Genomic DNA, 54,979 nt, shown 5'->3' with positions numbered 1-54,979 from the left:
CATAGATCTTGGGGTGCACGGTCTTGCCGGTCTGACCAACCTGATGGTCAGCGGTCATCCAGCCTGCATCGGTAACGGCACGGGAAGCACCCACAACGCCGCCGCCCAGAGCAGCTGCCAGCTGCTCAGCCAGCTCAATGCCCTTCTGGACATCCTTGCTGATGCCGCGGCCGACAGAGACGATCACGTCTGCGCCGATCAGATCGACCAGCTTCTCAGCGGCCTTCTCAACGCTCAGGACCTCGGTCTTGATGTCCTCAGCAGCCAGAGCGAATGCGGGCTTCACGATCTGGCAGGCATCAGCCTTGGCCTGATCGAAGGGAGCCTTCTTCATAACGCCGGGACGCACGGTGGACATCTGCGGACGGAAGCGGGGGCAGATGATGGTAGCCATCAGATGGCCGCCGAATGCGGGACGGGTCATCTTCAGGTTGCGGTCTTCCATATCGAACTTCTGCTTGGACAGGTCGATGGTGGAGCTCTCCTTCAGGAAATCAATGTACTTTGCAGTGTCGATGTCCAGATGGGTAGCATCAGCGGTCAGGCCAGTGTGCAGACGAGCTGCGCAGCGGGGGCCCAGATCGCGGCCGATGTTGGTTGCACCGATCAGCAGGACTTCGGGCTTGTACTCGTTGACCATGTCGCACACGACCTTAGCGTATGCATCGGTGGTGTAATCCTTCAGCAGGGGGCTGTCGCAGACCATGACCTTATCGGCACCATAGCCGCCCAGCTCCTTGGCAATGCCTTCCACGTTGTCGCCCAGCAGCAGACCGGTGACCTCGCAGCCCAGCTCATCAGCCAGCTTGCGGGCCTCGCTCACCAGCTCGAAATCAGTGGGCATCAATGCGCCCTGGCGCTGCTCGCAGAAGACCCATACGCCTTTGTATTCGTTAAAATCAGCCATTGTAATCCTATGCTCCTTTCATCAGATCAGGTGCTTCTTGGCCAGGATACCAGCCAGCTGTGCGGCAGTATCGTCGCCCTTGAGCATGGTGCCTGCGCCCTTCTGCGGAGGAGTGAAGGACTTAAAGACGTTCGTCGGAGAACCCTTCAGACCAATGGTATCAACCTCGATCAGCGGATCGTCCTTCAGTGCGTTGTAATCGAACACTTCCATCGGCTTGTCGTAGCAGGTGAAGATGCCGTTCACGCTCATGTAACGGGGCTGGTTCAGCTCCTTGATGCAGGTCAGCAGGCAGGGAGTCTGCACCTTGACCATCATGTAGCCGTCCTCGAGCATACGCTTCACGGTCAGGGTGTTGCCATCCTTCTGGATGTCAGCCACATAGGTGACCTGAGGCAGGTGCAGCTTCTCAGCGATCTGAGGACCGACCTGAGCGGTATCACCATCGATTGCCTGACGGCCGCAGAACACAACGTCCTCGGGGCCGACACCGATCTTGTTGACGGCAGCAGCCAGGATCTGGCTGGTTGCGAAGGTATCGGAACCGCCGAACTCACGGCCGGAGACCAGAACAGCCTTATCTGCACCGCGGGCCAGCAGCTCACGCAGCATGCCTTCTGCCGGCGGGGGACCCATGGTAACAACAACGACTTCGCAGCCGGTAGCGTCCTTGAGCTTCAGAGCAGCCTCCAGAGCATTCAGGTCATCAGGGTTGGTGATGGTAGCCATCGAAGCACGGTCCAGAGTGCCATCGGGCTTGACGGACACCTTGCCGGAGGTATCAGGAACCTGCTTTACACAAACAATTGCTTTCATTGTAACTCTTGCCTCCCTTACTTCAGCAGCGCGCCGGAAATGACCATCATCTGCACTTCGCTGGTGCCCTCGTAGATCTCAGTGATCTTGGCATCACGCATCATGCGCTCGATGGGATAGTCACGGGTGTAGCCGTAACCGCCGAACAGCTGCAGGCAGCGGCGGGTCACATCGCTTGCGGTGCGGGCTGCGATCAGCTTTGCCTGAGCAGCCTCGACGCTGTAACGAACCTTCTTGCCATCCATTGCTTCCTGCTTCTTCAGAGCAGCAGCGTAGACCAGATACTTTGCAGCCTCAACGCGTGCCTTCATCTCAGCCAGCTCGAACTGGGTGTTCTGGAATGCGGAAATGCTGCGGCCGAACTGCTTGCGCTCCTTGACGTAAGCAACGGTCTCTTCCAAAGCGCCCTCGGCGATGCCCAGAGCCTGAGAAGCAATGCCGATACGGCCACCGTCCAGAGTAGCCATAGCCAGCTGGAAGCCGCGGCCACGCACACCCAGCATACGGTCAGCAGGGATGCGGCAGTCCTCGAAAATCAGCTCGCAGGTGGAAGAACCGCGGATGCCCATCTTGTCCTCAGCCTTACCGACGGAGAAGCCCGGGTCGGTACGCTCCACGATAAAGGCGGAGCACTGCTTGGTGGGACGGCCCTTCTTGTCGGGCACGATATCGGTGACAGCAATAACGATAAAGACGTTTGCGTAGCCGGCGTTGGTGATGAAGATCTTGGAACCGTTCAGGATCCAATCACCGGTCTCGGGGTCCTGCTTTGCAAAGGTCTGCTGACCCTGTGCATCGGTGCCGGCACCCGGCTCAGTCAGGCCGAAAGCACCCAGCCACTCGCCGCTGCACAGCTTGGGCAGATACTTTGCCTTCTGCTCGGGAGTACCATTTTCATAAATAGGAGCAGCACACAGGCTGGTGTGAGCAGAGACGATGACACCGGTGGTGCCGCAGACCTTGCTCAGCTCTTCCACTGCCATGACGTAGGACAGCACATCGCCGCCTGCACCGCCGACCTCAGTCGGGAAATAAATGCCCATCATGCCGAGCTTGCCCATCTTTTCGACGGTCTCTTTGGGGAAGTACTCTTCCGCATCAACCTTCTTTGCCAGGGGCTTGACTTCGTTCTCAGCAAACTCGCGGTACATTTTCTGTACCATCTGCTGCTGCTTGGACAGAGTAAAATCCATCGCTATATCCTCCTAACGGGTCTTTTTCATTTACCGGAATTGCCCGGTGCAAACAAATTCCTCCCGGCCGTGTTTCCATAGTCGGGAGAAACGTTTATCAGAATTTACAGCTGGTCAACAGGGGTCTTGGTGCGGTCTGCGTTGTAAACGTAGAAGCCCTTGCCGCTCTTGCAGCCCAGGTTGCCGCCGCGGACCATCTTACGGATCAGCGGGCATGCACGGTACTTGCTGTCGCCGGTCTCCTTGTACAGCACGTCCATGATAGCCAGGCAGATATCCAGGCCGATGAAGTCGCCCAGCTCCAGGGGACCCATGGGGTGGTTGGCACCCAGCTTCATGGCAGTGTCAATGCCAGCGATATCGGAAACGCCTTCCATCTTGATGAAGGCTGCTTCGTTGATCATGGGGATCAGGATGCGGTTGACGACGAAGCCTGCAGCCTCGTTGACCTGAACCGGCTGCTTGCCGATGGCAACAGAGATCTCCTTGATCTTCTCAACGGTCTCAGCAGGAGTGTTGCAGCCTGCGATGACCTCGATCAGCTTCATGCGGTCTGCGGGGTTGAAGAAGTGCATGCCAACCAGCGGACGGCTAACGCCCTTGCCGATCTCGGTGATGGACAGAGAAGAAGTGTTGGAAGCGAAGATGCACTCAGGCTTGCAGATCTTATCCAGCTCGCCGAAGGTGGTCTGCTTGACCTTCATATCCTCAAAAGCAGCCTCAACGACCAGATCGCAGTCAGCGCACAGGTCTTCCTTCAGGCCCGGGGTGATGGCAGCAACGATAGCGTCTGCCTTTTCCTGCGTCATCTTTCCCTTAGCAACCAGCTTCTCGTAGCCCTTCTTGATCTTTGCCAGACCATTCTCGGCCCACTCCTGCTTGATGTCGCACAGAGCAACAGTGTTGCCCTCAACCTGTGCAAATGCCTTTGCGATGCCCTGGCCCATGGTGCCAGCGCCGATAACACCGATCTTCATAGGAAACCTCTCCTTTAATATCAAAAATTATGTAGTAATGGATTAGTTGTTGGTGAACACTGCCTTGGGCTTCGGCTTCTCACGGGACAGGAAGCAGCTCATGCCCTCCACCTGATCGTGGGTCTCGAAGCAGTCGCCGAACAGCTTTTCCTCGACCTCAACAGCCTTCTCGATGGGCAGGCTGATGCCGCCGTTGATTGCCTTCTTGCAGTTGCGTACAGCGATGGGTGCGTTCTTTGCGATCTTGCCGGCCAGCTTCAGCACGTTCTCCATCAGCTCAGCCTGCGGATACACAGCGTTCACCAGACCAATGCGCAGAGCCTCGTCTGCCTTGATGTTCAGAGCAGAGTAGACCAGCTGCTTTGCCATGCCCATGCCGACCAGACGTGCCAGACGCTGGGTGCCGCCGAAGCCCGGGGTGATGCCCAGACCAACTTCAGGCTGACCAAACACAGCGTTGTCAGAGCAGATGCGGATGTCGCAGCTCATTGCCAGCTCGTTGCCGCCGCCCAGTGCAAAGCCGTTCACGGCTGCAATGACGGGGATGGGGAAGCTCTCGATCATCAGGAACACATCATTGCCCAGCTTGCCGAAGGCCTCGCCCTCTGCCTTGGTCATGGTGCTCATGGAACCGATATCAGCGCCTGCCACGAAGCTCTTGTCGCCTTCGCCGGTCAGAACGATGCAGCGGACAGTCTCCTGATCCACAGCCTCAAATGCAGCCTTCAGGTCTGCCAGAACTTCGGGGTTCAGGGCATTCAGTGCCTTGGGACGGTCGATGGTGATGATCTCAACTGCGCCCTGCACCTCGGTTTTTACAAATGCCATTGTGAAAACCTCCTATTCAAATCTTATCAGTTATCATAAACAGCCCCCGGGCCAGAGCAGGCTCTCCGGTTCCTCCCCTGCCCGGGTCTGTCATTCAGTCAGGCTCTCCAGTAATGGAGCTTAGTCCATCTCAACGATGGTAGCGCAGCCCATGCCGCCGCCGATGCACAGGGTAGCCAGGCCCTTGTGTGCGCCGCGATGCTTCATAGCATACAGCAGGGTGACCAGGATACGAGCGCCGGAAGCGCCGACCGGGTGGCCCAGAGCAATTGCGCCGCCGTTGACGTTCACCTTGCTCATATCAAAGTTCAGAGCCTGGCTGACAGCCACAGACTGAGCAGCAAATGCCTCGTTGGCCTCGATCAGATCCATGTCAGCAACAGTCAGGCCGGTCTTTGCCATGACCTTCTTGGTAGCAGCGATGGGGCCCAGACCCATGACTTCGGGCTCAACGCCTGCCAGAGCACCAGCCACCCAAGTAGCCAGAGGCTTCACGCCCAGCTCCTTTGCCTTCTCCTCGCTCATGATGACCAGAGCAGCAGCGCCGTCATTGATGGCGGAAGAGTTGCCGGCGGTCACAATGCCGTCCTTGGTGAAAGCGGGCTTCAGCTTTGCCAGCACTTCAGGAGCGCTCAGACGGGGGCCTTCATCGGTATCGAACACGGTGTCGCCCTTCTTGCCCTTGATCACAACGGGAACGATCTCGTCCTTGAAAGCGCCGTCCTTGATGGCCTTGTCAGCCTTCAGCTGGCTGTTGTATGAGAACTCGTCCAGCATCTCACGGGTGATGGGGCTGTAGCCGTACTTCTTCTGATAGGTCTCGTTGGTGCAGACATTCTCAGCGGTCATACCCATGTGCTTGTTGAAGCCGCAGGCATCCCACAGAGCATCGTTGACCATGGTATCCACGATCTCGCTCTTGCCCATAGGAGCGCCCATGCGGTAGCCGTAACGAGCCTTCTGCAGTGCGAAGGGAGCCATGTCCATGTTCTCCATGCCGCCTGCGACCACGATATCAGCATCGCCTGCCTCGATCATCTGAGCAGCCATATTGACGCAGTTCAGACCGGAGCCACACACCACGTTGACGGTGACAGCCGGGGTCTCGATGGGCAGACCAGCCTTCAGAGCAGCCTGACGTGCAACGTTCTGGCCCAGACCAGCCTGAATGACACAGCCCATGTAAACATGATCGACCTGCTCAGGTGCGACGTTTGCACGGTTCAGGGCTTCCTTGATGACAATGGAGCCCAGCTCAACTGCGGGAACGTTTGCCAGAGTGCCGCCGAACTTGCCAATAGCGGTACGGCATGCAGATGCGATAACGATCTTTTTCATGTGAATAGCCTCCTGAATTGTGTATGTGTTGCTTTTCGATTGCCTTTTTATCAAAACGCCCTTGGGCATTTCTGCAAATTATTTTTCAGGGTCTTTTCCCTGCCGGATCAGCGCATACTTTTCGTTGACCGCCTTTTCCACATTGGGGGTAACGAACTTGCCGATGTCGCTGCCGTAATACGCTGCCTCCTTCACGATCGTAGAAGAAAGGTAGCTCCACTTGATGCTGGTGGCAAGGAACATGGTCTCAATGCCGGGCATCAGTGCGTGATTGGTCTGCGCAAGCTGGATCTCGTTTTCAAAGTCTGTCACAGCCCGCAGTCCCCGTACCATCACCGAAGCGTGCCGCTTCTTGGCGAACTCTACGGTCAGGCCGTCGAAGCTCTCCACCGAAACGTTCTGGATGCCTTTGCAGCACTCCTTGAGCAACTCTACGCGCTCCTCCACGGTGAAGAGCGGATTCTTTGCGCTGTTATTGAGCACTGCCACGATCAGATGATCGTTGATCTTTGCTGCGCGCTTGATGATATCAAGGTGTCCTTTTGTGACCGGGTCGAACGAACCGGGGTAAACTGCTGTTGCCATCGTCTGGTGTCCTCCTTGAGCGCTGTGAAAAGCGCGTTTTGGTTCTGCCATGATAGCACTTTCCAGTCTTGGGTGCAAGATTTTGTGCAAGCTGTACGTTTTATCGTTAAAATTTAAACAATCAACGCTGTGCCACATCGCGGCAACTTGCTACGCTATAAGTAAATCACATCGTCAAAATTTTATCAAGTCCTTTTGCAAAGATTTTTGGTTTCACCACACCAAACAATCCTCCAAAATAGCTCTGAATTTTGTAAATATTGACAGTCAGCCAAAATTTTCACGATAAACTATTGATTCTGCACATTGTTAATGTTATAACTAAGTTGTGCAGGTCTGCCGAACTGTCCGGCAGCTTTCCCTGTTGTCTGTCAGGATACCACACGGCTATGTCAGAGTTGTGTGCAAACTACCAAAAAACGGTAAATAACCTGCAAAGATCTGTCCGTGCAGGAAGTGTAAATGATAAATTTACAATTCCTTTATGTTATTATAGGAGAGGATGGTTTATAATGGATTTTACGGAACTGTATGCTCAGAAAAAAATGACCGCCGCTCAGGCTGCCGCACTGGTCAAAAGCGGTGACTGGGTGGACTACGGCTGGGCAGTGAACACCCCCGTGGCGGTGGATGCCGAGCTTGCAAAGCGTCTGCCGGAGCTGGAGGGCGTCAACTTCCGCGGCGGCATCCTGATGTGGGTGCCCGCGATCTTCCAGATCGACGACCCCGCCGCACACATGACCTGGAACAGCTGGCACATGGGCGGCATTGAGCGCAAGGCCATTGCACAGGGGTTCTCCTTTTACTCCCCCATCCGTTATTCCGAGCTGCCCCGTTACTACCGTGAGAGCCCGGACCCGCTGGATGTGGCCGTGTTCCAGGTGACCCCTATGGACGAGCACGGCTATTTCAACTTCGGCCCCAGTGCATCTCATCTGGGCGCTGTATGCGAAAAAGCCAAGAAGATCGTTGTTGAGGTCAACAAGAACATGCCCCGCTGCCTTGGCGGCATGGAGAACTGCATCCACATTTCTCAGGTCACCGGCATCGTGGAAGGCGAGAATCCTCCCATTGGCCAGATGGCCGCTCCCGGTGCTGCTACCGAAGTGGATCTGAAGGTTGCCAACCTGATCGTTCCGCAGATCCCCAACGGTGCCTGCCTGCAGCTGGGCATCGGCGGTATGCCCAATGCCATCGGCAGCCTGATCGCACAGAGCGACCTGAAGGATCTGGGCGTGCACACCGAAATGTATGTGGACGCTTTTGTGGATATCGCCAAGGCCGGCAAGATCACCGGTGCACGCAAGCAGCTGGACAAGGGCCGTCAGGTCTACGCCTTTGGTGCCGGCACCCAGAAGATGTACGATTACCTGAACGATAATCCGGAGTGCATGTCCGCTCCCGTGGACTATACCAACGATATCCGCAGCATCTCCGCACTGGATAACTTTATCTCCATCAACAACGCTGTGGACATCGACCTGTTCGGTCAGGTGAACGCCGAGACTGCAGGCCTCAAGCACATCTCCGGTGCCGGCGGTCAGCTGGACTTCGTTCTGGGCGCATACCTTTCCAAGGGCGGCAAGAGCTTTATCTGCCTGTCCTCTACCTTCTTTAATAAGAAGACCGGCCAGCTGGAGAGCCGCATCCGTCCCACGCTGGAAAACGGCAGCATCGTCACCGATACCCGTGCCAACATCCACTACCTGTGCACGGAGTACGGCTGCGTGAACCTGAAGGGCCTGACTACCTGGGAAAAGGCTGAGGCCCTGATCAACGTTGCACATCCCGACTTCCGCGAAGACCTTATCAAGGAAGCCGAAAAGATGCATATCTGGCGCAGGAGCAACAAAATCTAACATGTGTCGTGGGTATTCCTGCTGCCTGCGGCAGGAATGGAGTTTATCACATGATGGACAAAAAGCCGCACATCAAGCCCTATCTTTACGGGATGCTGGCCGGGTTCGGAGCGATCTCCCTGAGCATCATCTTTTTCTTTCTGATCTACCGCTTTGACGGTTTTGGCAACGCGATCTCGACCCTGACCGGCATTCTGATGCCGTTCATCTACGGTGCCGTCATCGCCTACCTGCTCAAGCCCGTATGCAACACCATCGAGAGCTTTCTGCGCCGCTTCATTCCGGAAAAGATGCATGGTCTGGTCAATGTGCTGTCTATTACACTGACCATCCTGTTCGGTCTGCTCCTCATCTACGCTTTGTGCATGATGATCATTCCGCAGCTCATCACCAGCGTGACCACCCTGTACTACACTGCACAGCGCAACCTTGCAAAGTTCGTGCAGTGGGCAAATCATGTGGAGTTCATTGAGAACAACCAGCAGATCATGAACATGCTCAACTCTGCTTATGCCACCATCAGCACCAATTTCGATGATCTGATCAAGACCCGGCTCCTGCCCTCCATGCAGAACATCGTCAGCGGTGCCGCCATTGGTGTGCTGAACGTTGTAACGGTAGCCAAGAATCTGGTCATCGGCATCATCGTGGCCGTGTACATGCTGGCCAGCCGCAAGCGCTTTGTGCAGCAGGGCAAGCTGGTGCTCTACAGCATCTTCAAGCCCCGCTGGGCAGAGCTCATCAAGGAAGAAGTGAAGTATGCCGATAAGATGTTCGGCGGCTTCATCAACGGCAAGATCATGGATTCCGCCATCATCGGCGTGCTGTGCTATATCGGCTGCCTGATCTTCAAATTCCCCAGTGCACTGCTGGTGTCGGTCATCATCGGCGTGACCAATGTCATCCCCTTCTTTGGCCCGTTCATCGGTGCGGTTCCGGCTACCCTGCTCATTCTCATCCAGAGCCCCATCAAGGCACTGTGGTTCGTGCTGTTCGTGCTGGTCCTGCAGCAGCTGGACGGCAATGTGATCGGCCCCAAGATCCTGGGCAACACCACCGGTCTTTCCAGCTTCTGGGTCCTGTTCGCCATCCTGCTGTTCGGCGGTCTGTGGGGCTTTGTGGGCATGATCGTGGGTGTACCGCTGTTTGCTGTCATCTATGACATCATCAAAAAGCTGGTCATCCACGGCCTGAAGCGCAATGCAGAGCTCGACATGCTTCAGACCTACCACGACAATTTCGGCGACCCGGAGGACGATGCTTCGCCTGCCCCGGAACCGCCTGCCGAAAAGCAATAAGCATCTTCCCTGCCCTGTATCACAAAGGCCCTGCGTTCTTTCGAACGCAGGGCCTTTGCTTTTTATGATGATGTTTGCCGAAGATTACTTTTCAATGGGCTGCGAGGGCTTCCAATCCTTGTAGTTCTCGTAGCGGCTTTCGCGGATCCTGGTGTGGGACCAGATCTCGTCCGCAGTGGGCTGCCAGTTGGCGGCGTAGCTCTTGCACTTCTCGCACAGGTGTTCCACGCTCTCCGGGGACTGCAGGTCGGTGCTGTGGGCACCGGTCTCGTGCACCATCTTCTGCAGCAGCTCGGGGTTTTCCAGCATCGGGCAGGGACGCAGATGGTTCTTGTTGAAGGGCTGGCCGTTGTGATAAGCCATGAACAGCGGGCTGTGCAGGATCTCCAGAATGCTCTGGTCGTGGATATTGGCATTGGAGTAGTGGATGAACACACAGGGCTCTGCATCACCGGCCGAGTTGATGTGGAAGTAGTTGCGGCCACCGGCAATGCAGCCGCCCACAAACTCGCCATCATTCTGGAAGTCCATGGGGTAGAACGGGATATTGCAGGCCTCCGAGCGCAGATAGCGGATGCGGTCGATCATATATTTGCGCTGCTCCGGGGTAGGCATCAGCTCCGGTGCTGCCTCGTTGCCCACGGGCATGTAGTGGAAGTAGAAGCCGAAGTGTGCACCCTTCTCGCACAGGAAACGCATGAACTCATCGTTGGTGACAGCTTCGATGTTATCACGGGTATAGCAGATGGAGGTGCCAAAGATGATGCCGTACTTCTTCAGCAGATCCATCGCGTTCATGACAGCGGCATAGTGCCCCTCACCGCGGCGGGCATCGTTGGTCTCCGGGGTGCCCTCGATGGACAGCATGAAGGCAATGTTACCCAGACGCACCACCTCTTTGCAGAAGGGCTCATCGATGAGGGTGGAGTTGGTGTAGATGGCAAATTCAACATCGTTGTGCTTCTCCGCCAGCTTCAGGATATCGGCCTTGCGCACCAGCGGCTCGCCGCCGGTCAGCATGTACAGGTATACGCCCAGTTCCTTGCCCTCGGTAACGATCTTGTCCATATCCTCAAAGCTGAGGTTGTTCTTGTTGCCATACTCGCCAGCCCAGCAGCCCACGCAATGCATGTTGCAGGCAGAAGTGGGGTCGAACAGGATCAGCCACGGAATGTTGCACTGGTACTTCACGCGGTTCTCGCGGATGGTCTTGGTGCCGCGGAAGAAGGCTTCATAGCCCAGATTCAGTGCCGTGGTGCGGGCCACGTTGGGATTGGTCTGATCCAGCACGCAGTTGATGAGCTTGGACCACTTGCTGTCGGGGTCGGTCAGGGTCTGCCTGGCGTGCTCGTAGGCCTCGTCGCTGAACGAGTTGCCATAGAACTGCTTTGCAACATCCACCAGCTGTCCCACGGTTTTCTGACGGTCTTTATCGGCATGAGAAAGCACCACGTCTACCATTTTACCAACGGCAGCGCGCTGCATTTTATGAGTCAGGTTCTCAACAGAAGTATTCATAATCCTTTTCCTCCAAACAACATCTTCGGAAATTTCTTTTGTTGCCGCCATCATACCATTTTTAACAAACGTGCGCCATAAACAGAAAAAGCGCCGTGATAGAAAACCCATCACGGCGCAGATTATGATAAAATTTTGTCGTTCTTCCGGTTCAGCCGTCCTGTTCCAGATGGATCTTATTGCTGGCAAGGCGGCATAACGCGCGGCGCAGATCGCCCTGCAGCATCCGTCCCGTACGTTCTACCATCACAGCAGGATCCGTTTTCATGTCCCGGCGGATCCATTCCAGCCCCACGCCCACCAGCGCATATTTGTAAAAATCCACCACAAACTGCTTGTCATCGTCCTGCACGGTGATATCGTGGCATTCGCGATCCGCAAATTCCTTCAGCATGGGGTCCAGAAGCTTGTAGAGATACTGCTCCACCTGTTCACGGCCCACAGAACGGTATACGTTCAGCACCAGTGCTTTGTTATCCCGGATCTGGTGCAGGATGTCCAGAAACGCTTCGGTCCATGTATCAAAGCTCTGGCAGCCTTCCATTGCCTTGGTTGCATCTTCCGTCAGGATCCAGTCCACCAGATCGTAAATATCCTTGAAGTGGTAGTAGAAGGTCATGCGGTTCACGCCGCAGTCCTCTGTGATATCGTTGATCGTGATCTTATTGAGGGGCTTTTCCAGCAGCAGCTTTTTCAGCGATGCTTCCAGTGCCCGCTTCGTTGTTTGTGACACAAAAACCTTCCTTTCCCGACCGTAGAAATTTTTCCCGCTGCGTACGGCGATTGGCAGCTTTGTACATTATAATACCGCAAAAGCCGTCCCGATTGCAAGCATTGATTCTGTCCATTTTGTAAACAAAGAATGATTTCCTGTGTTTCACTCCGGCAGTTTCTCGCTTCAAAAGCCATTTCTCTGCCCCCAAAAGACCCTTCCGGCGGTGTGCAACGCCTGCAAAAGCGGCTTCTTCCGGCAAAAAAGCGGAAAAGGCCCTTGATTTTATATTCCTCTGCGCTTAGAATGGGAGCAGACGACTGTGAATTAAGTGCTGTTTTGAGGGAGGGTACAAACTATGATGGATACCATTGGTTTTCTGGGCTGCGGCAACATGGGCGGAGCCATCGCCCGTGCCGTTTGCAAAGCTGTTGACCCTAAGAAAGTTTTTCTGGCAAACCGCACTGCGGCCAAGGCGCAGGCACTGGCCAAGGAACTGGGCTGCAAAACAGCCACCAATGCTGAGGTGGCCGGTGACTGCGACCTGATCTTTCTGGCCGTGAAGCCCCAGATGATGGAAGCACTGCTGGAGCCGCTCAGATTCACGCTGGACGAGCGCCCCAAGCGCTTTGTGCTGTGCAGCATGGCAGCAGGCCTTTCGATCGCCCGCATTCAGGAGCTGGCCGGTGAGGACTTTCCTGTGATCCGCATCATGCCCAATACCCCGGCATCGGTGGGCGAAGGCATGATCCAGTATTGCTCTTCCAACGTTACCGCAGAGGAAGAGGAAGCGTTCCTCAGGATCATGGCTCCCGCGGGCCGTCTGGACGCCGTGCCAGAAAGTCTGATCGATGCTGCCAGCTGCGTTTCCGGCTGCGGCCCGGCATGGGTGTACCAGTTTATTGAGGCTCTGGCCGACGGCGGTGTGGCCTGCGGCCTGCCCCGCACCAAAGCGCAGGAATATGCCGCACAGATGGTTCTGGGCAGCGCAAAGCTGGTTCTGGAAAGCGGAAAGCATCCCGGCGAACTCAAGGATGCCGTATGCAGCCCCGGCGGCAGCACCATTCAGGGCGTGCGCGTGCTGGAAGAGCGCGGCCTGCGCGGTGCGGTGATGGATGCCGTCATCGCCTCGTACAATAAGACTAAGGAAATGGGAAAGGGTTAATGGAATCATGCGCATCGTTGTGAAAGTAGGCACTTCTACTCTGGCATACGCCACCGGACGGCTGAACATCCGCCACACCGAAAAGCTGGTCGAGGTTTTGAGCGACCTGAAAAACGAAGGCCACGAGGTCATTCTGGTGTCCTCCGGCGCCATCGGCATGGGCGTAGGCAAACTTTCTCTGCCGACCCGCCCAAAGGATACCTCCACCAAACAGGCCTGTGCCGCTGTGGGACAGTGTGAGCTGATGTACACCTACGATCGTCTGTTCAATGCCTATAATCACACTGTGGCGCAGATCCTGCTCACCGGCGTGGACGTGGAGCACACCGAGCGCCGGGTAAACTTCCAGAACACCCTGTCCCGCCTTTTGGAGCTGGGTGCACTGCCCATCATCAATGAGAACGACACCGTTGCCACCGATGAGATCACCTCCATCGGCGACAACGACACACTGGCGGCCATCGTGGCCTGCTGTGCACAGGCCGACCTGCTGGTGCTGCTGAGCGACATCGACGGCCTGTACACGGCCAATCCCCACACCCACCCGGATGCAAAGCTCATCCCGCTGGTGCGGGAGATCACCCCTGCGGTAATGGCACTGGCCGACGGCGCAGGCTCCGCCCTTGGCACCGGCGGCATGGCCACCAAGCTGCGCGCCGCCCGCATGGTGACCGGCAGCGGTGCCGACATGGTCATTGCGAACGGTGCACACCCGGAACTTTTGTATGACATTGCCGCGGGCAAGCCCGCAGGTACCCGCTTTACCGGCCACAAGGAGGACTGAACCTATGACGACACAGCAAATTCTGGAAGCGGCCCGCAGCGCCAAAAGCGCCCTTGCACTGGCCGATAACGCTGTCCGCAGCACTGCCCTGCTGGGCATGGCGGACGCTTTATGCGATGCGCAGAACCAGTCTGCCATCCTTGCCGCCAACGCCGAGGACATGGCTGCTGCCAAAGGGCACATCAGCGATGTGATGCTGGATCGTCTGGCTCTGACCGTTCCGCGCATCGAAGCCATGGCGCAGGGCATCCGCGAGGTTGCCGCCCTGCCCGACCCGGTGGGCCGGGTGCTGAACCGGGTAGAGCGCCCCAACGGCCTTGTGATCGAAAAGACCGCCGTACCGATGGGTGTGATCGCCATCATCTACGAGAGCCGTCCCAACGTGACCAGCGATGCCGCCGCCCTTGCCATCAAAAGCGGCAACGCCTGCATCCTGCGCTGCGGCAAGGAGGCCTGGCGCAGTGCCAACGCCATCGTCACCGTTCTGCGGCAGGGCCTGAAAAAGGCCGGTCTGCCCGAGACTTCGGTCTGCCTGATCGAGGACACCACCCATGCCTCTGCCAACGCTCTGATGACCGCCGTAGGCTATGTGGATCTGCTGATCCCTCGCGGCGGTGCAGGGCTCATCCGTGCCTGCGTGGAGAACGCCAAGGTGCCCTGTATCCAGACCGGCACCGGCATCTGCCATATCTATGTAGACGACACTGCCGACCTTTCCAAAGCACTGGACATCATCGAGAACGCAAAAGCCAGCCGTCCCAGCGTCTGCAACGCCGAGGAGGTGTGCCTTGTGCACTCTGCCATTGCCGGGGAGTTTCTTCCCCGTCTGGCCCAGCGGCTTGGCCCGGACCGCATTGCAAAGGGTCTGCATCCGGTAGAGCTTCGTCTTGACAAGCGCGCCGCCGCTATAATCGCTGGCACGCCTGCCGGCGAAAAAGACTTTGACACCGAGTTTCTGGATTATATCCTTGCCGTCAAAGTGGTGGACAGCGTGGAGGAAGCCATCGATCATATCGCCCGGCATTCCACCGGCCACAGCGAGGCCATCCTGACCCGGACACAGGCCCACGCGGATCTGTTTACCGCTGCTGTGGACAGCGCCGCTGTGTATGTGAACTGCTCCACCCGCTTTACGGATGGCGGCGAGTTTGGCCTTGGGTGTGAAATGGGCATTTCCACCCAGAAGCTCCACGCCCGCGGCCCCATGGGACTGGCCGAGCTGTGCAGCTACAAATATATCATCCACGGTGATGGACAGACCCGCTGAACCCACCTTCCGCGTGTGAAGATCGGGAGTGAGCGATTTCTCCATTCAATTCATCATTTGGCAAAAGGATCTGAAAAGCTTTTTCAAATACAGGCTGGTGCAAATTGCGTCAGCCTGTATTTTTGTTTCACACAGACAGACTGTTTTTGCAAAAAATACAATTTTTGAATTTTGTTTTCAGCAGGCCCGTTTAAATCGTCCCCTGATATGGATGAATGTATCCCAGTTTCCTGCACTTCTCACAAAGATATAGTCTTACTTTCTCCATTTTGTTTTGTAAAAAGTACAAAAACCCCCTTGACAACCCCTATTTCGATGCGGTAAAACTATATTGGATAATTTGATAACGATTTCACTTCATTTCACTTTCCAATGAGAAAGTTGTTCGTCACACACAACACTATACTTGGAACAAAGGAGAGAGCAATATGACGATCGCCATTCTTGCACATGATTCCCGTAAAGAGCTTGCACTGCAGTTCTGTACTGCTTACAGTGCCATTTTGTCCAAAAATACAGTCATTGCCACCGGTACCACCGGACGGATGCTGGCACAGACCACCGGTCTGCCGGTACATTGCTACCTCTCCGGAAAACTGGGCGGTGTGCAGCAGATCACTTCCCGCGTTGCCTGTGATGAGGTGGATCTGGTGCTGTTCTTCCGCGACCCGCTGAAGGCAGACGCTTCCAGCATCACGGAGCAGAATCTGCTCCGCCTGTGCGACATGCACGGCGTACCCATTGCCACCAACATTGCCACCGCAGAGGTTTTGCTGCGCGGTCTGGATCAGGGCGATCTGGATTATCGAGAGGGAATGCATCCGGCCCTTGTGGAGCCAGTGCCCGCAGCTATGCCCCGCCGTGTGACTGCCTGATTTTGTGTATAGAGTATTGGGAAAGAGCGAGGCTGCTGCAACAGCCTCCTACGAAAGATGAGATAGACTTCCCCGGAAGGGGTCGCCTATCTCATTTTTTTGTAAGCTGAAATTGTGGGAAACCACAAATGAATATTCGGATTAAAGTCAACAAATGGAGAATCAAGTGATAACCGTCCACATTGACTTCGTTGTATAATATGGGTATAATATAATCAGAATTTTACTATTACGGGTCACACAGGAGCAGGAGGTGCTTTTATGAATATCCGTCCATCCGCAGCGATTCGCCAGAATTATAATGAGATTGCTGATCTGTGCAGAGAAACCGCTGAGCCGATTTTTCTCACCAAGAACGGCGAGGGTGACTTGGTCGTCATGGACATCGAAACCTACAACCGCCGGGAAAAAATGCTGAAGCTCCGTGAAGAGCTGCTTTCCGTGGAAGAGAACCGGATGCGTGGAAGCGAGGGCTATTCGGTTGATGAGGTCACTTCCATGATGCGCAGCGCGATCAAGGAGGCCGCCGGACATGGAGCAGCAAAATAAATACCGCGTGATCGTGTCAGCACGGGCCGCTCAGATGCTGGTGTCCCACGCCGCATTTCTGGCACAGGTCAGCCCTGCAGCAGCAGAGCGGCTTACAGTCGAATTTGAAAAGGCTGCAAAGTCTTTGGAGCAGATGCCGCAGCGCTGCCCGTGGCTCAGAGGCGAATACATTCCTAAAAATGCTTACCGATTCATCTTGTTTGAAAAACGCTATATGCTCATTTTCCAGATCGTAGATAATACGGTTTATGCAGATTATGTGGTAGATTGCAGACAGGATTACGGCTGGCTTATCCGATAATCAACAAAGGCGGCGGCTTCCCTTATTGTGGGAGACCACCGCCTTTTGCTGCGTCTATTGAGGGGGATAATGCGACAGCCTGCTGAAAAAACGGGCGGCAAACAGTCCTTTTTGAAAACGGTGTAAAGTCAAAAGCTGGGGGTTGTATAGGAACCGCCTGCAAATGCCTGAAAACAGTGCAGGCGAAGCAATGCAGCCCCCAAAAACCGGCTTCAGCAAAAAGAAAAGCACCATACTTCCTACGAAGTACAGTGCTTTTTTGGTGGAGAATACCGGGATCGAACCGGTGACCTCTTGCATGCCATGCAAGCGCTCTCCTGAACCACGCACTCACGCACCCCCACACAAAGGTGCGAGGATGAATAATATTTGGCGTTGGTTCGCTTCATTTTTTCAAAAGTGTAATTTAACCTTGGAATCCAACCAGCAATAAAGACAATTTCAAAGAGCAAAGACTTATTGAGTTGTATTCTACAGTCAGATATACTTGCTGTCAAGATGTTTCGTGCAATTTATGGCACTAGAGCAAAGCAATATTTTTCCATATCTAATTACATAGCGCAATTTCGACCCCAAAAATCGAAGTTGCGCTTTTTTCATTCCTCGATAAATTTTTTCACCGGAGGTTTATGCAATGTTTTTATCTCATTGTTGCTTTCAGCTCTTGACACAACCGTATGACCCTTGACTACTTTTACGGACAGGCCGGAGAACTATTTTCGTTCTTCCGCATTCCAAAGGCTCTTTTTCAGGAGCAGCGGTTTCAAGATCTGTCAACCGATGCCAAAACTCTATACGGCATCCTGCTTGACCGCATGAGCCTTTCTGTTAAAAATGAATGGTTTGACAAAAAAGGCCGAGTGTTCATCATCTTCACGATTGAGGATGTCAAGAGGACTTTACGTTGCGCAGACAACAAAGCGACCAAACTGCTCCGGGAACTTGAAGAATTTGGTTTGATTGAACGAAAACGTCGAGGGCAAGGAAAGCCATGTTTGGTGTATGTGAAAAACTTTTCGGCAGAATCTTCAAAGGAGAGTGTCAAGAATCGTGATAATGACGATTCTTGTGGCTCTAAAATCGCTTGTCAAGACCCGGTAAAATCACGAGGTATTAAGAAGAAAGAGAATAAAAAGAGATGAATAATACGAATCTTATCCTTTCCGACGAATCGGAGAAGATGAAGAATCGCGAACTGTTCGAAGAATATTTTTCGTGCTCTTTAGAGATAGACCTTCTTCTCCGGCTTTACCCGGATGATGAAGATACCCTCTACCAAATCGTGAATTTGCTGGTGGATACCTGTGCCACCAACCGTAAGCTGCTGCACATTGCCGGGGACGATAAGCCCGCCGAGGTGGTACGCAGCCGGCTTATTAAGCTGAACGCCGACCATATCCGCTTTGTGCTGAAGTGCCTTGCAGAGAACAGCAGCCCAATCCGTAATATGAAACAATATCTGCTCGCTCCTCTGTACAACGCACCCACCACGATGTAGCTCCTTTTGCGGGAAAACCCGGTTCTTGGTTTATTTGTTTACAGTTTGGTCAGTTTCAGCTTTTCCAGCAGATCTGTCAGGTCAGCTTCCTTGCTCTCCATGTTCTTTACGAATTTTTTTCGGTTCAGATTTACGATGCGCAAAAAACGTCGAGCGAACATTTTCCGTTTTTCCTCGTCGTTCAGCCCTTCATAAGGCGAAAGACCCTGCGTATACCGAACCATAGCATCTTGCAACCTTCCCAGTGCATCTGTATGACGCGCCCATGTCTCCTGCTTTTTGTCTACGGCGATCTTTTTGCCTGCTGCACAGAACAGAATTGCCTGAAACGCACTGAAATAGACGACATACATTATAAGGCCACTGCTGCTCCACTCCATCTTCTCCCAGTAAATCGTCAGCAGCAACAGCAGAATGCTTTCCACGAACACCGTGATCCCGATGCCATAGAGCAGCCAATTCTTCTGTGCAAAATTATCGTCCCGGTTCCGAGCCGCCTTGCGGGCAAAGATCTTGTAGTTTTCCCGCACCAGATCATAGAGCATCTTATTCGCATCTGTCTGTGTGTTCTCGTCGTCATCTTCTCCCTGCGCACCCTTCCAGGCGGTTTCCCATTCCTCCAGAATGCGCTTTTCCATTTTAGTCAGCGGGTAGTCCTTCTGTTTTCTAAACATGCTCTATCCTCTCTTCTTCTATACCTCCCGGAAAGCCCTGCTCATTACTCATTTTGCGGATATCATCCAGCCATTCGTAGATATCTGCCTTTTTGTAGCGTGGGCGTTCCGTTTCCTCATCCAGAATCAGCTCAGTCGCGCGGGCCATAAGGGCGTACTCGTTTTCTATACTGGTAAAAAACACGCCGTTGTCATCCGTGTTGATGGATACATGCAACTGCGCACAGGCATCCTGTTCTGTGCCATGGACGAGATGCTTATTGTAAAAATGATAAATCGGATGCTTGTGGTACTCGCGGAACGTGCTGATGAGCACATTGGAGGAAGGATTCGTCTCTATTGCAATACCGCGGTCTGCCACCTCCCGCTGCATACACGCCTGTATCTGCGCACAGGCATTGCTGTAAATCTTTGGTACTCGTACAGATATCTGTGTCTTTCCAGCCGATTTTACAAAGGGATCATAGTGATACCGGTAATAGAGCGCTGCACTCTCCTGGATATACCGCTCCGAAAAAGGCTGTGGGAACGAAAAATTGGTGCGGCAGCGGTCAAGATCATCCACCGGGATAGGTGGCGCTTCATAAACGCCGTTGCGGTACAGGGAAGGATGGTCACCGCGCAGGCACCATGCCTTGTAATAGGTCTCCAGATCCTGCGATGCTTCTCCATGCAGCTGGTATACCTCATGAAAATAGCGGTCAAATTCGCTCCTTAAAAATTCGCGCAGCGTGTCAGCGCATTCCAGATGATACTGTGTCAGCGCATGGTTCATCCATGCCAGATTATCTAGATAATCCTGCTTAGACAGCACGATCTGCTGCTTTTTATTCTCGTACCATTCTGCCACATCGATACCCAGCGCGATCGCATGACCGATGCGGTCACCGTATCCCAGTTCCAGAAAGTGGATGGATTCGTCGATGGCACGCAGACCGTCCACAACATCCAGAAAATCTTCACCGGCATGGTAGGTCTTTCTGAGCTGTGGCAGCTGCGGAGCCATCGGATAGGTTTTGGCGGGCTGGTGCGCATGGAGCATCCGAAAAATAGGCGCAAACACTTCCGGGCGGCACTCGATTTCCTGCGAGGCAGCATCGATGCCATGCACCCGGCAGGCCGTCTGCGGATATGTTTCCCGGAACGCCAGCAGCGCTTTAGCCTGCCGTTCCAGCTTGCTACGCAGATCTTCATGCCGGTACTGCTGCACTTGCAATTGCAGTTCGTTCTTCTGACAGGCAGCCGACAGCCGCGCTGTGGTGCGATCTGGTCGCTTGATAAAATGATAAACGTAATAATACCGGCTGCGCAGATCCGGCGGTTCCGGTTCTCCCGGCAATGCATCCGGCCCGTAAATGGCCCGATCCAGCTGAGCAATCCATTGGTAATTTCCCAATGCTGTATCAGAGGGAGACACTCGCACTTCCAACTCCCGCAGATAGGGTGCCTTCAGCAGCGGTTCCCGAACGGCCAGCCGCGCACTGAGCCACAGCGATTCCGCATCCGGCGGGAAAAAGTAGCCACGCCGACGCTCATACACCTGAAAGTTATCAAAGCCCACATAGCCGTTGATTTGCACCATCTGGGCACGCAGCTCGTTTTGCAAGCAGAGATAGGCATAAAACAGGTTATGCTCTTCCCGGCTCAGCTTGCGGCTGTGCAGTTCTGCATAGATGTCCCGCAGCATGGCATACAAAAACCAGCGTTCGCCACGGAACTGTCGAGCGTCTTCAACTCTGTTGTTTGCCGTTTGGTTCAATGCATAATCCTCGCCTGGCGTATCCTGCCAAAAGGCGATTTCATCCTGAATCTCTGCTGCCGTTAACTGCAACAGTTCCGGGTTCCGCAGCAAGCGATAGACCCGATCCATCCCGCCGAAAGGCGGCTTTTGGATATACGGCACCGGCTCACACAACCGCTGAAACAAATATATCCGAATCAATGCCGCCTGCATCTGGTGCAGAATGAGTGTTGACGTTCCGGCCCGATCCGCTTTGTGGTTCAAAAGTGCTGTGATGTAATCATCCTTCTGCCAGACCTTGCTTTGCTGCTCAATACGTCGCAGGTTATCCAGATAATAGTTCCAGCTCACTGCATTCATCAGGTTGACCCACGATACCTGAAAATAAGGCAGGGAGGAAAACAGGTGGAAGTGGTGCTCCGAAATGCCCCGCTCCATCACGGCATTCAGCGGGCTGTTGTCGTGGCCGATGACAGCAGCCCAGTCAAAGTTCTTTCGTCCAGCTATGCCGCTGTCCAAGTCCTTCTGTGCATACATAGCCGCTGTCGGCAGTTCCTCGCCCAACATTTTTGTAATCTGCCGCCACGGAATCAGCTGCTCATACCGGCAGACCACCGGTTCATCCGGCCGAAGCAGCAGTTCTGCCAGCACGACCAGAATTGAAAAGGCTGACAGACATCCCGTGATCTCCTGCGGCCCGGAGAAGTGACGCTTTCGCCGCTCACAGACAAAATCTGCTGCAAATTCGGCAGTCTTACGGCATTCCATCCGGCTGTAGCGCAACGAAGTATCCGGATCCAGCATCATATAATCCGCTGCCGTCTGAAACGAGATATCGTCAAAAAAGAGTGCTCCATCCAGAATATCCTGCGAATCGACCTGACAGAACAGTGCTCTGCTCAGCCGGGCAAGGCTTTGCAGAAAGAATGAATCTTTTTCCTCCATTATTGCTTCTCCTGCTGCCCACCGTTCGGACTAAGGTTCAGGTCTTTTATGATGGCTTCCGTCTGCTGCGCTTTTTTAGTCTTTTCAGCGTCCATATCGCTTTGTTCCAGCATAGACGCATTTTCATTTTTCGCTGACTCATTGTTGTTTTGCGCCTGAATTGATGCACTTTGCGCAAGCTTGCTGAAGAAGCCATTCAAAACGTCCGTATCGTACTTTTGCTCCTCTTCTGGCATCTCAATGGTCTGGAACAGCGGTGGATAATCCTTGTCAGCATTCAGCGCCAACATCCGAGCTACGAACGGGCAGCCTTCAAAGATCTTTTCAAAGCTAGCATCTCCCAAGATTCCACCGTAAACATCGGATTCTTCCCGCAACCGATGCGAGATTTTGCCGTATAGCCAGCCGCAACATTTGAGCATATCGGCATCCGGGATACTCGTCGGCATATCACTCGTATCATTTGCCAGCCGCTTGAACAGATTGTAGGTCAGGTCAAACTGCTGCAGCGGAAGTGCCAGCGAACCGTACCGGGCATCCCAGGCTTTGTACTGATTCCGTAGCGAGAATGTATCTAGTTCTTCTTCCAGCTGCGCCACAGACGTGAAACCTGCGGCTTTTAGATTGCTGTTAACTTTAAAGTATTCCTTGATTGCCTCCTTGAACAAATCATCCACCCAGTTAAAATACTGTTCCCATCGGAACGAATTTACACAAAAATTCAACACATTAAAGCAAAGTGTCTTAGAGCTTTTTGCTTTAATCAAAATCTCCTTTCCGGAAGCCGTGATCTGCAATGTGGGTTTTTCAATTTTCTTATACGGATGCGGAAGATTCGTAAAGAGCATCAGCATCATTTCTACCACACGAAGCAGATACGCTGTATCTTCCTTTTTCGACAATAACGGACGTCTGAACACGACCATTTCATCCAGACTGGCCTTATTGTAAGCCCAACAATCTCGCGTTTTAAAATGCTCCATTTTTCCGGTCATTTCATCCTCATAACGGAACATGATTTTGGGCAGCATCTTATTGATCCAGCGGCCTGTCACCGATGGTCCGATAAACTTTTGCAGCTGCCTTGCAGCCTGTTTCCGGTCTGCTTCATTCTCCTGTGTAGCACGAACCGAACCATATATCTGATTTAGTTCCACGGAGTAAAGTGCCAGGATGCAGTGGATCATCTCCTTGGAATAATCACCCTCCCGGGTCGCATGATACAAATTATAGATCAGTTCTCCGTAGCTATAGCGAAATCCTTCTGAAATATCTTCCTCATTCGTTTCAAATTTCAGAATTGAGCCTTCTGCAGAAATCTCAAAATTTGGCTTTTTCTCCTGCTTTTTTCGATTTATCCGAATATCATACAGCAATTCCTCGCTACGGCGGTCTATGGAAAAACACAGCCGTTTTTTGTAGTCGTCCTGTTCCGCACCGCTCAGTTTTTCTACATAGAACGTATCGTTCAGATATTCCAGCAGCCGCCGACGGTTTTCTTCTCGAATCGTTTCATTTTCTGCGGCATCCGGCTGGTTCGGCTGTTCCATTTCATCTAGTTTGCGCAGGAAGTCATGCAGTTCCCGAATGTTCCGTTGCTCAAAGAAATGCTGCTTTTCCCCCAGTGCATCAAAATAGACACCTGCGCGCTCTGCTAATAGACAGAGATTCAGCTTCTTGGCCGGGATCGGTTCTTCTGTCAGCACCAGCTCCTGCTGCATTGCTTCGGGCAGACGAACATAGATCTGCTGTTTTTTATTTCCTACACCCGTCCAGATATTGTACGTATAATTGGGTGTATAAACGCGGTGATAAGTCGGCAGAATTTTGGCAAGCAGCTGACTGGCCTGTACTTTTTTCTGTGTCTCCTCTATTCCAAACGCAGAGGCTATATACCGTTCCACGCTGGTGCGTAGCATCTCTTCATCCAGCGTCATCAGCACAAGCACACGCGGCAGCGTCAGATGTTCGTAAATTTCCTCCAGCAATGTATAAGCATTTTTGCCGTTTATTTTATCTGTTTTATTGGTGTAACGATCCACATCATCCAGCGCGATGACAAGAAAGCTCTTCCGGCCGGGCATGTGATATTCGTTCTGTGCCTTGTGGTCAAAATAGTCCAAATAGCTTTCGACCAGATCTTCAAACTCCCAGATCACACTTTGACTGCTAGAAAGGTTTTGTAGAGCACGCAGTGCCGACTCTCCTTCCGGGATCGAATCACGTTTTGGGCTGTTCAGATACCGCAGATTCCGGTACAAAGTCTCAAATTTCTGCAATAACCGCCGCAGCTCTTCCAAACTGCCCTGCGAGGTACCGCGAGCACCATACTCTACTTCCTGTTTCAGGATGTTCTGCATTCGGGCAAGGGTGATTTCCAGAATATCATCCTGCCCTTTCAGCTCACCGGCATTGATGACATCCAGCACCAGAAAATGTGCATTTGCAATGTTCTGGCGCGCCTGCTCATCCAATTTTAGATCGTAGCAAGGAAACACCGGGTCTGGTGCTAAGGTAATGCCATTATAGCGCTCCAATGCACAGCAGAATGACCGCATAACAGAAGTTTTGCCGGTGCCGCGCTCACCAATAATCGGAATGAGATTGTTTACATGACGCTGGTGCGATTCTCTCCGATTCGACTGTTCTTTCACATCCTTGATTGCTCTGCATACAGCATCACACACGATGGTTGCTGCCCTTCGATACTGCTTTGCAAAGGCCGGTTTCTGACTTTCTTCCAAAACATAGGTATCATTCATCAGCGCATCATACAAAAACACGCCTTCTGTCCTTTTCGTGGTCTGTCTCTGATTCTGCTCGCCCATCTTAACGTCTCCCACCTGATTCTGTTTTCAAATCATACTTCTTACTGTGCGGATAAGGGCTCTTCTTTTTTGTACATATCCTGATAATGCAGGACATTCTCTTCAATCTGCGCTTTCAAGGAATCTGTGGCTCCGGTGATGACTGTAGCTCGTTTGAGTGTAACAAACAGCGCACGGACAGGCAGCCCTTGTACGTGGAACAGCCGCACTGTATTCCAGATTTTAGGATCACAGCATCTTTGCAGCATCGGTGCACACCAATAGGCAATCGCTGCAGAAAGTGCTCTCCGTGTATACCAATCCCCTTCCTGCTTTTGTCTCCGATACATTGCAAGCCGTGCAAGCCAGATATAGGATTTATACAGATACTGGATTTCTTTTAGTGAGAGATATTCCCAGCCGCCAAAGCCTTTCCTATAAAATGCGTCAACTTCAGCTTTTTTCCTACTGGGAAGATCTGCTGGCAATTCTTCCAGTTCCAAGCCATTGGATAAGATTGCAATGACATTTGTAAACTCATTTGCAGCCTGTTCAAATCTGCCCTGTTCCGCATAGCAGCGGGCGATTTGAAAAGCAGCCTGATAGCAGCGCCGATTCTTGACTTCTGCCTCCTGATAAAGCGCCAGCGCAAGCTTTGGTTCATCCAACTCGTTACTGAGATAGTGTCCCAACTGATAAATGCCAAATGCATAAAAACCATCGGTCTCCTCCAAACTCAGTTCTCGAGCTCGTTTATAATAATTATACGCATCCAATATCCGATTTTCATCGCTCTGGCAGAGATAGGCCGCCAAATAGTACATGCCTGCATAATTCGGGTCACGCTGGTATATGCCATTTAGTTCACGGAGCAGCATGGCTACATTAACGGTCGGCACTGCCTCCCTGCGCCGATACTCCGAGTTTTCTGATAACGCACTGTATATCTCCCGTATTTTTCGAGCTGCATTGATGGCAGCATAAATTGAATATACGGTTTTCGGCTGCAAGTCCAGCAGAGCTCTCCGAAACGCAAAAAACGCCCGCAGCATTCGGTTAATATAAGGCTTATAGGGGATATCATAGTGATTTGCGCCAAGTTTGAGTACCTCATTCATATTGGCAATGCGGAAGGTGCGTTTCATTTGTAAATAGTGGAACAATTCATACTGGTGATACAGTACATTGATTTGACGCAGACTTCCCGCGGTCACTTTATCTGCCGAATCATTCCAGATACTGTCGATCAATCTGTCAATCACGCTTTGTATCCGTTCTTGCTTCAGATTTCCCGTCAGGACAAGACTTTTTCCGTCAATCTGCACGGCACCGCCGTCCAGCGCAAAGGACATCCCGATAATTTTGCGTTCCGGAAAACGTTTTTGAGTATTTGCCGCCAGCGTAGCCAGCCAAGGTTCATAATCTGTCGTCAGAATTAGATCCACATCATGCTTTGTCGGCTCGTTCAGTATCTGAGCAACATCCTGTATCCTCGCCTGAACTGGAATGTCGTGAACCAGACAACCGATAAAGCGGAAGAATTCTTTGACCATTTCCTTAACGTCCGCAGCCTGTGTCGTGCGCAGGATACGGATCGTTTTTATATTTTGTTCTTCTGCCGACTGTGCAAGATCATCCCGCATTGCCATTTGCGAGCCCTCCATTTCTGATGGTATTCTGAAGTTAATATAATTTATTCTAGTTTAACATATCCCGCCGCTTCATGCAACAAAAACACCAAAATATGATTACTTTTTTCACTCGCTGTTCTATCAAGTGCCATTTTTACTAATTTGTTGTCCTGAAAGCCCAATTTTCTGGTCATACAGCAGGCAGCAAAACGCCCACTGTGCATTTTCCTTATTATAGCAATCGACAGAAATCTCGTTGTCTTCAATTCTCCAACAAACCGAACCCGAAAGCATTTGAATGTATCCGGGAGATTCTGCTTATCGCAAACTACACAAAGAAAGTGGGTTGACATCGTGGACGAGAACCCAAGTGCTCGTTATAAGCAGACCGGCTGCACCGGGCAGACGGGTTACACGGTACATATTTTGGATGAGATCATTGATAAATCAGTCCGTCAGATCTTTTCCAAAATGAGAGGCATCCCGAAAGAGCAGATCATTACAAGGCGTTACGAGCGGGAAGTTGTCGAACGTAAGAATTATCTGCAAACTATTCAGGTAGAGCGGGATAAAGCCCAAAAAGACTTGATTTCCCTGAAAGCCGAGATTCTTGCCTGTATCAAAGGTGAGAGCGTCCTTCCCAAAGAAACCCTTGCCGAGATGATTACAGCGCAGGAGGAAAAACTTCGGGAATTGGATGTTCTTTATGAATCTTCCTACGCAGAAACGGAAAAAACTGCCGAACTGATGGACAGCGTATCAAAACTGTACGAAGAACTGATTTCTTTTTCTGATCTCTACGACAGTGCCAGTTTTGAAGCAAAGAAAATGATCGTCAATCAGCTTATCCGCAGGGTAGAGGTTTATCGTGGGTATCAACTCAACATTACTTTCAATTTCGACCTTACGCCGTACATTGAAGGGGATGATGCAGCAGCCTGCCGAAAAGCCGGGCGGCAAACATTCTTTTTTGAAAACGGTGTAAAGTCATAGGTTGATTTAAAATGCGACAAATCACTTGCAGGCCAACAATTTTCCTTCAGTAGCCTTCACAAAGTTCAACAGTATTATGTATTATGTATTTTGTATCTTATTTTCCGGAGGCTTTTTTTTACGACACTTTGAACTGTTATCAATCAGCATCATTTCAATGATATACCGATACATACTATCTTTTTCTTGTTCTGACATTTTATCAACCAACTGCACCGCTGTGAGATACTTTTCTGTTGAACCCAATCTCTCGTGATAAAGATTGAGCTGATCAATCGTTCTTTTATAAAGCCAGAAAAACAAGCCAGAAATGAGTTCTACAACACATCCGGAAATTGTTGTATAGAACGATACTTTCTGGCCACCCCAAAATGCTACGATACTTCCAATGATAAAGATAATTCCACCCATAACACAAGCCGTCAATGTTGCATTAAACACCCGATTAGCCTGCCGCTTATTAATGACATAATATTCTCTTAATTCGGACATATTATTCAACATCAAAGAAATAATGTCTTTATTTCCTTCCTGAACTTTTTGAGCAGCCTCTTTTGCTTCTTTTGCGTCACCATCAGACGTTTTCTCTATACTGGAAGCAGTATGCTTTACCGAAAACATCGCACCAATCATTCCTAAAATAACAGCCAAAGCAGACATAACTGCAGAAATTGTTTCTGATCCCATTAATTTTCCTCCTCGATCGATAAAATTTTGTTTGTTGCCAGCAGAGAGACCGTGCAAAGGGCAAATTATATAAAATCAGTGGCAACGCAAACAGCAGCGGCAGAATGAACGCTAACTTATACCGTAACGAAGGACCCGATGGGGTCTTTTTCTTTTGCAATCAAAAGGAGAAAATGCCTATGAAAAACAACGTTACCCGCACCATCCGCTCCGAGGAGATCACCATTGACGTGCGTATCTGCGCTGCACTGGCAGCAAACCGGGGCGGCGAGGTCTACCTCGCAGCCATTGCCCCGGATATGGAGCTGACCGTCATCACGCTGGATGAGGCTCCCGGCATTCTGCCCTGCTTTGAGGAGGACGATGCTTGCCTGAACCTCCCTGACACCTCGCTGCTGCTCTGCTACAATCCGGCGCAGGTGCTGAAGATGGGCGGCAAGCACTACCTGACCGGCTCGGTGATTCTGGTTCGCACCAACATGGACGGCGAGGTCATCTCGCTGACCATTGATGAGGTCTACTTGTTCCAGAAGTATCTGGAAAGCCACAGCATCACCCTGATGGCAGATGACCAGAAGCTGCCCTGCATCTGCATTGACTGAGAGGTGCTGCATGAATACCGAAATGACCTGCTATGAGAGTTTCGCAGAAGTCACGGAGGACTTTTACTGTTCTGCCGTTGATGTTTTGAAGATTCTGGTTCTCCATCTGCACGACTACCATGCTCGTTGCTTCCATTCTCTGCGGGATGCTCTGTACGACTGTTTTTCTACCGATACCGCACCGCATACTCATGCCAATGTTTCCACTAAGCATACCGTTACCGCGTCTTGCGCTCCTCGTCCTCCCTGAGAGGATTCTTCTCACTGTTCAATCAATAGGAGGTTCGTTATGAATTTTATTTATTCGTTTATCATTTTTGAAGCTGGTGCCTTTTTCGGCTTCTTTGTGGCAGCTCTGTTGAATGCCGCCCGTGCCGGGCAGGAAATCACCATCAAATTCAAGGAGGACGATAATGGAACAGAACGAGAACACTCTGTCGGTGCTGAAAATTGCACCGGGACAGTATCCGCAGCAGGTCGAGATCGATAACGACCTGAAGGCTTTGCAGCAGGCGGTGGGCGGCTCCATGCAGCAAAAATGGAACCAGAATTTTGACGGTGAACCCATGACGGACATCCCGCAGAAGTTTCTGAATGCGGGGTGCGATGTTTATATGGTGATGCAGCTGCGGCATGACGAAAAAATCCTCGATGAAAGATTTGCTTCCATGCGGGAACTGCATCGTCGGGGCAAAACGCCCGACCCGGAGCATTACGAGGTCACCTACTATGCTGATCTGCCCGCCATGTGGCAGGATGTGCCGAACAACGAGATTTTGGAAGAACTATTTCAGATGTTCAACCTCTCCCGTCCGCAGGATTTTGAGGGGCACAGCCTGTCGGTCAGCGATGTGATCGCACTCAAACGCAATGGCAAAGTGTCTGTGCATTATGTGGACAGCATCGGCTTCAAGGAGCTGCCGGGGTTTCTGGATAAAAAGCCGGAGCACTCTTCTGTTCTGCAAATGCTCAAGGAGAAGTGCGATGCCCCGGAGTGCAACCCAACTGGATGCCGGAAAGCGAGGGCTGAACATGAACTTTGACCACGAGGAATTGACCCTGATGATGCTCTACAACACCGGCACCCGGCTGGGGCTGGTACACGAGTTGCGGCTGATGCAGTGCTATCTGATGCCCGATGAAACCGCCCTGCGGGAACTGTCGGAGGGTGTTATCGAAAAGTTGAAACTGCTGACCGATGCTGAGTTTGCCGAACTGGAATTTCCACTGGACTGATTTTTGCCGCCTGCGGGCGGCGTACATAAAGTATTTTGTTCTTCCAAAAGATATGCTATAATCAAATTAGACAAAATTCCTCTCTTCAAGCGATTTCTCCGCAATTTTCCTGTGGCTCTGCTCGTATCAAAAATAAGGGACTGAATTTTAATTGTCAGAACGGAGGAACCATTATGGCAATCTTTGAAAAGACCATCTGAAACAAAAACTTTGACAAGTTGCTTCGGAAGCTGGAACAAGAAATCCCGGACAGCAGTTGGTCGGCAGATTTAGAGGCAGGCAGTGATTTCAAAGAGGGCGATGCCCGGTGCAGTGTCCGTGTATTTGAACGGTACAGCATGATGGGCGGCAACCGCCTGAGTCTGACACTGACCCTGTTCCAGAATGGAGACAGTCCGATCCGGCTGTCTGCCATCACCGCAGGAGGCAGTCAAGCGGTGTTCTTCAAGGTGAACACCCTCGGTGAAGAATCTTTTCTGGACGATGTAAAGGACCTGATGGAAGAAATTTTGGAGGAGTAAAATGTTTTTTGGATGGTTTGACGCTATATTCAGCTTCATTTTCCCAATCCTGTTCCTGCTTTTTATTGGAATGTTTTTCTTTGCTCTAATTTCAAATCTCCGCACATGGAACAAAAACAACCACTCGCCGCGGCTTACCGTTCCGGCAACAGTGGTAGCAAAGCGCACCGATGTTTCGCATTCCAGCAGTGCCAATGCCGGCGATATGTCCGGTGCGCACGGATACGACACTAGCACATTTACATCGTACTATGTGACTTTTCAGGTGGAGAGCGGCGACCGCATGGAATTTGAAGTGGACGGAAGCGATTATGGTCTGCTCATGCAGGGCGACATCGGAAAGCTGAGTTTTCAGGGCACCCGCTATCTTGGGTTTGAGCGGAGCTAAGTGTTTCTTACATTATATAGTATGGAGTGCTGTATGAACGATTTGTTTATCCAAGGGCTGACCATCGACTGGAACAGAGTTCGCCCATACAATTATGTTCGTCAGATTCCTGCCATCAGTGGAATCGACACTTTTACATTCCATAAGCCCATTACGTTCTTTGTTGGCGAAAATGGAAGTGGAAAATCTACGCTTCTGGAAGCAATCGCTGTTGCTTACGGCTTCAACGCAGAGGGTGGAACGAAGAACTATTCATTTTCCACATACAACTCCCATTCGGAACTATGTGAGGCTATGACGATTTCCAAGGGGTATCGCAGACCAAAGTTCGGGTATTTTCTCCGAGCAGAGAGTTTCTATAATGTAGCCACCAAGGAAATCGACTATTCCGATGACGATCATCCCTCCAAAGGCTATCACCAAAAATCACACGGTGAAAGTTTCCTCGCCATTGCGCAGGACTACATGGGTGCAGATGGAGTCTATATTTTTGACGAGCCGGAAGCCGCTTTATCCCCGCAGCGGCAGCTCACGTTACTGATCAACATTTATCGGTGTGCCCAAGAAGGGGCGCAATTCATTATCGTATCACATTCACCCATTCTCCTCGGAATGCCTGATGCTGAGATTTTTAGCTTCGACAATGGCACGATTCATCCTTGTCAGTATGAAGATACGGACAGCTACGTTATCACCAAAACATTTGTAAATAATCGGCAGCATTTTTTGAACCAGCTTCTGAACGAAGAAACGTAATGCCGGGAAAGGACATTCCATATGAGTGATTCTACGTTGAAAGAGCTTTGGCAGCAGGTCGCTGAAAAGAAAAGCTGCGAAGCAAAACAGAAAGAACTGACCGCCCAGAGAGATACGCTTGCTGATCGCCTGAAAAAGCTGGAAAAATCCAAGCTGGCAGAGCAGGCTGATGTGGACCGTCTGGAGGGACACAGCCTTGCCGCATTTTTCTATCAAGTGATTGGAAAAATGGATGAAAAGCTGGACAAAGAACGGCAGGAAGCCTATGCAGCCCGTGTCAAGTACGATGCTGCTCTCCATGACCTTTCTTCCGTTGATGCCGACTTGGAGCAGATTCAAAATAGGCTGGCACGGCTGTCCGATTGCGAAAGGCGGTATCAAGCTGCTCTTTCTGAAAAGATCAAAAGCATCAAAGCCTCTGCCCACCCGGCCGCACAGCAGGTTGCGGAAAGCGAAAGCCGTATTGCCGCACTGAAAGTCCAAAAGCGGGAACTGCTGGAGGCCATCAACGCAGGAAAGACTGCCCTGCATACGGTCAACGAAGTTCTCGAAACCCTCGACAATGCCGAGGGCTGGAGCACATGGGATGTAATGGGCGGCGGTTTGATGGCCGATCTTGCCAAGTATGAGGAACTGGACAATGCACAAAAGCAGGTTGAACAGCTCCAAGTGGAACTGCGGCGGTTCAAAACCGAACTTTCCGATGTCGAGATCACTGCAGACCTTCAGGTCACGGTAGACAACTTTTTGAAATTTGCGGATTTCTTCTTTGATGGCCTCTTTGCAGACTGGGCGGTTCTGGACCATATCAATCAGGCTCAGAGCAGAGTAGAAAACACCAAGGGTCAAATCAAGCGAGTCCTTGCACTTCTGAAAAAGATGCGCGAAGATGTTGATGTCCAGATCGCTGACGAAAAAGAAAAGCAGGAGCAGCTTGCGGTGGAAACCGAGCTGTAAGTTTTGAGCGTTCGCTTATGTGATATGATTCGATAAAACCGAATTTGCAGGAGGTGTTTCGATGAAAACAAGAAGGTTTGCTTTATGTCTGGCAGCGGTTTTTCTGGTGGCGATTTATATCAATATTCAGAGAAGCCATACTTTCACCCTTTCAAACGATGAAGGCAACATAAAGACAGAACAAATACAGCCACTTTGGGGAACTGTAAAAGTGAGCGGTGATTGTGATACTGAGGTGGTCTTTACCGATGTAGAGACTGGAGAAAAATACAGAATCGGATATATTACACAGGGCGTAACGGAAAGAATCAAACTCGAAAGAGGCAAATGGTATAAGGTGGCGGGCGGAGGCAACCTTACACTGAATCCGGTAAACATTCGAGTCGAATAAATGTAAGTTCCTTGCGGGCAGCTATGAAAGCTGAAGCTGAGAAGAGAGTTTTGAATATTCACATATGAAGGAGTACAGTTCTATGAATTACGGATGGGCAACTGTTTTCACTTTAGCGGCATGGTTTGCAGGGCTTGTGATTGATGTAAATGTGCGGGTCGGCGACCTCGGTTTACGAACCGTGCTTCCCGTCATCGTGATGGGCTGCTGCATCATGAAATTCATAAAGGACAACAATATTCAATGATCAATCTTTATTACATCCCTTGCGGGCAACCTTAAAACGGTTGCCCGCTCTTTTTATACCCTAAAATCCGAAAAAGGAGGAACGCTATGCCAAGCAAAACCGAAGAATATCTCGCCCTTGCCCAGCGCACGGCAAATGGCTTAACCCGGTACTGGGAAAGTTGGACGGATTACCTGACCACCGCATCCCGGCTGTACAAGTACCCCTTTGCAGACCAGCTCATGATCTACGCCCAGCGCCCGGATGCCACCGCCTGCGCCGACTATGATGTTTGGAACAGTCGGATGAACCGCTATGTCAGACGTGGCTCTAAGGGTATCGCTCTGCTGGACGAATCCAGCGGATTCCCGCGCCTGCACTACGTTTTCGATGTGTCGGACACCGGTGTGCGCCGCAATTCCCGTGACCCGGAGGTGTGGCAGTACAACGATGATCTGAAACAGCCGGTTTCAGAAATGCTCGCCGCTATCTACGGCATCAGCGGAGAGCGTGTTAGCCAGCAGCTTGCCGATGTTGCCGGAAAATTGGTGGCGGATTACTGGGACAACAACGGCGGGGACATCCGCGCCATCGTTGACGGCTCGCTGCTGATGGATTATGATGATGCCGGGGTGGAGATGCAGTTTAAGTCCGCCGCCGCAATCAGCATCACTTACACGCTGCTGGAACGGTGCGGATTTGAACCGGATGGCTATTTTGACAAAGACAGTTTTCAGGCTATCTACAATTTTTCCACCCCGGACACTGTCTACACACTCGGTGCCGCAGTCAGCGACATCAGCCGCGAAGTCCTGCGCACCGTAGAGCGGGCAGTCAAAACGACCATCCGCCGCCGAAACAATGAAAGGAGCCAGCATGAATATGAGCAGCAATCTGAGTTACACGCAGACCGGGGATTATCTTCTCCCGAACCTGACCCTGCATCAGCCAAAGACCCCGCTGGGCAAGTACGGCAGGATGCGCCTGAACTTTCTGAAACAGCAGCACCCGGTGCTGTACCACACGATGCTCCTGAACGGGAGCCTGTACCCGACTCTGACCGAACTGGAGCAGACCGCAGCAGCAATGAAGGAGCAGATGATAGTCGATCTGCTGGCGAAGAACCCGGCACCGGACAAAGAGAAGAACCAGATAGCGTGGGTGCAGCACATGAACAGCCTGCGGGAGCAGGTCGAGGAAGTGATTCGGACGGAACTGATCTACAGCTAAGTCTTCTGGATGCAGACCTGTACGATAGTGCCAGCTTTGAAGCAAAAAAGATGATCGTCAGCCAGCTTATCCGCAGGGTAGACGTTTATCGCGGATACCAAATCCATGTGGACTTCAACTTTGATCTTGCACAGTATTTGGAGAATAGCGATGAACTTGCTTGCTGACAAACACAAAAACACCGTTGACTTCGATTTGAAATCAACGGTGTTTGTAACTCTTATTTGAGCCAATGGTGGAGAATACCGGGATCGAACCGGTGACCTCTTGCATGCCATGCAAGCGCTCTCCCAGCTGAGCTAATCCCCCATAATTTTCCAGAAGTGGAAACCTCTGGAAAAGAGATGCTCAAACAAGAAACGTTTTATGAAGTTCAGTCGTGGGGGTGCGTGAGCGCACTGCTTGGGCTCCCAGCTGAGCTAATCCCCCAGATGTTCGTGCCGTGCCTGACGACAGGAGTAATTATACCAGCGATTCCCCGGATTGTCAACCATTTTCGGAAGATTTTTCCCAGAAAATCGAAAAAAGCAAAACAAAACCCGCACAGAACATTTTCCCCTTCTGTGTAGGAATGTTTTCTTCGTCATGCCGGTGCCGGCCGGGTTCTATTTTCAGACATTGGTTCACCTGCTTTCTTCTTCCAAGAACATCGTTCCATTATCTCATCTTTTTTACAAGCCAACGCTATTATAAGCATGGAACTCCATTTCCGGTGGTGAGCGGGCTGCACAGCTTGATATGCAAAACGATTTATGGTAAGATGAAAGTACGATAAGGGCTTATATGCTCTTGTTGAACCTGTTGCGAGGAAGTGAATGCCGATGGAAAAGCAAAACACGGTAGAAAATCAGCTTGCACACACGATAACTCAGACGGAGTTTGATTCGGACTATGATAAGACGGCCAAAAAACTGCTGGCGAACAAGCAGATTTTGGCGCAGATCATGAAGGGCTGTGTAGATGAATACAGTGAATGTTCCGTAGAGGAAATTGCCGAAAAGTATATTGAGGGAACTCCAGAGGTTGGCACGGTTGGCGTTCACGTTGATGATACAAACAGACCTCCAAAAGCTCCCGAAGTGATAACCGGAAGCAATAATGAGGATTCTACGCTGACTGAGGGAACGGTGCGTTATGACGTTCGCTTTGATGCGATCACTCCGACAACAGCGAATGATGCGGCCTCACAAGATGTAATTCGTCTTATTATCAATGTAGAAGCACAGACTGCTTTTAATCCGGGATACCCGCTGACGAAGCGTGCAATCTATTATTGCAGCCGAATGATCTCCGCGCAGCACGGGCCGATTTTCAAAAAGTCGGAGTATGGAAAAAACCGAAAAGTGTATTCTATATGGGTCTGCACAAAACCGTCGGATGAATTTCAGAATACACTCACACGGTATTCGATTCGGCCAGAGCAGTTGATTGGAAACGCTGCTGAAAAATCAGAAAATTATGATCTGATGAGCGTGGTAACGATTTGTCTGGGGAAACCTGATGCAGAAAACTATACAGGTATTTTGAAGTTTCTGGATGTGCTGCTTTCCTCGTCAAGAGCGGCTGCGGAGAAAAAGAAAATTCTCGAAGAAGAGTTTGGCGTTGCAATGAGTGAAGAACTGGAAAGAGAGGTGCTTATTATGTGCAACCTTAGTCAAGGTGTCAAGGCCGAAGGCCGGGAAGAAGGCATCGGCATTGGCAGAGAAGAAGGCATCGGCATTGGCGAGATGCGGATGCTAATGCGGCTCGTCCAAGAGGGTGATTTAAAGCCGGAGCGTGCTGCAGAAAAAGCCAACATGACGGTTGAGGAATTTAAGAAAGCAATGGAAAACACACCGTTACAGGCGGTATAAAGCAAAAATCCTGTAGAATGCAAAAGCCCTGCAAGGCTCAATTGATTCAAAACCGATCAAAAGTCTTGCAGGGCTTACTTTTTACGCTTTACAATTTACGTATAAAAAATGTTCAGGAGCTGCTGCCGGGCGGCGTTTGCCGTCTTACAGATCAGGCAGGCTTCTTCGTATCCAAGGCTTTGACTTCTTCAAGGGTCAGCTTTGAATACTTTGCAACCTTTTCATATGGCATTCCATCTGCCAGCATTTCCAAAGCACACTCGATGTTCCGCTCCCGAACAGTTTCATTTCTCATTTCTTCCATAGCTCTGCACATAGTTGCCAACTCTTGCTGCGTTTTATTTTCAGGCATTGATCCACCCGCATTCTTCTTCCAAGAACATAGTACCATAATCCCATCTTTTTACAAGCCAACGCCATTTGCAAATTTTACGGTATTATAAAGGTCTCTCCCCTGCCTGCACACCAATACTGCAAAAACAAAAACCCCCGCACAGAACAGTCTCCCATTCTGTGCGGGGGTATGTTAGCCCTTTGGTTTCCCTCCGGGTGCTAGTCTATCCTTATATCAGGAGAGATTAGCCCTTGTAGCCGAAGCCGTAGCCGGTGTTCAGGGTCTTGTCGCCAGCGCTCTTGACTTCCAGACCGATGGAGCTGGAGCCCAGAGTGTAGATAGCAGACAGACCGCCAGCAATGCTCAGGGCAGCGTTCAGCAGGCCCAGGCCAGCGCCCCAAGCGCCGTTTGCGTAGGTGTGAGCACCCTTGTCGTATGCACGGTGCACGGTGTTCCACACGCCGCCGATGAAGTCACCGGGGACGTAGTTGCCATCGAACACGCTGTCGAAAGCAGAAGAAACATAGCTATTCAGGAAGGTGTTGCCAACGATCTTGATCACGTTAGCAGAAACATTCTGCCAGTTCTCAGTGGTCATAGCGGGTGCCAGGTAGTCAACCAGAGAAGCACCACCAACAACGTAGGTCAGTTCGTTTTCTGCAACAGCAGAGAAGTTTGCAGGCATCATCATAATGATATTACTCCCTTCAAAATTAGAAAAAATATTTCACAAACCACTTTGTGTGGTTCGCATCCCGTATCTAGGATGGCAATAATATACCACACTTTCCAGAAAGATTCAAGTACTTTTTTGAAAAAAATGTGAAAAGTGTGATAACTTGTGAAAATCCGGTCTCAAAATCTTTACAAAAGCCCGGCTTTTCAGCGCATCGACATGGTTTTTTCTGTAATTGGAAGATACTGGAATGTGTGAGGGCTTTTTCTATGAAAACTGTGATCTATCTGGATGAGCTGCTGCTGACGAACTTTCTGGCCGCAGCAATGCTGCTTTTGTGTACCGGGCTGCTGTGTGCACGGCAGTGCAGCGGCCTGCGCCTGCTGGCAGGCAGTGCGGCGGCAGCGGCCTCCTCCCTTGGCATCCTGCTGCCGGAGCTGCCCGGCGCGGCGGCAGTGCTCTGCAAAGCCTTTACCTGCGGTGCCGTTGTGGCCGCTGCCTACGGTGTGCCCGGCCCGCGCGGCTTTGCCCGGCTGTGCGCGTGGTATCTGCTGCTGAACCTGCTGCTGTGCGGGGCGGCGGTGCTGCCCGGCGTGCAGAGCGCGAACCTCTACGTGTACTTTGCCCTTTCTCCGGGGCGGCTGCTGCTGTGCTGTGGGGCCGTATCTGCCCTGCTGCGGGTGGTGCTGTTCTGCTTTGGCCGGGCAGGGCCCCGCAGTGTCGCCGCCGTTCTGGAGCTGGACAGTGCCGCCCTGCCGGTGCAGGCGCTGTGCGACACCGGCTTTTCGGTGCAGGACCCGCTGAGCGGGCGGGCCGTGGTGCTGCTGCATTACCCCTCTGTGCGCGACGGCCTGCCGCAGGCGCTGCGGACCTTTCTGGACAGCTACTTTGCCTGCGGCGCGGCACCGCCGCCGGAGCTGGGGGTGCGGCTGGTGCCCTGCACCACCATTGCCGGACACTGTGTGCTGCCTGCGGTCCCAGCCAAAGCCCTGCGCGTGGGCAGCCGCCGGGTACAGGGCTTTCTGGCTGCGTTCTGCCACCCGGAAACGCCCCCGGAGCACTGGACCGCACTGCTTGACAGTGAGCTGGCCGGGCAGCTGGGCATCCGCTGATGCTTATATTATAGATGTACAGGAGGAGATCTCATGTTCCATGGTATTTCTGCATTCCGGCTGTTCTGGCAGCGGCTTCTTGCACGGCTGCGATACTGCGGCGGTGCCCATTATCTGGCGGGCGCGCCCAGTCTGCCGCCGCCCCTGACCCCGGAGCAGGAAAAAGCCCTTCTGGCCCGCATGGCGGAGGGAGACGCCTGCGCCCGGGACGACCTGATCACCCACAACCTGCGGCTGGTGGTATACCTTGCCAAAAAGTACGAAAACAGCGGGGTTCCCGCCGAGGATATGATCAGCATTGGCACCATCGGGCTCATCAAGGCCGTGAACACCTTCACCCCGGAGCGCAGCATCAAGCTGGCCACCTACGCCAGCCGCTGCATCGGCAACGAGATCCTGATGTACTTACGCAAAAGCTCCAACCGCCGGCAGGAGGCCAGCATCGACGAGCCGCTCAACGTGGACGGCGACGGCAACGAGCTGCTGCTCTCGGACATTCTTGGCAGCGACGAGGATCAGATCAGCCAGCGGCTGGAACAGGACGCCGAGCGTGCCATTCTGCGCCGTGCCGTGGACAGCCTGTCCCCACGGGAGCGGCAGATCATGGAGCTGCGCTTCGGCCTTGCCGACGGCGTGGAGCGTACCCAGAAGGAAGCCGCCGATGCCCTTGGCATCAGCCAGAGCTATATCTCCCGGCTGGAAAAGCGGATCATCCATACATTAAAGGCCCAGCTGGAAAGCGAATGAAGTGGAAAAACGCGAACTGCCGCCCGCCGGGCTTGACAATCCGCGCTGATTCGCATATAATAAAACTACAAAAGGCGCTGGCCCTGCAAACGGCTAGTTCCTTACCGGATTAAGTCAAGAAAAGATGACCGCTCAGGTTTGGGAGTCTGAAGGCGGTCATTTTTTCTTTTTGTCATCACTGTGAGAAACAGTCCATGTAATTTCAAACGTAACGTAGATCGCTCCGCCGAGAAGCGTGAGCAGAAGCACGACCTGTTCAAACGTCATGGTGCATCCCCCCTTTCCGCCCTTGGGCATCCGGGGAGAACGAGATTTTCAAGAAAAAATCGTCTTTAGCCGGCACCCAAGTACCGGTAAGGAGCAGCTGCAACGGAGCCGACCGCCGCCTATGGCGGAAACAGGGAGGCGAGGTTGGGGCCGCGGCCAGCAAGACGCGAGTGCCGCTCAAGACACGAAGCGGATGCTGGGTGCCGCAACCCGTTCTGCGTTTGTGGGCACAGCGCCTGATGGCGGCGTTGCCGCCGCAAATACAGCATATCATAAATCCGCACAAAAAACAATATTTTGCCGCGCTTTCCTGCCAAACGGGAAAGCGCACAGTTTTTTCCACGCATACGATGCCGCTGCACATCCCATACTCCCGGTGAGAACAAAAACAGACCGGGGGCGTTTGGATGTACAACAAAGTGGAGCTGTGCGGCATGAACACGGCCCAGTTGCCTGTGCTGACCGAGGCCGAAAAGCGGGAGCTTCTGGCCCGGGTGCGCACCGGCGATGCCGCCGCACGGGAGCGGATGGTGGAGGGCAATCTGCGGCTGGTGCTCAGCGTGGTGCAGCGGTTCGCCCAGCGCGGCGAAAATCTGGACGATCTGTTTCAGGTGGGGTGCATCGGGCTTATCAAGGCCATCGATCATTTTGACCCCGCCCAGCCGGTGCGCTTCTCCACCTACGGCGTGCCCATGATCATTGGCGAGATCCGGCGCTTTCTGCGGGACAACAATGCCCTGCGGGTGAGCCGCAGCCTGCGGGATACCGCCTACCGGGCCATGCAGAGCCGCGAGACGCTGGAAAAGCAGCTTGGCCGCGAGCCGACCATGGACGAGATTGCCCAGAGCGCCGGGCTCACCCGCCGGGAAGTAACGGCGGCGCTGGAATCGGTGGTGGAGCCCATCAGTCTGGATGAGCCGGTGTACACCGACGGCGGCGATGCCATGTATGTGATCGATCAGGTGCGGGACCCGGACGGCGAGGACAGCTGGATCAGCGGGCTGCAGTTCCGCCAGACGGTGGCCGGGCTGACCCCGCGGGAGAAAAAGATCATGGAGCTGCGCTACCTGCAGGGCAAGACCCAGATGGAGGTGGCGCAGGAGATCGGCATCAGTCAGGCACAGGTCAGTCGGCTGGAAAAGGGCGCACTGAGCCAGTTCCGCACCCGGGACTGAACCTAAAAAAGGCGGCACAGCTTCCGTTTTGTTCGGAAGTGTGCCGTCTTTTATCTGCGGCTGTATTTGCGCCGGGTGGCCGCACCGCCGCGCAGATGCCGCTCTGCCTTATTGCAGGCCAGAACCGCCCGCACCTGCCGGAACAGCTCCGGCTGCAGCGTCCGCAGCCGCACCGCAACATCCTTGTGCACGGTGGACTTGCTGCACCCGAACACCGCTGCCGCCGCACGCACTGTGGCCCGGTTGGCCGCGATATATTCGCCCAGCTGTACCGCCCTCTGTTCGGGGTCTCCCTTCATATCCAGACTCCTCCCATTGTGAACTTATGGTACAGCCTATGCACAGGCCGAGGCAGATATGTTCCGCCGGGGCTTGACTTTTGCGCCGGACGCGCTATACTTTTGCATGGACATAAAAACAGGGGTGCCGAAAGGCTGAGATCTGCGTTTTGCGGAGTACCCTTTTACCTGACCGGACAATGCCGGCGTGGGAGTTTGCAGAACTGTCCGTTCTTTCACAAACCCCGTGCGCCTGCTGGAAAGCGGGCGCATTTTGTTTTTGTGTACTATCGTTCTGAGAAGAGGAATCCCTATGACCAAAACCTATTCCAAAACCCGCATTCTGGTGGAGGGTGCGCTGATGATCGCCCTGTCCACCGTTTTGAGCATGATCCAGATCCCGCTCATGCCCCACGGCGGTTCCATCACCCTGTTCAGCATGGTGCCCATTCTGGTAATGAGCTACCGCCACGGCGCAAAGTGGGGCATCATGACCGCTTTCGTCAACAGCCTGATCCAGCTTGTGCAGGGCCTTGGCAATCTGGCATACTGCCAGACCCTCACGGCACAGGTGGGCTGCGTGCTGCTGGACTACCTTCTGGCCTTCACGGTGCTGGGCTTTGCCTGCCTGATCGCAAAGCCTTTCCACAACCGCACCGTGGGTGTCGGTGTCAGCGCCTTTGTGGTGTGCCTGCTGCGCTTTTTGTGCAGCTTTCTGTCCGGTTACATCGTCTGGAAGGACTACGACTACGCTTTCAGCTGGATGACTGAGATCGGCTTTCCCGGGATCTCCAGCATGAGCGTGGACGGTCTGTGCTGGCTGTACAGCGCCTTGTACAACGCCACTTACATGCTGCCCGAAGCCATTCTGACCACGGTCCTTGTGGTGATCCTGATCCGTGTCGCACCGCAGATCTTCGACCCGCAGAACGCAAGAGCGTAAGTTTTTTCGCAGTCATTTTTCCCGCCGGGAAGGGCATTTCCCCGGCGGGAATTTTTTTGCAGAAAATCCCAAAAAAGCTGTTGACAATCCGGCAAAGCGCTGGTATAATTACTCCTGTCGTCAGGCACGGCACAAACATCTGGGGGATTAGCTCAGCTGGGAGAGCGCTTGCATGGCATGCAAGAGGTCACCGGTTCGATCCCGGTATTCTCCACCAGAAGGAAAAGCACCGCACGGAAACGTGTGGTGTTTTTTGTTGTTACCGACCAAAGGAGAAACTATGAGCTACGCGATCGTATTCAGCAGTAAAACAGGCAACACAAAATTATTGGCAGACACGCTGCACGCCTGTCTGCCACAGGAAAACTGCTGCTATTTTGGCACCCCGGACCCTGCTGCCATGGAAGCGGACGACCTCTATGTGGGCTTCTGGACAGACAAGGGAAACGCCGACGAAAGCACTTTGGACTTTTTGAAGCAGCTGCACGGCAAAAGTATCTTCCTTTTTGGCACCGCCGGCTTTGGCGGCAGTGAGGAGTATTTCAACAAGATCCTGAAAAAGGTGGAGCGTTCGCTGGACAGGAGCAACACGGTCTTCGGCCGTTATATGTGTCAGGGCAAGATGCCGCTTTCGGTACGCCAGCGGTATGAGGGCATGAAAAAGCAGCCGATCCATCTGCCCAATCTGGATGCGCTGATCGAGAATTTTGACAACGCCCTTTCTCACCCGGATGCAGAAGATCTGGAACGGTTAAAGCAGGCGGTAAAATGATAAAAAGGCAGCGGTTTTCCTCAAACAGAGGAAGCCGTTGCCTTTTTTGCTTAGCGGATGATCCTACGCTCCTGCCTGCGGCTCCGCGGTTCTTATCCCACGCTTCTTTTATAAAAGAACAGGTACTGCTGCACGATGCCTGCTTCCGGCCCGAACTGCGGGAACGGGTCCTGCCCGGCAAACTCGTCCCGGATGAGCCGTTCGATCCAGACATCCACCGGCACACGGCCCACACGGCCATAGCCGAACAGACACACGCAGTTTGCCACCTTTTTGCCCACACCGTCCAGTTCCATCAAACGGGCAAAAAGTGCTTCATCGGGCAGGGAAGCCAGCTTCTTCAGGTCCAGTGTGCCCTCTGCCGCCTGCTGCGCCGCATGCAGCACGTAGCGGGTGCGGTAGCCAAGACCGCACTCCTGCAGCGCCTGCTCCCCAGCACAGCAGAGCGCTTCTGCTGTCGGGAACGCATACACCGGCCCTTCGCTATCGCTGCCCAGCCGCTCGCCAAACCGCTCCGAAAGCAGCTCTACCGCCCTGCGGATAGCCGGGATGCTCTTTCGCTGCGAGATGATGAAGCTGACCAGCATCTCCCACTCATCCTGACGCAGCACCCGGATGCCCCGGCCATATTCCATGGCACGCTGCAGAAAGTCGTCCCGGCTGTCCAGCTTTCCGCGCAGGGCGGCATAGCTGCGGCCAAGGTCGAAGTAACCGTGCCAGAAGGTTTCCCATGCGCCCGGCTCACACCGCACCGTGTAGGTTCCGCTGCACAGTGGTCTGAGGTAAAGCAGCTGTCTCCCGGAAACAAACCGATACCAGCCCTCCGCCTGCTTCCGGGGGCGAAAGCACTGGCCGCTTGCCAGAATTTTGTCCGGGTCGAAATCATCCCGGATCTGAACCGTTTTCTCTTCCAGCTCCATTGCCCCCATCACAGCTCCAGCTCCCAGTACACTTCGCCTTCCAGCGTTTTCCAAAGGAAAGTCTCCCCTTCCAGTGTCATATAGCTATGTGCACTCCCCTCCTTCGGGATGCTCACAGAACCGGGGTTCAGGTAGAGATTGCCTTCGCCGAACTCTGTCCACGCCGGAATGTGGGTGTGGCCATGCAGCAGGACATCCCCCGGAGCCAGCGGCGGCAGGTTTTTCAGGTTGTACACATGACCGTGGGTAGCGTAAACGAGCCGCCTGCCCACCGGCAGCACCGCATAGTCGGCCAGAATGGGAAAATCCAGCACCATCTGATCCACCTCAGCGTCACAGTTGCCCCGCACGCACAAAAGCGCCGGCTTCAGCCCGTTCAGGAGCGGGATGACCTCCTTCGGGGCATAGCCCTCCGGCAGGTCGTTGCGGGGGCCGTGATACAAAAGATCCCCCAGCAAAAGCAGCCGGTCTGCTCTCTCCCGCTCAAACGCTTTGATCATTTTTTTGCAATAAAACGCCGACCCGTGCAGGTCGGATGCGATCATCCATTTCATGGCAGGATTCTCCTTATTTTATAAATTATCTATTTTTATTTTAGCCTCCCGGTGAAAAATGGTCAAGCCTATAAAAGTCATACTTTTCGCATTTGAACCCTTGACATTTGCCGGAAGCCGTGTTATCCTACAGTTAATAAAATTCGTGTGGATTTTTACAGCAGTATGCTACTTTTCGCCACACAATGACTTCAAAAAAGCCATTGTGTGGCTTTTTTGCGTCTGCGTTTGTTTTCGAGCAGTCTCGCCCTGACGATTCCGCGGCTGCAGTAATTCATTTCTTTTCTCTACAGGAGCAATGCAAACACTATGAACGAGACCTTTATGAAAGAAAAACCGGTGCTGCCGCTGCTGGTATCCATGGCACTGCCGAACGTTATCTCCATGCTGGTGAACAGCCTGTACAACATCGTGGACAGCCTGTTCGTGGCCCGCATCAGTGAGGACGCCATGACCGCGTTGTCGCTGGTATTCCCGATCCAGAATTTTGCCAACGCCATCGCCATTGGCTTTGGCATTGGCATCAATGCCATGATCGCACTGTACCTTGGCGCGGGCGACCGCAAAAAGGCCGAGACTGCCGCCACCCACGGTATGGCGCTGAGCCTAATGCACGGCATTCTCATCACCATTGTCAGCATTGTCATCATGCCGGGCTTTTTGCGCCGGTTCACCAGCGACGCAGGCCTGATCGCATCCGGCATCACCTACTCCACCATCGTATTCCTGTTTGCCACCATCAACATGGCGGCACTGGCCTTTGAAAAGATGTTTCAGGCCGTGGGCCGCATGAAGGTGACTATGGCGGCGCTGATCTTTGGCTGTGTATGCAACATCCTTCTGGACCCCATCCTGATCTTCGGCCTTGGCCCGGTGCCTGCCATGGGCATTGCGGGTGCGGCCCTTGCCACCGGCATCGGCCAGCTGCTGAGCCTGTGCGTTTACCTTTTCGTTTACGTCCGTACTGAGCTGCCTATCCGACTGCGCCGCAGCTGCCTGCGCCCGGATGCCGCACTGGACGGCAAACTGTATGCCATCGGCGTGCCGGCCATCCTCAATCTGGCCCTGCCCTCTCTGCTGGTCACCTTCCTGAACGGCCTGCTGGCGGGCTTTTCCCAGAGCTACGTGGTGGTGCTGGGCATTTACTACAAGCTGCAGACCTTCCTGTATCTGCCCGCCAACGGCATCGTGCAGGGTATGCGCCCGCTCATTGGCTACAATTACGGTGCCAAACAGCACGCCCGCGTGAAAAAGCTCTACGAACTCACCCTCATCATGAGTGCTGCCATCATGGCTGCGGGCACGGTCATCTGCCTGTTCGCTTCCCGCCCGCTGATGCAGCTGTTCACCACGAACCCTGAGACCATTGCCGCCGGTGAGGCCGCCCTGCGCATCATCTGTCTGGGCTTTGTGGTTTCTGCCGTATCCACCACCTCTTCCGGTGCACTGGAAGGCCTTGGCAAGGGCGCAGAATCGCTGGTCATCTCGCTGTGCCGCTACATCGTATTCATCATGCCGCTGGCCGCTGTGCTGTGCCATTTCCTTGGTGCCAACGGCGTGTGGCATGCATTCTGGATCACCGAAGTGCTGTCCGCCATCGTGGCTTACCCGGTGTACCGCAAGGCAGTTGGAAAGTGCTGAGCCTTCTTGAAAGCTCTGGACGGCGAAGGCCAAGTAAAATAAAATAGTTTCAAGCAGTTGAGGGAGAGTTCGCCAAAAAACCTCCCTCTTTTTTGTGCACTTTATTTGACAGTACGCAAAAACTGCGGTAGAATAAGATGTTTGTTTTCCGGCATTTCGGCTGGAAAAGCGCAATTTAACAGAGGATGTGGGAAAAATATGATCGAGACGATCACGGCCGTCAATCAGGCGGTCAACCAATTCATCTGGGGCGTGCCCGCCATGGTGTGCATCATCGGCGTGGGCCTGCTCCTGAGCGTGCGCACGGGCTTTTTGCAGATCCGCAAATTTCCCTACGCCATCAAAACTACCATTGGACGCATGTTCCGCAAAAAGGATGCTTCCGATGGTGCCATGACGCCGTTTCAGGCGGTGTGCACCGCACTGGCGGGCACCGTGGGCACCGGCAACATTGCCGGTGTAGCAGGCGCGATCGCCATTGGCGGACCGGGTGCCGTGTTCTGGATGTGGTGTTCTGCCCTGCTTGGCATGTGCACCAAGTTTGCTGAGGTCACGCTGGCGGTGCACTACCGTGAGCGCAGCGAGGCGGGCGAATGGGTAGGCGGCCCCATGTACTACATTAAAAACGGCCTGAGCAAGCATTGGCAGTTTCTTGCTGTGCTGTATTCCCTGTTTGGCGTGCTGACCGTGTTTGGCACCGGCAATGCCACACAGGTAAATACCATCGTTGCCGCTATCGATACCGCTCTGCTGGAGTACGGCGTGGTGGGCGGCGGTGCGCTTTCTACCCTGAACCTCGTGGTTGGCATCGCAGTGGCCATACTGGTGGCCATGGTGCTGCTGGGCGGCATCAAGCGCATTGGCAGCGTGAGCGAAAAGCTGGTGCCCTTTATGGCTCTGTTCTACATCGTGCTGTCCGTGGGCGTTATGGTGCTGAACTTTGAGCGCCTGCCCTATGTGTTCGAGTCCATCATTGCGGGTGCGTTCAACCCGGCAGCGTTCACCGGCGGCACCATCGGCAGCCTGTTCGTCAGTATGCAGAAGGGTGTGTCCCGCGGCATTTTCTCCAACGAGGCCGGCCTTGGCACCGGTTCCATTGCCCACGCCTGCGCCGACACCAAAAAGCCGGCCAAGCAGGGCATGTTCGGCATCTTTGAAGTGTTTGCCGATACCATCGTCATCTGCACCCTGACTGCCATGGTCATTCTGTGCAGCGGCACTCCCGTGAATTACGGCACTGCTGCCGGTGCAGAGCTGACCATCAGCGGCTTCACCACCACCTACGGCGGGTGGGCATCGGTCTTTACCGCTGTGGCGCTGTGCTGCTTTGCCTTTTCCACCATCATCGGCTGGGGCCTGTACGGTTCCCGGTTCCTGGTGTTCCTGTGCCGCAGCGATAAGGTGGCAAAGCCCTTCTTTCTAGTCTACTCCTTTGTGTCCATTCTGGGCGCAACGATGGATCTGGGCCTGCTGTGGAGCATTGCGGATACCTTCAACGGCCTGATGAGCATTCCGAACCTGCTCGCGCTGCTGCTGCTTTCCGGCACAGTGGTCAGGCTGACCCGGGAATTTTTTGCATCTGAGGGCTGATTGCCCACAACAAAAGAGGCTGTTGCACTTTCGGCTAAAACGATGTGCAACAGCCTCTTTTATTATCCCCTTATTCTGCCCGTGTCCGGCTCTTTTCAATCCAGACAGTTCATGTTACAATAGGTTCATTGGATAAACAGCACCGAAAATGGACGGAGGAAAAGGATCTTGGATTTTTATGGAACCATCGGCCCGGCCTGTGGGCAGCTGGAGACCCTGCAGCGCATGGTGGAAGCCGGCATGACCGGCATCCGCATGAATCTTTCCCACGGACCGCTGACCGCACACGCTGACTGGCTGGCAATGATCCGCGCAGCCGGCATCCGGCAGCTTCTCATCGACCTGCAGGGTCCGGAGCTGCGCATCGGCACGCTGGCAGAGCCTGTCACTCTGGTTGAGGGCAGTTCTGTACGCCTTGGCGCAGACGGCATTCCCTGCCCGGCAGCTCTGGTGCAGGCCGCTGCACCCGGACAGCAGCTTCTGCTGGACGACGGGAAACTTCTGGTGCAGGTGACGCAGACCCTGCCGGGTGCCCTTTTGTGCACAGTGGTACGCGGCGGAACGCTGCAGAGCCGCAAAAGCATTGCTGCGCCGGGCCTTGCAGTGCACTCTCCTGCCCTGACCGAAGAGGACCTGCAGAACCTGAAAATTGCAAAGCAGTGCGGTGTTACCGGCGTGATGCTGCCCTTTGTGCGCGGCAAGGCGGACATTCTGGCCCTGCGCAGCGCCTTAGAGCAGGCAGACGCAGCAGACATCCGCATTTTTGCCAAAATCGAAAACATGGCCGGGGTGCGTGCCCTGCCGGAATTTCTGCACCTTGCGGATGAGATCGTCATTGCCCGGGGCGACCTTGGCAACGCCATGCCGCTGTGGGAGCTGCCCCGCTGCCAGAAGCAGCTTTCTGCTGCCTGCCGGGCTGCCGGTGTGCCTTTTATGGTGGTAACCCAGATGCTGGACAGCATGTGCACCCGCGCCGTGCCCACCCGGGCCGAGGTAAGTGACATCTACAACGCCGTATTGGACGGTGCCGCCAGCGTCATGCTGACCGGCGAAACGGCCGCCGGACACTACCCGGTGCAGGCCATGGAATATCTGGTGCGTACAGCACGCACCGCGATGTGATACGTGCTGATTTAGAATGCCCTCCGCTGCGCTCTGGGCATTTTTAGCGGAATATTATTTATATTTGCCAATCGGGAAAATCTGCGGATTTTCCCGATTGGCCTTTTCACGGGAGGGCCCGTAGCGGAAAACGACATCTACAACAATTATTACAGGCTTTCCAAAATGCAGAAATGAAAGCTGCCACTCTCGGTCACGACCCCTTTCCGTGAAAAAGGGATTCCGAAAAGTCCGCAGACTTTTCGGAATCCCAAATAAAAAATAGTTCTTCCTCTGACGATGCCCAGAGCGCAGCGGAGGGCGTTTTCAAATCGTCCCGCACAGAAGTTTTTCCGCAAAAAATCGGCAAAAGGATAGCTTCTTTTGTCTGCTTCCTGTATAATAAAGGTAAAATCAACTGAATTCAGAAAGGTTTATCGTTTATGGGCATCGTAGTCATCGGAGCTGTTTTTGTGGATATCAAGGGATATCCCCTGTCTGCCTACATTCCCGGCGGACGCAACGCCGGGCGCATTGAGCAGGTGCATGGCGGTGTGAGCCGCAATGTAGTGGAGGATATCGCCAATGTAGAGCTGCGTCCTACCTTTGTCAGTCTGGTGGACGACACCGGCATGGGACAGGATGTGATCAACAAGCTGGAAAATCATAAGGTGAACACCCGCTACATTCTGCGTGTGCCGGACGGCATGGGCACCTGGCTGGCCATCTTTGACAACGACGGCGATGTGCACGCAGCCATTTCCAAGCGGCCGGACACTACTCCCCTCACCGACCTGCTGAAGGAAAAGGGAGATGAGATCTTTGCCGACTGTGACGCCATTGCACTGGAGCTGGATCTGGAAAAGGAAACTGTAAAGCAGGTGCTGCACTATGCCAAAAAGTACCATAAGAAGGTCTTTGCTGCCATTTCCAACATGAGCATCGCTATGGAGCGCCGGGACTTTTTGCAGCAGATCGATTGCTTTGTGTGCAACCAGCAGGAAGCCGGGCTGCTCTTTTCGGATGACTACGACCACCTGAGCCCCGAGGAAATGCGCAAAGTGCTGGCTGCTAATGTGCACAGTGCCAACATTCCCAGCATGGTGATCACCATGGGCGGTCAGGGTGCCGTGTACGCCCGTGCCAACGGCGGATCCGGCATCGTGCCCGCCAAGAAGGTAGACGTTCTCGACACCACCGGTGCCGGCGACGCCTTCTTTGCCGGCACGGTCATCGGCCAGACCTACGGCAAGACTCTGGCCGAGTCCTGTGAGATTGGCAGTCGTCTGGCCGCATCGGTCATCTGCATCACCGAGAATGTCTGTCCCCGCTTCCGCCCGCTGGAATTCGGGCTGGACATCCCCGTGGTGGACTGAGAAACCGTTTTCATAAGCACCTGCGATAAAGCCATCATCTAAAAAAGACAGAGGAGCTTTTATGCTGCCTCTGTCTTTTTGTCTTTTCGGTTTCCACGCAGATGCAGCCGGAAGGCCTTTTACTTTTCCTGGATCTGCTTGCCGGTCAGGTGTTCGATCGTGATCTCGTAGAGCTGTACGCCCTTGATGGCTTTTGCGATTTCTTTTTCCACCTCTTCCCTGCCGGGATAATACTTCAGGCCCAGTTCCCGCACGCGGGCCTCGGTGGCGGCTGCATCCTCGACCAGCCTGCAGCGGCCAAAGACCACTGTGCTCTGCACATAGGGGGCCCAATCACCCGGTTCAAAGTGCTCATTGCCGTAAACAGTAAAGCAGACCTTATCGTTCTTTTTCAGTGCATCCACTTTATGTCCGGACTTTGCACCGTGAAAATAGATCTTATCCTGTTCCTGATCGTAGAAATAGTTGACCGGAATGGCAAATGGATAGCCGTCATCGCCGTTGACGGCCAGCACGCCCCGCCGGGACTGCTTCAGCAGATGTTTTGCTGCTTCCTCCGGAATCTCCCGGTTCGCTCTTCTCATGGGTCTGAACATCTTTGCTTTCCTCCCCGATATTGCACTTTCATCATGAGTAATCTGCTGCCCTTTGGCGGTCAGCTTCCTTTGGTAATGCGGATCAGCGTTTTGTCCAGCTGAATGGTGCGGTTCCACGGGTTCAGGATGATGCCGCTGATCTCCGGCACGGCTAGTGCTGCATCAAACAGCTTGTCCATATCCACAAGAAAGGTGGACTGCACCGGCTCCGCACCTTTCAGTTCTTCCTCAAAGCTGGTGAATGCATACCACCAGCTTGCACCGTCGGCTGTCCGGATGGTCCGGAGCTGCATCTGTTCACTGCCCAAATTAGGCTCCACCGCCACGACGAACTGGCCGTGTTCCTTCATGCGCCGCCGGATGACGGTGAGGGTGTGGGCCAGCTGTTCCTGTGTGGCCTCCTGCTGCAGGGCGTACACCGCCTGCTCGATCTTTTCGTTTCCATTCAGGCCTTCGTCTTTGGGTCGATTCATTGAAGTTGGTTCCTTTCCATTGTGTTTTGGCGGAGGGAATAAGCGCAGCTCATCACAGCAGCAGATCGAACAGGCCGATCATCACCGGCATTGTGATGATGGAAAGCAGCGTGGTGAGCACATACAACGCGCTGGAATGCGCTGCATCGCGGTCGTACAGCTGGGCCATGGAGGTAACGGTGGCGCAGGCGGGGGTAATGGCGGCAAGGTACACCGTCATGAGGATGTTTTTGCCATCAGCCACCCAGCTGGAAGCATGGCAGACCAATAGCAGCACCAGTATGACCAGCGGGCACACCACAAGCCGCAGCACGGTGGGCAGGTAGTTGCGGCGGGTACAGAACACATCCCGCAGCGGCTTTTCTGCAATGGCCATACCCGCCAGCAGCATGCCCATGGGGCCTATCATATCACCCATGGTGCTCATGGTGTTCTGCAGCGGCGCAGGCAGCGCCACACGGAACCAGTACAGCAGCGCACCGGCCGCAATGGCGATCATATTGATGTTGGAAAAAACTTTTTTCCAGTCCAGCGCACGGTCGCCCTGCAAAAGAGAACTGGCATGCGTCCACAGCAGGATCAGCTGTACAATGATAAATGCGCAGGAATAGATGACATACTCATCGCCCAGCAGGGCCCTGACCAGCGGGATCACCAGCGCCGCCGCGTTGCTGTAGATCACATTCACCTGTTCCACGGCATCCAGCTTCAGCGGACGGCTCAGCAGTGCACTGATCCCCAGCAGCACTACATGGATAGCCGCCGCAATAGCCATGGAGTACAAAAGTCCCTTGCGGATCTCTGGCGTGTCGTTGATCTGGAACGCGTTGATGATGACACAGGGCGTGACCAGATATACCATAACCACCGAGAGCACTTTGCTGTCACTTGCCTTCAGCAGCCCTGCTTTGACCACGGCGTAGCCCATGATCAGGATCAGGAACAGCTGCGCGATCTGCTGGGCCAAAAGAATGCTGATCTGCATTGTTTTTTCCTCTTTTCCGTCTTGTGTTGTAAAAGTCCAAAAGGAGAGCCGCCTTTCTGCAAGGCAGCTCTCCCTTTTTGATTTTATTTGCCGCTCGTCAGCCGCGCCACATGCAGCGCCAGATAGGCTGTCTCCTCATTGGGCAGGAACACGCCGTACTTGCGCAGAATAAAGGTGCGTATTTTTTCCGCACAGGTCACTGCCGCCGGGTAGTTCTGCTGCATCTGCTGGAACAGGAAGTCATCCTCACTGTCCATCAGCTTGCCGGAAAAGAACCGCTCTGCAAAATACTGCAGATGGCTCACGAACCGTGCATAGTGGATGCTCTCAGCGCTGACCGGGCAGTGCATACTGTAGGTGACGATATTGGACAGCTCGCTGATGAACTGTGCCGCCCGCATGGCATCGTAGCCGGCCTGCGGGTCCTGCCGTGCATTGACGATGTGGAACGCGATGTTGCCCGCTTCTTCGTCCGGCAGCTCGATGTCAAGCTTTGCCCTGATTTTTTGCAGGCCGCGCTGGCCCACCGCATACTCCTTGGGATAAAAGTGCTTGATCTCCCAGAAGATGCGGTTGGTCACCACAAGGCCCTTCTGCTGGCGCTCCACCGCAAAATGCAGATGGTCGGTCAGCAGCAGGTAGATGTGGGCTGAAAGCTTGACCCCCAGCGACTGCTCTGCATCGTCCACGATGTCCTGTGTCAGATCCAGATAGACCGCCGGAATGCTGGAAAACAGCTCCAGCATGGGCTGTGCATCCGGGTTGGACAGCGGAAGGAACACACGGTCTGAGGGCTGCCGCTCAATGGGTTCGCCGGTCTTGCGTCCATAGCCGATGCCCTTGCCCAGCAGGATGGATTCCTCGCCGCTGTCATCCTGCACCAGCACAACGCTGCTGTTCAGCACCTTTTGGATGTGCATCGGTTTCTCCTCCTACTGTTGGAAAGTTCAGACTGCCGCTCAGAAACAGCTGGCTTTTCAGTCCAGCTCTTCGCCGTTGGAAGCAATGACCTTTTTGTACCAGTAGAAGCTGTCCTTACGGCTGCGGGCCAGAGTACCGTTGCCCATATCATCCTGATCCACATAGATAAAGCCATAGCGCTTGGACATCTGGTTGGTGGATGCAGAGATCAGGTCGATGGGTGCCCATGTGGTATAGCCCCACATCTCAACACCCTCATCGATGGCCTTGCCCATCTCGCTGATGTGCTGGCGGAAGTACTCCACACGGTAGGGGTCATGGATGGAGCCGTCGGCCTCCACCACGTCCTTGGCGCCCATGCCGTTCTCCACCACCATCAGCGGCTTGCGGTAACGGTCATACAGCTCGATCAGGCTGTAGCGCAGGCCCTTGGGGTCGATCTGCCAGCCCCAGTCGGTGGAGGGCAGATACGGGTTCTTGACGCCCAGCACCGTATTGCCGGGGGTGCGCTCTGCGTTCGGGTCCACAGACTCGGTCATGGTCATATAGTAGCTGCAGGAAACAAAGTCCACACAGCCTGCCTTCAGGGTGGCGGCATCCTCGGGCAGCATTTCCACGTGGATGCCCTTGCGCTCGAACATTTTGAGGATCAGGCGGGGGTACTCGCCCCAGACATGCACATCGGCATAGAACAGGTTTTCCAGATTCTTTGCCTGCGTAGCCAGCTCATCGTCGGGTGCACAGGTGCGGGCGTAGGTAGTGAGCTTGGTGAGCATGCAGCCCACCTTGCTGCCGGGGATGATGTCGTGGCAGTCCTTTACCACCATGGCGCTGGCCACCAGCTGGTGATGCAGAGCCTGATAGCAGGTCTCCAGCATCTTATCCTCGGGCACACGGCTGGGGATGATGCCGGCGGTGGTGAAGGGGTGGCGGATCACACTGTCCACCTCGTTGAAGGTGAGCCAGTATTTGACCTGATCCTTGTAGCGCTCAAAGCACACATGGCAGAACTTTGCAAAGCAATCGATGACACGGCGGTCCACCCAGCCGTTGTACTTGGTGGCCAGTGCCAGCGGCATTTCGTAGTGGCTCAGCGTGACCAGCGGCTCAATGCCGTTCTTGTGCATCTCGGCAAAGAGGTCGCTGTAGAACTGCAGACCCTTCTCGTTGGGCTGGGCTTCCTCGCCGGTGGGGAAGATCCGGGTCCATGCGATGGAGACGCGCAGCATGGTAAAGCCCATTTCGGCAAACAGGGCAAGATCTTCTTTATAATGATGATAGAAGTCGATGCCGCGGCGCTTGGGATAATAGGTATCATCCGGGTCGGCCATGGCGGCAGCAATGTGTGCATCGTCCATGGCAACATGGGACTTGTAATCCTTCACGTCCGTATTGGGCTTATAGGTGGCAACGTCCGCCACGCTGGGGCCCTTGCCGTCCACATTCCATGCGCCCTCTACCTGGTTCGCAGCAACAGCGCCGCCCCAGAAAAAACCTTTGGGGAAACTCATTTTACAGCCTCCAGTTTCAGCAGTGCAGCACCGGGCACAACCGTGCCCTCGGCCACAGTCTTGATGGTGAACTCATCGGCGTTGGTCACGACGATGGGGGTAGTTACATCATAACCGTCTGCCTTGATTCCGTCAAGGTCAAATTTCATCAGCAGCTGGCCTTTCTTGACGGTCTCGCCGTCCTTGACCTGCGGATCAAAGCCCTTGCCGTCGCGCTTGACGGTATCCATGCCGATGTGCATCAGCAGCTCGGCACCGGCAGCGGTCTTCATGGAAACAGCGTGCTTGGTGCCGAACACGGACTCGATCACGCCGTCTGCGGGGGCATACAGCTCGCCCTTTTCGGGCACCACAGCGATGCCGTCGCCCAGGATCTTCTGGGAGAACACTTCGTCCTTCACCTGATCCAGTACAATGGCCTTGCCCTGCAGGGGGCTGCTGATGGTGGAATCCGCAGCAGCTGCGTCTGCAGCAGCCTCGGGAGCGGTCTCTGCGGTCTCGCCCTCAGCGGGAGTCTCATCCTTGTACAGGAAGAAGGACAGTGCGAAGGAGACCACAACGGAGATCACCAGACCGATGGCAGCCCACAGAATGTTCTTGGAGTTGTCCGGGTCAACGAACATGGCCATGCCAGCCAGACCGGGGCCCATGGCAACGAATGCCTTGACCTTCATCAGGCCAACGAACAGACCGCCGATGAAGCTGGAGATCACAACAGACATCATGACCTTCTTGTGCTGCAGGGTGACGCCGTACAGAGCAGGCTCGGTGATGCCGAACAGGCCGGAGATACCAGCGGAAATTGCGGTAGCGCGCAGGTTTTCATCCTTGGTCTTCAGAGCAACACCCAGGCAGGCACCGCCCTCGGAAATGTTGTGTGCCAGAGAAGCGGGCATGTA

Annotated in this window: 58 protein-coding genes, 2 tRNA genes, 1 pseudogene and 1 riboswitch (2 of these 62 running past the window's edge); of the genes and pseudogenes, 32 read left to right on the top strand and 29 right to left on the bottom strand. The window is 53.5% G+C overall.

Annotated features, from left to right (window positions below; all coding sequences use genetic code 11):
- From acrA to coaD, 7 genes are all read right to left on the bottom strand, one after another.
- On the bottom strand, positions 1-907 hold the 5' portion of the coding sequence (gene acrA / locus ACKXF9_RS08215) for an acryloyl-CoA reductase electron transfer subunit beta (protein ID WP_097774831.1). It extends 188 nt beyond the left edge of the window; 907 of the gene's 1,095 nt are visible here — the first part of the coding sequence; it begins with the start codon at positions 905-907; its stop codon lies off the left edge, out of view.
- 21 nt (positions 908-928) lie between these two features.
- Positions 929-1,723 (bottom strand): acryloyl-CoA reductase electron transfer subunit gamma, encoded by a 795-nt coding sequence (acrB, locus tag ACKXF9_RS08210; protein ID WP_005940175.1) that lies wholly within the window; start codon positions 1,721-1,723, stop codon positions 929-931.
- Between the two features lie 17 nt (positions 1,724-1,740).
- On the bottom strand, positions 1,741-2,916 hold the full coding sequence (locus ACKXF9_RS08205) for an acyl-CoA dehydrogenase family protein (RefSeq protein ID WP_005940174.1): 1,176 nt from the start codon (positions 2,914-2,916) through the stop codon (positions 1,741-1,743).
- Between the two features lie 104 nt (positions 2,917-3,020).
- Positions 3,021-3,893, bottom strand: a complete 873-nt coding sequence (locus tag ACKXF9_RS08200) for a 3-hydroxyacyl-CoA dehydrogenase family protein (protein WP_005940172.1) — start codon at positions 3,891-3,893, stop codon at positions 3,021-3,023.
- Between the two features lie 42 nt (positions 3,894-3,935).
- Positions 3,936-4,721 carry an enoyl-CoA hydratase-related protein gene (locus ACKXF9_RS08195; RefSeq protein WP_249238519.1) on the bottom strand — a complete coding sequence of 262 codons (786 nt, stop codon included), beginning with the start codon at positions 4,719-4,721 and terminating at the stop codon, positions 3,936-3,938.
- 120 nt (positions 4,722-4,841) lie between these two features.
- Positions 4,842-6,059, bottom strand: a complete 1,218-nt coding sequence (locus ACKXF9_RS08190; protein WP_005940168.1) for an acetyl-CoA C-acetyltransferase — start codon at positions 6,057-6,059, stop codon at positions 4,842-4,844.
- Positions 6,060-6,137: 78 nt separating this feature from the next.
- Complete coding sequence (gene coaD, locus ACKXF9_RS08185; RefSeq protein ID WP_339394701.1) at positions 6,138-6,644, bottom strand: pantetheine-phosphate adenylyltransferase; 507 nt, start codon at positions 6,642-6,644, stop codon at positions 6,138-6,140.
- Between the two features lie 512 nt (positions 6,645-7,156).
- Between coaD and ACKXF9_RS08180 the strand changes: the two genes are divergently transcribed.
- Together ACKXF9_RS08180 and ACKXF9_RS08175 are read left to right on the top strand one after the other, a co-directional pair.
- Entirely contained in the window at positions 7,157-8,503 is a 1,347-nt protein-coding gene (locus tag ACKXF9_RS08180; protein WP_339394700.1) for a butyryl-CoA:acetate CoA-transferase, read from the top strand.
- A gap of 50 nt (positions 8,504-8,553) precedes the next feature.
- A complete protein-coding gene (locus ACKXF9_RS08175) occupies positions 8,554-9,801 on the top strand; it encodes an AI-2E family transporter (RefSeq protein ID WP_418265826.1) in 1,248 nt (415 codons plus the stop codon).
- 84 nt (positions 9,802-9,885) lie between these two features.
- On the opposite strand, the gene ACKXF9_RS08170 is transcribed toward ACKXF9_RS08175, so the two are convergent.
- Positions 9,886-11,319, bottom strand: coding sequence for a radical SAM protein (locus ACKXF9_RS08170; protein WP_418265825.1), 1,434 nt, complete (start codon positions 11,317-11,319; stop codon positions 9,886-9,888).
- A 151-nt stretch (positions 11,320-11,470) separates the two neighbouring features.
- Positions 11,471-12,052, bottom strand: a complete 582-nt coding sequence (locus ACKXF9_RS08165; RefSeq protein WP_339394697.1) for a TetR-like C-terminal domain-containing protein — start codon at positions 12,050-12,052, stop codon at positions 11,471-11,473.
- A gap of 337 nt (positions 12,053-12,389) precedes the next feature.
- On the opposite strand from ACKXF9_RS08165, the gene proC reads away from it, so the two are divergent.
- The 6 genes from proC to ACKXF9_RS08135 all read left to right on the top strand — a co-directional run bounded on the left by proC (position 12,390) and on the right by ACKXF9_RS08135 (position 16,972).
- On the top strand, positions 12,390-13,196 hold the full coding sequence (gene proC / locus ACKXF9_RS08160) for a pyrroline-5-carboxylate reductase (protein ID WP_249238512.1): 807 nt from the start codon (positions 12,390-12,392) through the stop codon (positions 13,194-13,196).
- 7 nt (positions 13,197-13,203) lie between these two features.
- Complete coding sequence (gene proB / locus ACKXF9_RS08155; RefSeq protein WP_249238511.1) at positions 13,204-13,980, top strand: glutamate 5-kinase; 777 nt, start codon at positions 13,204-13,206, stop codon at positions 13,978-13,980.
- A gap of 4 nt (positions 13,981-13,984) precedes the next feature.
- Positions 13,985-15,247: a glutamate-5-semialdehyde dehydrogenase gene (locus ACKXF9_RS08150; protein ID WP_418265824.1), complete on the top strand. Its 1,263-nt coding sequence runs from the start codon at positions 13,985-13,987 to the stop codon at positions 15,245-15,247.
- Positions 15,248-15,675: 428 nt separating this feature from the next.
- On the top strand, positions 15,676-16,122 hold the full coding sequence (locus ACKXF9_RS08145; protein ID WP_177986569.1) for a methylglyoxal synthase: 447 nt from the start codon (positions 15,676-15,678) through the stop codon (positions 16,120-16,122).
- Positions 16,123-16,383: 261 nt separating this feature from the next.
- Positions 16,384-16,671: a type II toxin-antitoxin system Phd/YefM family antitoxin gene (locus ACKXF9_RS08140; protein ID WP_418265823.1), complete on the top strand. Its 288-nt coding sequence runs from the start codon at positions 16,384-16,386 to the stop codon at positions 16,669-16,671.
- Positions 16,655-16,972 (top strand): type II toxin-antitoxin system RelE/ParE family toxin, encoded by a 318-nt coding sequence (locus ACKXF9_RS08135; RefSeq protein ID WP_339394693.1) that lies wholly within the window; start codon positions 16,655-16,657, stop codon positions 16,970-16,972. The genes ACKXF9_RS08140 and ACKXF9_RS08135 overlap by 17 nt, the downstream gene beginning before the upstream one ends.
- A gap of 54 nt (positions 16,973-17,026) precedes the next feature.
- Here ACKXF9_RS08135 and ACKXF9_RS08130 read toward each other — a convergent pair whose 3' ends face one another.
- On the bottom strand, positions 17,027-17,272 hold the full coding sequence (locus tag ACKXF9_RS08130) for a hypothetical protein (protein ID WP_418265822.1): 246 nt from the start codon (positions 17,270-17,272) through the stop codon (positions 17,027-17,029).
- A gap of 377 nt (positions 17,273-17,649) precedes the next feature.
- Here ACKXF9_RS08130 and ACKXF9_RS08125 point away from each other — a divergent pair.
- Positions 17,650-18,470 (top strand): annotated as a pseudogene (locus tag ACKXF9_RS08125) (DUF6017 domain-containing protein).
- Between the two features lie 38 nt (positions 18,471-18,508).
- On the opposite strand, the gene ACKXF9_RS08120 reads toward ACKXF9_RS08125, so the two are convergent.
- Genes ACKXF9_RS08120 through ACKXF9_RS08100 form a run of 5 tightly spaced genes read right to left on the bottom strand, consistent with a single transcriptional unit; the run spans position 18,509 to position 26,462 of the window.
- Entirely contained in the window at positions 18,509-19,144 is a 636-nt protein-coding gene (locus ACKXF9_RS08120; RefSeq protein ID WP_418265821.1) for a hypothetical protein, read from the bottom strand.
- The gene (locus ACKXF9_RS08115) at positions 19,137-21,830 is read right to left on the bottom strand and encodes a hypothetical protein (protein ID WP_097780049.1); all 2,694 of its coding nucleotides are present in this window, start codon (positions 21,828-21,830) and stop codon (positions 19,137-19,139) included. The genes ACKXF9_RS08120 and ACKXF9_RS08115 overlap by 8 nt, the downstream gene beginning before the upstream one ends.
- Positions 21,830-24,658, bottom strand: coding sequence for a hypothetical protein (locus tag ACKXF9_RS08110; protein WP_418265877.1), 2,829 nt, complete (start codon positions 24,656-24,658; stop codon positions 21,830-21,832). The genes ACKXF9_RS08115 and ACKXF9_RS08110 overlap by 1 nt, the downstream gene beginning before the upstream one ends.
- A gap of 41 nt (positions 24,659-24,699) precedes the next feature.
- On the bottom strand, positions 24,700-26,286 hold the full coding sequence (locus tag ACKXF9_RS08105; protein ID WP_418265820.1) for a hypothetical protein: 1,587 nt from the start codon (positions 26,284-26,286) through the stop codon (positions 24,700-24,702).
- A 44-nt stretch (positions 26,287-26,330) separates the two neighbouring features.
- Positions 26,331-26,462, bottom strand: a complete 132-nt coding sequence (locus ACKXF9_RS08100; RefSeq protein ID WP_418265819.1) for a hypothetical protein — start codon at positions 26,460-26,462, stop codon at positions 26,331-26,333.
- A gap of 160 nt (positions 26,463-26,622) precedes the next feature.
- Here ACKXF9_RS08100 and ACKXF9_RS08095 point away from each other — a divergent pair, with 160 nt between their 5' ends.
- Entirely contained in the window at positions 26,623-27,261 is a 639-nt protein-coding gene (locus ACKXF9_RS08095; RefSeq protein WP_418265818.1) for a hypothetical protein, read from the top strand.
- An 81-nt stretch (positions 27,262-27,342) separates the two neighbouring features.
- Here the strand turns inward: ACKXF9_RS08095 and ACKXF9_RS08090 are convergent, their stop codons facing one another.
- Positions 27,343-27,948, bottom strand: coding sequence for a TRADD-N-associated membrane domain-containing protein (locus ACKXF9_RS08090; RefSeq protein ID WP_418265817.1), 606 nt, complete (start codon positions 27,946-27,948; stop codon positions 27,343-27,345).
- 179 nt (positions 27,949-28,127) lie between these two features.
- Here ACKXF9_RS08090 and ACKXF9_RS08085 point away from each other — a divergent pair, with 179 nt between their 5' ends.
- The 10 genes from ACKXF9_RS08085 (at position 28,128) to ACKXF9_RS08040 (ending at position 33,046) form a co-directional block, all read left to right on the top strand.
- Positions 28,128-28,550: a hypothetical protein gene (locus tag ACKXF9_RS08085; protein WP_015565190.1), complete on the top strand. Its 423-nt coding sequence runs from the start codon at positions 28,128-28,130 to the stop codon at positions 28,548-28,550.
- A 289-nt stretch (positions 28,551-28,839) separates the two neighbouring features.
- Positions 28,840-29,040 carry a hypothetical protein gene (locus tag ACKXF9_RS08080; protein WP_156065600.1) on the top strand — a complete coding sequence of 67 codons (201 nt, stop codon included), beginning with the start codon at positions 28,840-28,842 and terminating at the stop codon, positions 29,038-29,040.
- Positions 28,964-29,593, top strand: a complete 630-nt coding sequence (locus tag ACKXF9_RS08075) for a YodL domain-containing protein (protein WP_418265816.1) — start codon at positions 28,964-28,966, stop codon at positions 29,591-29,593. Before ACKXF9_RS08080 ends, ACKXF9_RS08075 begins: the two co-directional genes overlap by 77 nt.
- Positions 29,583-29,786 carry a transposon-transfer assisting family protein gene (locus ACKXF9_RS08070; protein WP_097773944.1) on the top strand — a complete coding sequence of 68 codons (204 nt, stop codon included), beginning with the start codon at positions 29,583-29,585 and terminating at the stop codon, positions 29,784-29,786. Before ACKXF9_RS08075 ends, ACKXF9_RS08070 begins: the two co-directional genes overlap by 11 nt.
- Before the next feature lie 218 nt (positions 29,787-30,004).
- Positions 30,005-30,307: a DUF6054 family protein gene (locus ACKXF9_RS08065; RefSeq protein WP_242821966.1), complete on the top strand. Its 303-nt coding sequence runs from the start codon at positions 30,005-30,007 to the stop codon at positions 30,305-30,307.
- Position 30,308: 1 nt separating this feature from the next.
- Positions 30,309-30,695: a DUF2500 domain-containing protein gene (locus tag ACKXF9_RS08060; protein WP_005945560.1), complete on the top strand. Its 387-nt coding sequence runs from the start codon at positions 30,309-30,311 to the stop codon at positions 30,693-30,695.
- A 33-nt stretch (positions 30,696-30,728) separates the two neighbouring features.
- Positions 30,729-31,451: an AAA family ATPase gene (locus tag ACKXF9_RS08055; protein WP_005921747.1), complete on the top strand. Its 723-nt coding sequence runs from the start codon at positions 30,729-30,731 to the stop codon at positions 31,449-31,451.
- Between the two features lie 21 nt (positions 31,452-31,472).
- Complete coding sequence (locus ACKXF9_RS08050) at positions 31,473-32,408, top strand: hypothetical protein (protein WP_156069802.1); 936 nt, start codon at positions 31,473-31,475, stop codon at positions 32,406-32,408.
- Between the two features lie 61 nt (positions 32,409-32,469).
- Entirely contained in the window at positions 32,470-32,799 is a 330-nt protein-coding gene (locus ACKXF9_RS08045) for a hypothetical protein (RefSeq protein WP_113993346.1), read from the top strand.
- An 82-nt stretch (positions 32,800-32,881) separates the two neighbouring features.
- Positions 32,882-33,046 (top strand): hypothetical protein, encoded by a 165-nt coding sequence (locus ACKXF9_RS08040; RefSeq protein WP_173014779.1) that lies wholly within the window; start codon positions 32,882-32,884, stop codon positions 33,044-33,046.
- A 449-nt stretch (positions 33,047-33,495) separates the two neighbouring features.
- On the opposite strand, the gene ACKXF9_RS08035 is transcribed toward ACKXF9_RS08040, so the two are convergent.
- On the bottom strand, positions 33,496-33,918 hold the full coding sequence (locus ACKXF9_RS08035) for a hypothetical protein (RefSeq protein ID WP_418265815.1): 423 nt from the start codon (positions 33,916-33,918) through the stop codon (positions 33,496-33,498).
- Between ACKXF9_RS08035 and ACKXF9_RS08030 the strand changes: the two genes are divergently transcribed.
- Entirely contained in the window at positions 33,902-34,255 is a 354-nt protein-coding gene (locus ACKXF9_RS08030; RefSeq protein ID WP_117930556.1) for a TnpV protein, read from the top strand. The genes ACKXF9_RS08035 and ACKXF9_RS08030 overlap by 17 nt on opposite strands.
- 233 nt (positions 34,256-34,488) lie before the next feature.
- On the opposite strand, the gene ACKXF9_RS08025 is transcribed toward ACKXF9_RS08030, so the two are convergent.
- Positions 34,489-34,564: transfer RNA gene (locus tag ACKXF9_RS08025), tRNA-Ala, on the bottom strand.
- A 512-nt stretch (positions 34,565-35,076) separates the two neighbouring features.
- On the opposite strand from ACKXF9_RS08025, the gene ACKXF9_RS08020 reads away from it, so the two are divergent.
- Complete coding sequence (locus ACKXF9_RS08020; RefSeq protein ID WP_418265814.1) at positions 35,077-36,108, top strand: hypothetical protein; 1,032 nt, start codon at positions 35,077-35,079, stop codon at positions 36,106-36,108.
- 151 nt (positions 36,109-36,259) lie between these two features.
- Here ACKXF9_RS08020 and ACKXF9_RS08015 read toward each other — a convergent pair whose 3' ends face one another.
- Positions 36,260-36,460, bottom strand: coding sequence for a hypothetical protein (locus tag ACKXF9_RS08015; protein WP_348583695.1), 201 nt, complete (start codon positions 36,458-36,460; stop codon positions 36,260-36,262).
- A 226-nt stretch (positions 36,461-36,686) separates the two neighbouring features.
- Entirely contained in the window at positions 36,687-37,133 is a 447-nt protein-coding gene (locus ACKXF9_RS08010; RefSeq protein WP_418265813.1) for a hypothetical protein, read from the bottom strand.
- A 254-nt stretch (positions 37,134-37,387) separates the two neighbouring features.
- Between ACKXF9_RS08010 and ACKXF9_RS08005 the strand changes: the two genes are divergently transcribed.
- The 3 genes from ACKXF9_RS08005 to sigG all read left to right on the top strand — a co-directional run bounded on the left by ACKXF9_RS08005 (position 37,388) and on the right by sigG (position 40,419).
- Entirely contained in the window at positions 37,388-38,230 is an 843-nt protein-coding gene (locus tag ACKXF9_RS08005; RefSeq protein ID WP_418265812.1) for a sigma-E processing peptidase SpoIIGA, read from the top strand.
- A gap of 33 nt (positions 38,231-38,263) precedes the next feature.
- Positions 38,264-38,977, top strand: a complete 714-nt coding sequence (gene sigK, locus ACKXF9_RS08000) for an RNA polymerase sporulation sigma factor SigK (RefSeq protein WP_348583698.1) — start codon at positions 38,264-38,266, stop codon at positions 38,975-38,977.
- A 674-nt stretch (positions 38,978-39,651) separates the two neighbouring features.
- Positions 39,652-40,419 (top strand): RNA polymerase sporulation sigma factor SigG, encoded by a 768-nt coding sequence (sigG, locus tag ACKXF9_RS07995; RefSeq protein WP_418265811.1) that lies wholly within the window; start codon positions 39,652-39,654, stop codon positions 40,417-40,419.
- 50 nt (positions 40,420-40,469) lie between these two features.
- On the opposite strand, the gene ACKXF9_RS07990 is transcribed toward sigG, so the two are convergent.
- On the bottom strand, positions 40,470-40,718 hold the full coding sequence (locus ACKXF9_RS07990; protein ID WP_005945675.1) for a sporulation transcriptional regulator SpoIIID: 249 nt from the start codon (positions 40,716-40,718) through the stop codon (positions 40,470-40,472).
- Positions 40,719-40,828: 110 nt separating this feature from the next.
- A riboswitch (TPP riboswitch) is annotated at positions 40,829-40,928 on the top strand.
- An 82-nt stretch (positions 40,929-41,010) separates the two neighbouring features.
- Between ACKXF9_RS07990 and ACKXF9_RS07985 the strand changes: the two genes are divergently transcribed.
- The 3 genes from ACKXF9_RS07985 to bilS all read left to right on the top strand — a co-directional run bounded on the left by ACKXF9_RS07985 (position 41,011) and on the right by bilS (position 42,412).
- Entirely contained in the window at positions 41,011-41,640 is a 630-nt protein-coding gene (locus ACKXF9_RS07985; RefSeq protein WP_418265810.1) for an energy-coupled thiamine transporter ThiT, read from the top strand.
- A gap of 141 nt (positions 41,641-41,781) precedes the next feature.
- Positions 41,782-41,857: transfer RNA gene (locus ACKXF9_RS07980), tRNA-Ala, on the top strand.
- A 63-nt stretch (positions 41,858-41,920) separates the two neighbouring features.
- Positions 41,921-42,412: a flavodoxin family protein BilS gene (gene bilS / locus ACKXF9_RS07975; RefSeq protein ID WP_418265809.1), complete on the top strand. Its 492-nt coding sequence runs from the start codon at positions 41,921-41,923 to the stop codon at positions 42,410-42,412.
- Positions 42,413-42,504: 92 nt separating this feature from the next.
- Here bilS and ACKXF9_RS07970 read toward each other — a convergent pair whose 3' ends face one another.
- Entirely contained in the window at positions 42,505-43,341 is an 837-nt protein-coding gene (locus tag ACKXF9_RS07970) for a DNA-3-methyladenine glycosylase family protein (RefSeq protein WP_418265808.1), read from the bottom strand.
- The gene (gene yfcE / locus ACKXF9_RS07965) at positions 43,341-43,886 is read right to left on the bottom strand and encodes a phosphodiesterase (protein WP_418265807.1); all 546 of its coding nucleotides are present in this window, start codon (positions 43,884-43,886) and stop codon (positions 43,341-43,343) included. Before yfcE ends, ACKXF9_RS07970 begins: the two co-directional genes overlap by 1 nt.
- 309 nt (positions 43,887-44,195) lie before the next feature.
- Here yfcE and ACKXF9_RS07960 point away from each other — a divergent pair, with 309 nt between their 5' ends.
- The 4 genes from ACKXF9_RS07960 (at position 44,196) to ACKXF9_RS07945 (ending at position 49,594) form a co-directional block, all read left to right on the top strand.
- Entirely contained in the window at positions 44,196-45,527 is a 1,332-nt protein-coding gene (locus ACKXF9_RS07960) for an MATE family efflux transporter (protein WP_418265806.1), read from the top strand.
- Positions 45,528-45,725: 198 nt separating this feature from the next.
- Positions 45,726-47,117: an alanine/glycine:cation symporter family protein gene (locus ACKXF9_RS07955; RefSeq protein ID WP_418265805.1), complete on the top strand. Its 1,392-nt coding sequence runs from the start codon at positions 45,726-45,728 to the stop codon at positions 47,115-47,117.
- 168 nt (positions 47,118-47,285) lie between these two features.
- On the top strand, positions 47,286-48,239 hold the full coding sequence (locus ACKXF9_RS07950; protein WP_418265804.1) for a pyruvate kinase: 954 nt from the start codon (positions 47,286-47,288) through the stop codon (positions 48,237-48,239).
- Positions 48,240-48,661: 422 nt separating this feature from the next.
- A complete protein-coding gene (locus ACKXF9_RS07945; RefSeq protein WP_418265803.1) occupies positions 48,662-49,594 on the top strand; it encodes a carbohydrate kinase family protein in 933 nt (310 codons plus the stop codon).
- A gap of 119 nt (positions 49,595-49,713) precedes the next feature.
- Here the strand turns inward: ACKXF9_RS07945 and ACKXF9_RS07940 are convergent, their stop codons facing one another.
- From ACKXF9_RS07940 to ACKXF9_RS07915, 6 genes are all read right to left on the bottom strand, one after another.
- Positions 49,714-50,190: a pyridoxamine 5'-phosphate oxidase family protein gene (locus ACKXF9_RS07940; RefSeq protein WP_348583717.1), complete on the bottom strand. Its 477-nt coding sequence runs from the start codon at positions 50,188-50,190 to the stop codon at positions 49,714-49,716.
- Positions 50,191-50,249: 59 nt separating this feature from the next.
- Positions 50,250-50,663: an SseB family protein gene (locus ACKXF9_RS07935; protein WP_249238451.1), complete on the bottom strand. Its 414-nt coding sequence runs from the start codon at positions 50,661-50,663 to the stop codon at positions 50,250-50,252.
- A 52-nt stretch (positions 50,664-50,715) separates the two neighbouring features.
- Positions 50,716-51,648 carry an AEC family transporter gene (locus ACKXF9_RS07930; RefSeq protein WP_418265802.1) on the bottom strand — a complete coding sequence of 311 codons (933 nt, stop codon included), beginning with the start codon at positions 51,646-51,648 and terminating at the stop codon, positions 50,716-50,718.
- 83 nt (positions 51,649-51,731) lie between these two features.
- On the bottom strand, positions 51,732-52,568 hold the full coding sequence (locus ACKXF9_RS07925; protein WP_418265801.1) for a PRD domain-containing protein: 837 nt from the start codon (positions 52,566-52,568) through the stop codon (positions 51,732-51,734).
- Between the two features lie 57 nt (positions 52,569-52,625).
- The gene (locus ACKXF9_RS07920; RefSeq protein WP_418265800.1) at positions 52,626-54,080 is read right to left on the bottom strand and encodes a glycoside hydrolase family 1 protein; all 1,455 of its coding nucleotides are present in this window, start codon (positions 54,078-54,080) and stop codon (positions 52,626-52,628) included.
- On the bottom strand, positions 54,077-54,979 hold the 3' end of the coding sequence (locus ACKXF9_RS07915; RefSeq protein WP_418265799.1) for a beta-glucoside-specific PTS transporter subunit IIABC. It continues 972 nt past the right edge of the window; only the last 903 of its 1,875 coding nucleotides appear in the window; the start codon falls outside the window, past its right edge — the gene reads right to left on this strand; it ends in the stop codon at positions 54,077-54,079. The genes ACKXF9_RS07920 and ACKXF9_RS07915 overlap by 4 nt, the downstream gene beginning before the upstream one ends.

The organism is Faecalibacterium sp. 9 (genome assembly GCF_048320955.1).
Taxonomy (GTDB): Bacteria; Bacillota; Clostridia; order Oscillospirales; family Ruminococcaceae; genus Faecalibacterium; species Faecalibacterium wellingii.
The sequence above is the reverse complement of the archived record's forward strand: the minus strand, read 5'-3'. Positions and strand labels throughout refer to the sequence as shown.

What these genes read in the sequence shown, in the direction of transcription:
- acrB (WP_005940175.1), bottom strand. Translation starts at nt 1,723, where the DNA reads ATGAAAGCAATTGTTTGTGTAAAGCAGGTTCCTGATACCTCCGGCAAG.
- ACKXF9_RS08205 (WP_005940174.1), bottom strand. Translation starts at nt 2,916, where the DNA reads ATGGATTTTACTCTGTCCAAGCAGCAGCAGATGGTACAGAAAATGTAC.
- ACKXF9_RS08200 (WP_005940172.1), bottom strand. Translation starts at nt 3,893, where the DNA reads ATGAAGATCGGTGTTATCGGCGCTGGCACCATGGGCCAGGGCATCGCA.
- ACKXF9_RS08195 (WP_249238519.1), bottom strand. Translation starts at nt 4,721, where the DNA reads ATGGCATTTGTAAAAACCGAGGTGCAGGGCGCAGTTGAGATCATCACC.
- ACKXF9_RS08190 (WP_005940168.1), bottom strand. Translation starts at nt 6,059, where the DNA reads ATGAAAAAGATCGTTATCGCATCTGCATGCCGTACCGCTATTGGCAAG.
- coaD (WP_339394701.1), bottom strand. Translation starts at nt 6,644, where the DNA reads ATGGCAACAGCAGTTTACCCCGGTTCGTTCGACCCGGTCACAAAAGGA.
- ACKXF9_RS08180 (WP_339394700.1), top strand. Translation starts at nt 7,157, where the DNA reads ATGGATTTTACGGAACTGTATGCTCAGAAAAAAATGACCGCCGCTCAG.
- ACKXF9_RS08175 (WP_418265826.1), top strand. Translation starts at nt 8,554, where the DNA reads ATGATGGACAAAAAGCCGCACATCAAGCCCTATCTTTACGGGATGCTG.
- ACKXF9_RS08170 (WP_418265825.1), bottom strand. Translation starts at nt 11,319, where the DNA reads ATGAATACTTCTGTTGAGAACCTGACTCATAAAATGCAGCGCGCTGCC.
- proC (WP_249238512.1), top strand. Translation starts at nt 12,390, where the DNA reads ATGATGGATACCATTGGTTTTCTGGGCTGCGGCAACATGGGCGGAGCC.
- proB (WP_249238511.1), top strand. Translation starts at nt 13,204, where the DNA reads ATGCGCATCGTTGTGAAAGTAGGCACTTCTACTCTGGCATACGCCACC.
- ACKXF9_RS08150 (WP_418265824.1), top strand. Translation starts at nt 13,985, where the DNA reads ATGACGACACAGCAAATTCTGGAAGCGGCCCGCAGCGCCAAAAGCGCC.
- ACKXF9_RS08145 (WP_177986569.1), top strand. Translation starts at nt 15,676, where the DNA reads ATGACGATCGCCATTCTTGCACATGATTCCCGTAAAGAGCTTGCACTG.
- ACKXF9_RS08140 (WP_418265823.1), top strand. Translation starts at nt 16,384, where the DNA reads ATGAATATCCGTCCATCCGCAGCGATTCGCCAGAATTATAATGAGATT.
- ACKXF9_RS08135 (WP_339394693.1), top strand. Translation starts at nt 16,655, where the DNA reads ATGGAGCAGCAAAATAAATACCGCGTGATCGTGTCAGCACGGGCCGCT.
- ACKXF9_RS08130 (WP_418265822.1), bottom strand. Translation starts at nt 17,272, where the DNA reads ATGCAAGAGGTCACCGGTTCGATCCCGGTATTCTCCACCAAAAAAGCA.
- ACKXF9_RS08120 (WP_418265821.1), bottom strand. Translation starts at nt 19,144, where the DNA reads ATGTTTAGAAAACAGAAGGACTACCCGCTGACTAAAATGGAAAAGCGC.
- ACKXF9_RS08115 (WP_097780049.1), bottom strand. Translation starts at nt 21,830, where the DNA reads ATGGAGGAAAAAGATTCATTCTTTCTGCAAAGCCTTGCCCGGCTGAGC.
- ACKXF9_RS08110 (WP_418265877.1), bottom strand. Translation starts at nt 24,658, where the DNA reads ATGGGCGAGCAGAATCAGAGACAGACCACGAAAAGGACAGAAGGCGTG.
- ACKXF9_RS08105 (WP_418265820.1), bottom strand. Translation starts at nt 26,286, where the DNA reads ATGGCAATGCGGGATGATCTTGCACAGTCGGCAGAAGAACAAAATATA.
- ACKXF9_RS08100 (WP_418265819.1), bottom strand. Translation starts at nt 26,462, where the DNA reads ATGACCAGAAAATTGGGCTTTCAGGACAACAAATTAGTAAAAATGGCA.
- ACKXF9_RS08090 (WP_418265817.1), bottom strand. Translation starts at nt 27,948, where the DNA reads ATGGGATCAGAAACAATTTCTGCAGTTATGTCTGCTTTGGCTGTTATT.
- ACKXF9_RS08085 (WP_015565190.1), top strand. Translation starts at nt 28,128, where the DNA reads ATGAAAAACAACGTTACCCGCACCATCCGCTCCGAGGAGATCACCATT.
- ACKXF9_RS08080 (WP_156065600.1), top strand. Translation starts at nt 28,840, where the DNA reads ATGAATTTTATTTATTCGTTTATCATTTTTGAAGCTGGTGCCTTTTTC.
- ACKXF9_RS08075 (WP_418265816.1), top strand. Translation starts at nt 28,964, where the DNA reads ATGGAACAGAACGAGAACACTCTGTCGGTGCTGAAAATTGCACCGGGA.
- ACKXF9_RS08070 (WP_097773944.1), top strand. Translation starts at nt 29,583, where the DNA reads ATGAACTTTGACCACGAGGAATTGACCCTGATGATGCTCTACAACACC.
- ACKXF9_RS08060 (WP_005945560.1), top strand. Translation starts at nt 30,309, where the DNA reads ATGTTTTTTGGATGGTTTGACGCTATATTCAGCTTCATTTTCCCAATC.
- ACKXF9_RS08055 (WP_005921747.1), top strand. Translation starts at nt 30,729, where the DNA reads ATGAACGATTTGTTTATCCAAGGGCTGACCATCGACTGGAACAGAGTT.
- ACKXF9_RS08050 (WP_156069802.1), top strand. Translation starts at nt 31,473, where the DNA reads ATGAGTGATTCTACGTTGAAAGAGCTTTGGCAGCAGGTCGCTGAAAAG.
- ACKXF9_RS08045 (WP_113993346.1), top strand. Translation starts at nt 32,470, where the DNA reads ATGAAAACAAGAAGGTTTGCTTTATGTCTGGCAGCGGTTTTTCTGGTG.
- ACKXF9_RS08040 (WP_173014779.1), top strand. Translation starts at nt 32,882, where the DNA reads ATGAATTACGGATGGGCAACTGTTTTCACTTTAGCGGCATGGTTTGCA.
- ACKXF9_RS08030 (WP_117930556.1), top strand. Translation starts at nt 33,902, where the DNA reads ATGAATATGAGCAGCAATCTGAGTTACACGCAGACCGGGGATTATCTT.
- ACKXF9_RS08020 (WP_418265814.1), top strand. Translation starts at nt 35,077, where the DNA reads ATGGAAAAGCAAAACACGGTAGAAAATCAGCTTGCACACACGATAACT.
- ACKXF9_RS08015 (WP_348583695.1), bottom strand. Translation starts at nt 36,460, where the DNA reads ATGCCTGAAAATAAAACGCAGCAAGAGTTGGCAACTATGTGCAGAGCT.
- ACKXF9_RS08010 (WP_418265813.1), bottom strand. Translation starts at nt 37,133, where the DNA reads ATGATGATGCCTGCAAACTTCTCTGCTGTTGCAGAAAACGAACTGACC.
- ACKXF9_RS08005 (WP_418265812.1), top strand. Translation starts at nt 37,388, where the DNA reads ATGAAAACTGTGATCTATCTGGATGAGCTGCTGCTGACGAACTTTCTG.
- sigK (WP_348583698.1), top strand. Translation starts at nt 38,264, where the DNA reads ATGTTCCATGGTATTTCTGCATTCCGGCTGTTCTGGCAGCGGCTTCTT.
- sigG (WP_418265811.1), top strand. Translation starts at nt 39,652, where the DNA reads ATGTACAACAAAGTGGAGCTGTGCGGCATGAACACGGCCCAGTTGCCT.
- ACKXF9_RS07990 (WP_005945675.1), bottom strand. Translation starts at nt 40,718, where the DNA reads ATGAAGGGAGACCCCGAACAGAGGGCGGTACAGCTGGGCGAATATATC.
- ACKXF9_RS07985 (WP_418265810.1), top strand. Translation starts at nt 41,011, where the DNA reads ATGACCAAAACCTATTCCAAAACCCGCATTCTGGTGGAGGGTGCGCTG.
- bilS (WP_418265809.1), top strand. Translation starts at nt 41,921, where the DNA reads ATGAGCTACGCGATCGTATTCAGCAGTAAAACAGGCAACACAAAATTA.
- ACKXF9_RS07970 (WP_418265808.1), bottom strand. Translation starts at nt 43,341, where the DNA reads ATGGGGGCAATGGAGCTGGAAGAGAAAACGGTTCAGATCCGGGATGAT.
- yfcE (WP_418265807.1), bottom strand. Translation starts at nt 43,886, where the DNA reads ATGAAATGGATGATCGCATCCGACCTGCACGGGTCGGCGTTTTATTGC.
- ACKXF9_RS07960 (WP_418265806.1), top strand. Translation starts at nt 44,196, where the DNA reads ATGAACGAGACCTTTATGAAAGAAAAACCGGTGCTGCCGCTGCTGGTA.
- ACKXF9_RS07955 (WP_418265805.1), top strand. Translation starts at nt 45,726, where the DNA reads ATGATCGAGACGATCACGGCCGTCAATCAGGCGGTCAACCAATTCATC.
- ACKXF9_RS07945 (WP_418265803.1), top strand. Translation starts at nt 48,662, where the DNA reads ATGGGCATCGTAGTCATCGGAGCTGTTTTTGTGGATATCAAGGGATAT.
- ACKXF9_RS07940 (WP_348583717.1), bottom strand. Translation starts at nt 50,190, where the DNA reads ATGTTCAGACCCATGAGAAGAGCGAACCGGGAGATTCCGGAGGAAGCA.
- ACKXF9_RS07935 (WP_249238451.1), bottom strand. Translation starts at nt 50,663, where the DNA reads ATGAATCGACCCAAAGACGAAGGCCTGAATGGAAACGAAAAGATCGAG.
- ACKXF9_RS07930 (WP_418265802.1), bottom strand. Translation starts at nt 51,648, where the DNA reads ATGCAGATCAGCATTCTTTTGGCCCAGCAGATCGCGCAGCTGTTCCTG.
- ACKXF9_RS07925 (WP_418265801.1), bottom strand. Translation starts at nt 52,568, where the DNA reads ATGCACATCCAAAAGGTGCTGAACAGCAGCGTTGTGCTGGTGCAGGAT.
- ACKXF9_RS07920 (WP_418265800.1), bottom strand. Translation starts at nt 54,080, where the DNA reads ATGAGTTTCCCCAAAGGTTTTTTCTGGGGCGGCGCTGTTGCTGCGAAC.